The sequence below is a fragment of the Oryzomonas japonica genome (genome assembly GCF_008802365.1).
Classification (GTDB): Bacteria; Desulfobacterota; Desulfuromonadia; order Geobacterales; family Pseudopelobacteraceae; genus Oryzomonas; species Oryzomonas japonica.
Genome location: NZ_VZQZ01000006.1, coordinates 1 through 54,922 on the forward strand (window position 1 = coordinate 1; position 54,922 = coordinate 54,922).

General features: G+C 60.9%; 60 protein-coding genes (1 of these 60 cut by a window edge). 34 read left to right on the forward strand and 26 right to left on the reverse strand.

The window, feature by feature from the left end; genetic code table 11:
- Positions 1–138: 138 nt before the first annotated feature.
- Positions 139–1,512 carry an SIR2 family protein gene (locus tag F6V25_RS10250; RefSeq protein WP_191966159.1) on the reverse strand — a complete coding sequence of 458 codons (1,374 nt, stop codon included), beginning with the start codon at positions 1,510–1,512 and terminating at the stop codon, positions 139–141.
- A gap of 564 nt (positions 1,513–2,076) precedes the next feature.
- Here F6V25_RS10250 and F6V25_RS10255 point away from each other — a divergent pair.
- The 5 genes from F6V25_RS10255 to F6V25_RS10275 all read left to right on the forward strand — a co-directional run bounded on the left by F6V25_RS10255 (position 2,077) and on the right by F6V25_RS10275 (position 6,016).
- Entirely contained in the window at positions 2,077–2,307 is a 231-nt protein-coding gene (locus tag F6V25_RS10255) for an antitoxin (RefSeq protein WP_151128493.1), read from the forward strand.
- Positions 2,307–2,705, forward strand: coding sequence for a type II toxin-antitoxin system tRNA(fMet)-specific endonuclease VapC (gene vapC / locus F6V25_RS10260; RefSeq protein WP_151128654.1), 399 nt, complete (start codon positions 2,307–2,309; stop codon positions 2,703–2,705). The genes F6V25_RS10255 and vapC overlap by 1 nt, the downstream gene beginning before the upstream one ends.
- Before the next feature lie 148 nt (positions 2,706–2,853).
- The gene (pcnB, locus tag F6V25_RS10265; RefSeq protein ID WP_151128494.1) at positions 2,854–4,224 is read left to right on the forward strand and encodes a polynucleotide adenylyltransferase PcnB; all 1,371 of its coding nucleotides are present in this window, start codon (positions 2,854–2,856) and stop codon (positions 4,222–4,224) included.
- Positions 4,225–4,379: 155 nt separating this feature from the next.
- On the forward strand, positions 4,380–5,399 hold the full coding sequence (locus tag F6V25_RS10270; RefSeq protein WP_151128495.1) for an alpha/beta fold hydrolase: 1,020 nt from the start codon (positions 4,380–4,382) through the stop codon (positions 5,397–5,399).
- 278 nt (positions 5,400–5,677) lie between these two features.
- Positions 5,678–6,016: a PilZ domain-containing protein gene (locus F6V25_RS10275; protein WP_151128496.1), complete on the forward strand. Its 339-nt coding sequence runs from the start codon at positions 5,678–5,680 to the stop codon at positions 6,014–6,016.
- 25 nt (positions 6,017–6,041) lie between these two features.
- On the opposite strand, the gene F6V25_RS10280 is transcribed toward F6V25_RS10275, so the two are convergent.
- Complete coding sequence (locus F6V25_RS10280; RefSeq protein WP_151128497.1) at positions 6,042–6,476, reverse strand: universal stress protein; 435 nt, start codon at positions 6,474–6,476, stop codon at positions 6,042–6,044.
- Between the two features lie 302 nt (positions 6,477–6,778).
- Between F6V25_RS10280 and F6V25_RS10285 the strand changes: the two genes are divergently transcribed.
- A complete protein-coding gene (locus F6V25_RS10285) occupies positions 6,779–7,504 on the forward strand; it encodes a hypothetical protein (RefSeq protein WP_151128498.1) in 726 nt (241 codons plus the stop codon).
- A 45-nt stretch (positions 7,505–7,549) separates the two neighbouring features.
- Here the strand turns inward: F6V25_RS10285 and F6V25_RS10290 are convergent, their stop codons facing one another.
- Genes F6V25_RS10290 through msrA form a run of 5 tightly spaced genes read right to left on the reverse strand, consistent with a single transcriptional unit; the run spans position 7,550 to position 11,430 of the window.
- Positions 7,550–8,251: a TVP38/TMEM64 family protein gene (locus tag F6V25_RS10290; protein WP_151128499.1), complete on the reverse strand. Its 702-nt coding sequence runs from the start codon at positions 8,249–8,251 to the stop codon at positions 7,550–7,552.
- 27 nt (positions 8,252–8,278) lie between these two features.
- Positions 8,279–8,704 (reverse strand): thioesterase family protein, encoded by a 426-nt coding sequence (locus F6V25_RS10295; protein ID WP_151128500.1) that lies wholly within the window; start codon positions 8,702–8,704, stop codon positions 8,279–8,281.
- On the reverse strand, positions 8,701–10,260 hold the full coding sequence (locus tag F6V25_RS10300; protein WP_246167021.1) for a mercuric reductase: 1,560 nt from the start codon (positions 10,258–10,260) through the stop codon (positions 8,701–8,703). The genes F6V25_RS10295 and F6V25_RS10300 overlap by 4 nt, the downstream gene beginning before the upstream one ends.
- Entirely contained in the window at positions 10,257–10,817 is a 561-nt protein-coding gene (gene msrB / locus F6V25_RS10305) for a peptide-methionine (R)-S-oxide reductase MsrB (RefSeq protein ID WP_218043546.1), read from the reverse strand. Before msrB ends, F6V25_RS10300 begins: the two co-directional genes overlap by 4 nt.
- Before the next feature lie 37 nt (positions 10,818–10,854).
- Positions 10,855–11,430, reverse strand: coding sequence for a peptide-methionine (S)-S-oxide reductase MsrA (gene msrA / locus F6V25_RS10310; protein WP_246167030.1), 576 nt, complete (start codon positions 11,428–11,430; stop codon positions 10,855–10,857).
- A 221-nt stretch (positions 11,431–11,651) separates the two neighbouring features.
- Between msrA and F6V25_RS10315 the strand changes: the two genes are divergently transcribed.
- Both F6V25_RS10315 and F6V25_RS10320 read left to right on the forward strand, forming a co-directional pair.
- A complete protein-coding gene (locus F6V25_RS10315; protein WP_151128503.1) occupies positions 11,652–12,227 on the forward strand; it encodes a TetR/AcrR family transcriptional regulator in 576 nt (191 codons plus the stop codon).
- A gap of 75 nt (positions 12,228–12,302) precedes the next feature.
- The gene (locus F6V25_RS10320; RefSeq protein WP_151128504.1) at positions 12,303–13,100 is read left to right on the forward strand and encodes a flagellar motor protein MotB; all 798 of its coding nucleotides are present in this window, start codon (positions 12,303–12,305) and stop codon (positions 13,098–13,100) included.
- A 55-nt stretch (positions 13,101–13,155) separates the two neighbouring features.
- Here F6V25_RS10320 and F6V25_RS10325 read toward each other — a convergent pair whose 3' ends face one another.
- The 4 genes from F6V25_RS10325 to glmU form a co-directional block, all read right to left on the reverse strand.
- Positions 13,156–14,088, reverse strand: coding sequence for an ROK family protein (locus tag F6V25_RS10325; protein WP_246167022.1), 933 nt, complete (start codon positions 14,086–14,088; stop codon positions 13,156–13,158).
- Positions 14,089–14,279: 191 nt separating this feature from the next.
- Positions 14,280–17,141 carry an excinuclease ABC subunit UvrA gene (uvrA, locus tag F6V25_RS10330; protein WP_151128505.1) on the reverse strand — a complete coding sequence of 954 codons (2,862 nt, stop codon included), beginning with the start codon at positions 17,139–17,141 and terminating at the stop codon, positions 14,280–14,282.
- 3 nt (positions 17,142–17,144) lie between these two features.
- The gene (locus F6V25_RS10335; protein ID WP_151128506.1) at positions 17,145–19,262 is read right to left on the reverse strand and encodes an EAL domain-containing response regulator; all 2,118 of its coding nucleotides are present in this window, start codon (positions 19,260–19,262) and stop codon (positions 17,145–17,147) included.
- Between the two features lie 37 nt (positions 19,263–19,299).
- The gene (gene glmU / locus F6V25_RS10340) at positions 19,300–20,673 is read right to left on the reverse strand and encodes a bifunctional UDP-N-acetylglucosamine diphosphorylase/glucosamine-1-phosphate N-acetyltransferase GlmU (protein ID WP_151128657.1); all 1,374 of its coding nucleotides are present in this window, start codon (positions 20,671–20,673) and stop codon (positions 19,300–19,302) included.
- A 209-nt stretch (positions 20,674–20,882) separates the two neighbouring features.
- Between glmU and prmA the strand changes: the two genes are divergently transcribed.
- The 8 genes from prmA (at position 20,883) to F6V25_RS10380 (ending at position 28,791) form a co-directional block, all read left to right on the forward strand.
- A complete protein-coding gene (gene prmA / locus F6V25_RS10345) occupies positions 20,883–21,815 on the forward strand; it encodes a 50S ribosomal protein L11 methyltransferase (RefSeq protein ID WP_151128507.1) in 933 nt (310 codons plus the stop codon).
- A complete protein-coding gene (locus F6V25_RS10350) occupies positions 21,812–22,558 on the forward strand; it encodes a 16S rRNA (uracil(1498)-N(3))-methyltransferase (RefSeq protein WP_191966160.1) in 747 nt (248 codons plus the stop codon). Before prmA ends, F6V25_RS10350 begins: the two co-directional genes overlap by 4 nt.
- Positions 22,559–22,587: 29 nt before the next feature.
- Positions 22,588–23,172, forward strand: a complete 585-nt coding sequence (locus F6V25_RS10355) for a hypothetical protein (protein ID WP_151128509.1) — start codon at positions 22,588–22,590, stop codon at positions 23,170–23,172.
- A 112-nt stretch (positions 23,173–23,284) separates the two neighbouring features.
- Entirely contained in the window at positions 23,285–25,126 is a 1,842-nt protein-coding gene (gene mutL / locus F6V25_RS10360; RefSeq protein WP_151128510.1) for a DNA mismatch repair endonuclease MutL, read from the forward strand.
- 24 nt (positions 25,127–25,150) lie between these two features.
- On the forward strand, positions 25,151–26,080 hold the full coding sequence (gene miaA, locus F6V25_RS10365; protein WP_151128511.1) for a tRNA (adenosine(37)-N6)-dimethylallyltransferase MiaA: 930 nt from the start codon (positions 25,151–25,153) through the stop codon (positions 26,078–26,080).
- Positions 26,081–26,097: 17 nt separating this feature from the next.
- On the forward strand, positions 26,098–26,322 hold the full coding sequence (hfq, locus tag F6V25_RS10370) for an RNA chaperone Hfq (protein ID WP_149209068.1): 225 nt from the start codon (positions 26,098–26,100) through the stop codon (positions 26,320–26,322).
- Positions 26,323–26,368: 46 nt separating this feature from the next.
- Entirely contained in the window at positions 26,369–27,457 is a 1,089-nt protein-coding gene (locus F6V25_RS10375; protein ID WP_246167023.1) for an AI-2E family transporter, read from the forward strand.
- A complete protein-coding gene (locus tag F6V25_RS10380) occupies positions 27,457–28,791 on the forward strand; it encodes a DUF512 domain-containing protein (RefSeq protein ID WP_151128512.1) in 1,335 nt (444 codons plus the stop codon). The genes F6V25_RS10375 and F6V25_RS10380 overlap by 1 nt, the downstream gene beginning before the upstream one ends.
- A gap of 87 nt (positions 28,792–28,878) precedes the next feature.
- Here F6V25_RS10380 and F6V25_RS10385 read toward each other — a convergent pair whose 3' ends face one another.
- Positions 28,879–29,076 carry a hypothetical protein gene (locus F6V25_RS10385; RefSeq protein ID WP_151128513.1) on the reverse strand — a complete coding sequence of 66 codons (198 nt, stop codon included), beginning with the start codon at positions 29,074–29,076 and terminating at the stop codon, positions 28,879–28,881.
- A gap of 178 nt (positions 29,077–29,254) precedes the next feature.
- Here F6V25_RS10385 and F6V25_RS10390 point away from each other — a divergent pair, with 178 nt between their 5' ends.
- The 5 genes from F6V25_RS10390 to F6V25_RS10410 all read left to right on the forward strand — a co-directional run bounded on the left by F6V25_RS10390 (position 29,255) and on the right by F6V25_RS10410 (position 32,997).
- Positions 29,255–29,440, forward strand: coding sequence for a hypothetical protein (locus tag F6V25_RS10390; RefSeq protein ID WP_151128514.1), 186 nt, complete (start codon positions 29,255–29,257; stop codon positions 29,438–29,440).
- Positions 29,441–29,525: 85 nt separating this feature from the next.
- Complete coding sequence (locus tag F6V25_RS10395) at positions 29,526–30,497, forward strand: diacylglycerol/lipid kinase family protein (RefSeq protein ID WP_246167024.1); 972 nt, start codon at positions 29,526–29,528, stop codon at positions 30,495–30,497.
- Positions 30,498–30,702: 205 nt separating this feature from the next.
- Positions 30,703–31,077 carry a Fur family transcriptional regulator gene (locus F6V25_RS10400; RefSeq protein WP_191965539.1) on the forward strand — a complete coding sequence of 125 codons (375 nt, stop codon included), beginning with the start codon at positions 30,703–30,705 and terminating at the stop codon, positions 31,075–31,077.
- A gap of 134 nt (positions 31,078–31,211) precedes the next feature.
- Positions 31,212–31,784 carry a rubrerythrin gene (gene rbr, locus F6V25_RS10405; RefSeq protein WP_151128516.1) on the forward strand — a complete coding sequence of 191 codons (573 nt, stop codon included), beginning with the start codon at positions 31,212–31,214 and terminating at the stop codon, positions 31,782–31,784.
- A 169-nt stretch (positions 31,785–31,953) separates the two neighbouring features.
- On the forward strand, positions 31,954–32,997 hold the full coding sequence (locus F6V25_RS10410) for a cytochrome-c peroxidase (RefSeq protein WP_151128517.1): 1,044 nt from the start codon (positions 31,954–31,956) through the stop codon (positions 32,995–32,997).
- Between the two features lie 174 nt (positions 32,998–33,171).
- Here F6V25_RS10410 and F6V25_RS10415 read toward each other — a convergent pair whose 3' ends face one another.
- From F6V25_RS10415 to F6V25_RS10440, 6 genes are read right to left on the reverse strand one after another with little or no spacing between them, the layout of a single operon-like run.
- Positions 33,172–33,300, reverse strand: coding sequence for a FeoB-associated Cys-rich membrane protein (locus F6V25_RS10415; protein ID WP_151128518.1), 129 nt, complete (start codon positions 33,298–33,300; stop codon positions 33,172–33,174).
- A 1-nt stretch (position 33,301) separates the two neighbouring features.
- Entirely contained in the window at positions 33,302–35,515 is a 2,214-nt protein-coding gene (gene feoB, locus F6V25_RS10420) for a ferrous iron transport protein B (RefSeq protein ID WP_151128519.1), read from the reverse strand.
- Positions 35,512–35,742 carry a FeoA family protein gene (locus tag F6V25_RS10425; protein ID WP_151128520.1) on the reverse strand — a complete coding sequence of 77 codons (231 nt, stop codon included), beginning with the start codon at positions 35,740–35,742 and terminating at the stop codon, positions 35,512–35,514. Before F6V25_RS10425 ends, feoB begins: the two co-directional genes overlap by 4 nt.
- Before the next feature lie 3 nt (positions 35,743–35,745).
- Entirely contained in the window at positions 35,746–36,003 is a 258-nt protein-coding gene (locus F6V25_RS10430) for a FeoA family protein (protein WP_151128521.1), read from the reverse strand.
- Positions 36,004–36,061: 58 nt separating this feature from the next.
- Positions 36,062–36,916, reverse strand: coding sequence for a transporter (locus F6V25_RS10435; protein ID WP_246167025.1), 855 nt, complete (start codon positions 36,914–36,916; stop codon positions 36,062–36,064).
- Positions 36,909–37,220 (reverse strand): DUF2325 domain-containing protein, encoded by a 312-nt coding sequence (locus F6V25_RS10440; RefSeq protein ID WP_151128522.1) that lies wholly within the window; start codon positions 37,218–37,220, stop codon positions 36,909–36,911. Before F6V25_RS10440 ends, F6V25_RS10435 begins: the two co-directional genes overlap by 8 nt.
- Before the next feature lie 67 nt (positions 37,221–37,287).
- On the opposite strand from F6V25_RS10440, the gene F6V25_RS10445 reads away from it, so the two are divergent.
- The 4 genes from F6V25_RS10445 to F6V25_RS10460 all read left to right on the forward strand — a co-directional run bounded on the left by F6V25_RS10445 (position 37,288) and on the right by F6V25_RS10460 (position 42,957).
- The gene (locus F6V25_RS10445) at positions 37,288–37,722 is read left to right on the forward strand and encodes a hypothetical protein (protein WP_151128523.1); all 435 of its coding nucleotides are present in this window, start codon (positions 37,288–37,290) and stop codon (positions 37,720–37,722) included.
- Complete coding sequence (locus tag F6V25_RS10450) at positions 37,719–40,115, forward strand: glycosyltransferase (RefSeq protein WP_151128524.1); 2,397 nt, start codon at positions 37,719–37,721, stop codon at positions 40,113–40,115. The genes F6V25_RS10445 and F6V25_RS10450 overlap by 4 nt, the downstream gene beginning before the upstream one ends.
- A 178-nt stretch (positions 40,116–40,293) precedes the next feature.
- On the forward strand, positions 40,294–41,373 hold the full coding sequence (locus F6V25_RS10455) for an alpha/beta hydrolase (protein ID WP_151128525.1): 1,080 nt from the start codon (positions 40,294–40,296) through the stop codon (positions 41,371–41,373).
- A 3-nt stretch (positions 41,374–41,376) separates the two neighbouring features.
- Positions 41,377–42,957, forward strand: coding sequence for a GH3 family acyl-acid amido synthetase (locus tag F6V25_RS10460; RefSeq protein WP_151128526.1), 1,581 nt, complete (start codon positions 41,377–41,379; stop codon positions 42,955–42,957).
- 139 nt (positions 42,958–43,096) lie between these two features.
- Here the strand turns inward: F6V25_RS10460 and mutM are convergent, their stop codons facing one another.
- From mutM to F6V25_RS10485, 5 genes are all read right to left on the reverse strand, one after another.
- Positions 43,097–43,900 carry a bifunctional DNA-formamidopyrimidine glycosylase/DNA-(apurinic or apyrimidinic site) lyase gene (gene mutM, locus F6V25_RS10465; RefSeq protein ID WP_151128527.1) on the reverse strand — a complete coding sequence of 268 codons (804 nt, stop codon included), beginning with the start codon at positions 43,898–43,900 and terminating at the stop codon, positions 43,097–43,099.
- A gap of 66 nt (positions 43,901–43,966) precedes the next feature.
- On the reverse strand, positions 43,967–44,287 hold the full coding sequence (locus F6V25_RS10470) for a carboxymuconolactone decarboxylase family protein (RefSeq protein WP_151128528.1): 321 nt from the start codon (positions 44,285–44,287) through the stop codon (positions 43,967–43,969).
- Positions 44,288–44,333: 46 nt separating this feature from the next.
- Positions 44,334–44,624, reverse strand: a complete 291-nt coding sequence (hgcB, locus tag F6V25_RS10475) for a mercury methylation ferredoxin HgcB (RefSeq protein WP_151128529.1) — start codon at positions 44,622–44,624, stop codon at positions 44,334–44,336.
- Positions 44,625–44,642: 18 nt separating this feature from the next.
- Positions 44,643–45,797 (reverse strand): mercury methylation corrinoid protein HgcA, encoded by a 1,155-nt coding sequence (hgcA, locus tag F6V25_RS10480; RefSeq protein WP_275095586.1) that lies wholly within the window; start codon positions 45,795–45,797, stop codon positions 44,643–44,645.
- Between the two features lie 20 nt (positions 45,798–45,817).
- Positions 45,818–46,288, reverse strand: coding sequence for a MarR family winged helix-turn-helix transcriptional regulator (locus F6V25_RS10485; protein WP_151128531.1), 471 nt, complete (start codon positions 46,286–46,288; stop codon positions 45,818–45,820).
- A 116-nt stretch (positions 46,289–46,404) separates the two neighbouring features.
- Here F6V25_RS10485 and arsB point away from each other — a divergent pair, with 116 nt between their 5' ends.
- From arsB to F6V25_RS10525, 8 genes are all read left to right on the forward strand, one after another.
- Positions 46,405–47,457, forward strand: coding sequence for an ACR3 family arsenite efflux transporter (gene arsB, locus F6V25_RS10490; RefSeq protein ID WP_151128532.1), 1,053 nt, complete (start codon positions 46,405–46,407; stop codon positions 47,455–47,457).
- Positions 47,458–47,525: 68 nt separating this feature from the next.
- Positions 47,526–47,840, forward strand: coding sequence for an ArsR/SmtB family transcription factor (locus F6V25_RS10495; RefSeq protein ID WP_151128533.1), 315 nt, complete (start codon positions 47,526–47,528; stop codon positions 47,838–47,840).
- Between the two features lie 50 nt (positions 47,841–47,890).
- Positions 47,891–48,844 carry a permease gene (locus F6V25_RS10500; RefSeq protein WP_151128534.1) on the forward strand — a complete coding sequence of 318 codons (954 nt, stop codon included), beginning with the start codon at positions 47,891–47,893 and terminating at the stop codon, positions 48,842–48,844.
- Between the two features lie 14 nt (positions 48,845–48,858).
- Positions 48,859–49,086 (forward strand): thioredoxin family protein, encoded by a 228-nt coding sequence (locus F6V25_RS10505; RefSeq protein WP_151128535.1) that lies wholly within the window; start codon positions 48,859–48,861, stop codon positions 49,084–49,086.
- Between the two features lie 47 nt (positions 49,087–49,133).
- On the forward strand, positions 49,134–49,517 hold the full coding sequence (locus F6V25_RS10510; RefSeq protein ID WP_151128536.1) for a thioredoxin family protein: 384 nt from the start codon (positions 49,134–49,136) through the stop codon (positions 49,515–49,517).
- Positions 49,514–50,200 (forward strand): cytochrome c biogenesis CcdA family protein, encoded by a 687-nt coding sequence (locus F6V25_RS10515; protein ID WP_151128537.1) that lies wholly within the window; start codon positions 49,514–49,516, stop codon positions 50,198–50,200. The genes F6V25_RS10510 and F6V25_RS10515 overlap by 4 nt, the downstream gene beginning before the upstream one ends.
- A 127-nt stretch (positions 50,201–50,327) precedes the next feature.
- The gene (locus tag F6V25_RS10520) at positions 50,328–50,723 is read left to right on the forward strand and encodes a NifB/NifX family molybdenum-iron cluster-binding protein (protein ID WP_151128538.1); all 396 of its coding nucleotides are present in this window, start codon (positions 50,328–50,330) and stop codon (positions 50,721–50,723) included.
- 36 nt (positions 50,724–50,759) lie between these two features.
- Positions 50,760–51,044, forward strand: coding sequence for a DUF134 domain-containing protein (locus F6V25_RS10525; protein ID WP_151128539.1), 285 nt, complete (start codon positions 50,760–50,762; stop codon positions 51,042–51,044).
- Positions 51,045–51,158: 114 nt separating this feature from the next.
- Here the strand turns inward: F6V25_RS10525 and galE are convergent, their stop codons facing one another.
- From galE to F6V25_RS10540, 3 genes are read right to left on the reverse strand one after another with little or no spacing between them, the layout of a single operon-like run.
- Complete coding sequence (galE, locus tag F6V25_RS10530; RefSeq protein WP_151128540.1) at positions 51,159–52,148, reverse strand: UDP-glucose 4-epimerase GalE; 990 nt, start codon at positions 52,146–52,148, stop codon at positions 51,159–51,161.
- Between the two features lie 11 nt (positions 52,149–52,159).
- Positions 52,160–52,927, reverse strand: a complete 768-nt coding sequence (locus F6V25_RS10535) for a sugar phosphate isomerase/epimerase family protein (protein ID WP_151128541.1) — start codon at positions 52,925–52,927, stop codon at positions 52,160–52,162.
- Positions 52,917–53,972, reverse strand: coding sequence for a potassium channel family protein (locus F6V25_RS10540; RefSeq protein ID WP_151128542.1), 1,056 nt, complete (start codon positions 53,970–53,972; stop codon positions 52,917–52,919). Before F6V25_RS10540 ends, F6V25_RS10535 begins: the two co-directional genes overlap by 11 nt.
- A 266-nt stretch (positions 53,973–54,238) precedes the next feature.
- Here F6V25_RS10540 and F6V25_RS10545 point away from each other — a divergent pair, with 266 nt between their 5' ends.
- Positions 54,239–54,922: the 5' portion of a GntR family transcriptional regulator gene (locus F6V25_RS10545; RefSeq protein WP_151128543.1), read on the forward strand. It continues 9 nt past the right edge of the window; the window shows 684 of its 693 coding nt (coding positions 1–684); its start codon is at positions 54,239–54,241; the stop codon falls past the right edge of the window.

Below are 54,922 nucleotides of genomic sequence, written 5' to 3' on the forward strand. Positions count from 1 at the left end.
TCATACCGGCTTGTGCCTGTTTCAGGATGCCAATGATCTGCTCTTCGGTGAAACGTCTCGGCTTCATGTCTAGTCTCCTTTTGGAGTTTCTAGACCGAAATCACTAAGTTTGCAATGGAACAGTTTCAGGGGATAAGGTCAGAGTGATGCAATCGTGTCGTGATGGCATGGGTGCCTTTCACGATTTTTCTTGATTGTATTGGAAAGCAGGTCGTCATAATTGGTTTTATCGTTTATCGCATCCTGTACTTTTTCCGGCAGTTCTCCCGCATACCTGGAAAGGTATTTGTAAATTGGCAACCTGTTGCTGTTGTGAGCCAACATGGTTGGTAACGCCAAATGAATGATACCATCAACATCAAAATCACGATTATCGAGAACTATATCAGAATATAGTTCCTCTGCAGCTAGACCTGCATACCCCTTCTGACCGAAATCGGCGATTACGCCAACACCAATAACCACCTCGACATCTTCCAGTTTTTCATCTTCCAGATTAACCGTCCTGATCTTGCCGGTCGGTTTGTTCGTCAACACCAGCTCGTAAATATCCTGCTTTAGGCGTCGTAGCATCGGCGCGTTGTATTTTGCCTGGTTTTCCAGTAATGCTTGATACAAAACCTCATAATTCTTGATGCGGATACGCGTCATGTCAATGGATTTGCCACCTTCAAAAGATTTGCTGTAGGTTGAGACTTCCTCCGGCATCCCTCCTTTTGCCCGTTCAACAAACATGAGGCGTTCTTTGATCTTGTCGAGATTTTCGACTGAGAGACATTTGACAATTGATTTCAGGATGTTTTCAATGTTGGGGTCGTTGATGGAATAACCGATGAATACGATGGGGTGCTCGAGGAAAATAGTCAGAATTTTTGCGGCCAGATAGGCGTTCTTTTCAGTGAAATTGGCATAGTCCGCTTCATTGATAACGATGGATTCCGGCTTCGTACAGCAACCATGAATTTTATAGATTTCGGAAATGCCTTGCAGGGTGGAAAAGAGCAGTTCCTCCTGGCCGATGTATTTCGTGTAACTGGTAAAAAGGTCCTCAATGAAACTGTCATAATTGGTCGTCAACACCCCGCCGATGCTTCGCATTTCAAGCTGTTTGAATAGCTCGATTTCGGAAGTATACTCTGCATTATGCTCCCTGCTTTTTTGGCGCATATGCCGAGCGATCTCGATTTTGAATGGTGAAACGGAGCGGTTTATCTCATCCTTAGACTGCTCCCGGATATCCATAAACTGATCGTCCTTGAACCAACGCAGGTTAAAGTCACGTTCGATCAGTTCCGCGACTTTCGGCAACAGACCTTCCCGACATTCCAGCCCTTTTGCCTGCTGCTCGTACATTTCGTAGGCGTAGTCATTGTCCATCGCCAGTCGGGCAAACTTACGCAGCAAACCTTTCCAGTTTTCGAGGCCGAGATAGCGGATTGACATGCCGGAACCGACAAACAGCATTGGCAAATGATCCGTTTTTTTTAAGCGTCTCAGAATTGCATTTTTCATGGTAACTCCAGTAAAGGCCGCTTTTTGATGGCTCTTCATCGCTTTGAATGGGCAATCGTATAATTTGCCCTCATTCCATTACCCGGAGGTTTACTGATTGATGCAAACTGAATCTCTGTTTGGTATGGCCTTTGGCATTGTCCCACCATGGGAGGTTACCGAGATCACTTTTTCCAAGGAGTCCAATCGTATTGACATTTTAAGGTGCATCTAGCCTGCGGGTAAATCTCCGAATCAAATTTGATCAACTATATGGAAATCTGACTTTATCGGCAAGTGATACTTCAGAAGATATGCCGGTATACGAGCTTGAAATGCCCCAAGACAGCACGCACAGAAAATCTTTAGGAAAATCTTTAGGGTCAACTTTGACTCTTGAACATTTGGCCGGTGTTGACGATAAAACCGACTTGAAGGTTTAAATGTCAAAGTTGACACTCTTCGCGCCTTTCCCTGCCAGGACACCATGCCGCGTAGCGGCTTCAACACGAGACGAAAAAGTGAAAAAATAGTTTGAACAAACAACGTATGTGATATATCATTGGTATATATCAAGGGGGCTTTATGAATAGAGTCGCTAAAATATTCCAAAACGGCCGGAGCCAGGCAGTACGCCTCCCCGCAGAATTCCGTTTTTCCACTTCTGAGGTATTTATCGAGCGCCAGGGGGACGCCATCGTACTCAGGCCCAAGCCCGAGAGTTGGGACGACTTCTTTGCTCGGCCGTCCAAGGTGCCGGCTGACTTTCTTGCCGACCGGAAAGATGTGCCGCCTGAAGCAAGGGAGCTGTTTTGATGCGGTATATGCTCGATACCAACATATGCAGCTACATCCTCAAAAAACGTCCTGCGGCGGTCAGGCAGAAGTTTGAAGAGGTCGGCCCCGAAAACATCTGCATATCCTCAATCGTCCTCGCTGAGCTGTACTACGGCGCGGCCCGGCACCCAAAGGGCGTTGTTATCCGCCACGAGATCGACGATTTTGCGGCCAGGTTGATTGTGGTGCCGTGGGATGAAGCGGCTGCCGATCACTATGGAGCGATCCGGGTGTCCCTCGAGAAGGCTGGTACCCTCGTAGGAGCGATGGATATGCTCATCGCGGCCCACGCCACAAGCTGCGGCGCCACACTTGTGTCCAACAACCTGCGGGAATTCGACCGGATCAAAAGCCTGAAAACGGCTAATTGGGTATAACGGGATGTAACCTGCCTGAAATCAAGTTCTCTCGTGAAATGGGTCGCGCATGTTTGCGGCCCATTTTATTGACCTTCTCCCCACAAGAACGGACCGGTTCCCGGGGAGAACGTCATGACCACATTTGCAGAAGGATGGCGGTAACAGGATGAAAAAGGAAAAAAGCTGCTCGGTGATCATCGCCCGGCAGGAACATGGGGTCTCCCGCAAACTCATGAGCCCGAACGCCCTGCGCACCCTCTACCGCTTGAGAGATAACGGTTTTTTCGGCTATCTCGTCGGCGGCTGTGTGCGCGACCTCCTGCTCGGACGGGAACCGAAGGACTTCGATGTGGTAACCAACGCCACCCCTGCCGAGGTGAAGCGGATATTCCGCAACTGTCGTCTTGTCGGGCGGCGTTTTCGGCTTGCGCACATCCACTTCCAGGATGAGATTATCGAGGTGGCGACCTTTCGGTCCCAGGCTTCGAACGAGCCGGAGCCCGAGCCGAAAGAAACAAACGAGCCGGACCATCGGCAACGGCATCCGCGGATGCTGAAGGACGACGATGGCATGATCCTGCGGGACAACGTCTACGGCACCCCCGAAGAGGATGCCCTCCGCCGTGACTTCACCATTAACGCGCTTTCCTACAATATCGCCGATTTCTCGATCATTGACTACACGGGAGGCCTCGCCGACCTCAACGCCGGCATCATCCGCACCATCGGCGATCCCGCCGTCCGCTTCCAGGAAGACCCGGTACGGATGCTGCGGGCGGTGCGGTTTGCCGCCCAGCTCGCCTTCACCATCGAGGAAAAGACCCGGAAAGCGCTGGTCGTCGCCACCGATACCATTGTCAGGGCGGCGCCGCCGCGTCTCTACGAGGAGATACTCAAGCTTTTCCTCTCGGGTGAGGGGGCAAGGTGCTACGAACTCCTCCGCCAGACCGGGCTCTTTGCAGCGCTTTTCCCGAATTTTTCGAACTGGCTCGACGCCGAAAGCGAAGGCTTTCCCCACGCCCGGTTCGGGGAAATGCTCAGCTACGTCGATTCCCGTATCCAGCAGGGGGGCAAGGTCTCCCCGCCGCTCCTCCTGGCACTTCTTTTCGGTGAGTACATTGATGGGAAGGCGGCGCATTTCCGCCAACAGGGTGCGCCCTGGCAGCAGAGCGTTAACGCCGCAGTTGCGGAGTTCATGGGTGAAACCTGCCCGATCATTATGATCTCGAACCGCGTCGAGCTCGCGCTCCGCGACATCATCAGCCAGCAGATGCGCCTGAAAAAAATCCCCGGCCGCCGACCGGAGTCGTTCATCGCCCGTCCCGATTTCAATGACATCGTCGAATATTGCCGGGCGACCTGCGGCGACAACCAGGATGTCGTCAAACAACTCGACTGGTGGGCGGCTCAGGCACGGCAGCAGGCGCCGGTGCCGCTTCCTTCCGGACTCACCGAAGAGGCCGGGGCGCCGCAACGGAAGAGAAAGAGACGCCGCCGGCGGAATCCAAAGGCGAAAAGCAGGACGGAAGGGGTATAATTACAGCGGAGTCGAAGCAGGATCTCCATGAGAAGTTCGATGCCGGTTCAGGAGCAATGTTGCCGTCGAAAATTTCTCAATAACAGGTCAATTGTTTGGGCCCTTTTCCCGCAGGTTGACTATCACCACGTACCGGATGTTACAAAGGAATTATCATGCGACATTTAATGTGCCTATCCCTGGCGGCTCTGTTGCTCGCCGCTGCCGGCACCGCCTGTGCAGCAGGCACTGCGGTTGGTTATGGCGTTGAGCTTGAAGGATTTCCCTATCCCTATGCGGTAGAGCATTTCCGGTTTACCTCACAGGGGCGCGACCTCCAGATGGGGTACATGGATGTAAAGCCCACGGGCAGGCCCAACGGGCACACGGTTGTGTTGATGCACGGGAAGAATTTTTGCGGTGCCACATGGGAGGCCACGATCTCTGTCCTGGCCGACGCGGGATACCGGGTCGTCGCTCCCGACCAGATCGGCTTCTGCACCTCGACCAAGCCGGCGTATTACCAGTACAGCTTCCAGCAGCTTGCCGCCAACACCAAGGCATTGCTCAAGCAGTTGGGAGTGTCCCGTTCCACATTGGTCGGGCACTCGACCGGGGGGATGCTGGCGACCCGCTTTGCCTTGATGTACCCGGAGGCTGTCGAGAAGCTGGTCATGGTCAACCCCATCGGGTTGGAAGACTGGAAGGCATTGGGCGTGCCGAGCCGGACCGTGGACCAATGGTATGAGCGGGAGCTGAAACTTTCGGCCGAGGGGGTGCGCCAGTACGAGAAGTCGGTCTATTACGGCGGGCGCTGGAAGGCGGACTACAACCGCTGGGTGGATATGCTGGCAGGGCTCAACCTGGGGCCGGGGCACAAAGTGGTCGCCTGGAATTCGGCGCTCATCTACGACATGATTTTTACCCAGCCGGTGGTGTATGAGTTTCCCCTGTTGAAGGTGCCTACCACCCTGATGCTCGGCGATGCCGACACCACCGCCATCGGCAGTGATATCGCCCCACCGGAGGTTAAGGCAAAGGTCGGCCGCTACAAGCTGCTGGGCAAGGAAGTCATCAAGACGATTCCCCACGGCCGTTTAATCGAGTTCCCCGGTTTCGGGCATGCGCCGCAGATCGAAGCCCCGGCAATGTTTCATAAGGCCTTGCTCGATGAGCTCGGGAGAGCAAACAACTGATTATCGGTGGTAGCCGGCAGTTCGCAGCTTCGGCTCTGATCTGATTTGATTTGATTTGAGGTTGATGCCCTGACCGATCGGATCGGGAAAATAAGGCTATTTCATGGGTATAATGGGCGGGAAGCACATTTTAGTATTGCCGAATGAGCCCGGCTGTGCGATAACCACTTGAAATATCGTGCGAGCCGACATCCCATTGTTGCCCCATGCTTGCATTGTCACCTGCCGATGGGAACCGGCAGCTACTTTTGCCGTAAGGGAAATGCCGCGGATACACTATGGAAACCCGACTTGTCCCCCGCCACCGCTCCGACCAGTTACCTGACTCCCTGTCCACGGTCCTGCTCGTATTGCCCGACAGGTTCGAGATTACATCACAGTTGATGGACATCAGCTGTCAGGGTATGAAGCTCGCCATCCCCCCGACCCCCGTCCCCCTGACAATCCCCCGAAAGACCGAAACCGTCGAGGTTGTCTTTCACGCCTCGCGCCTGCGGGTTAGCTGCCGGTGTATCTATTCCTCCTATAATCCTGACGGCAGCATATCCATGGGTATGTATGTCTTCGACCCCCATCAGCAGGACCAGTTGCGCACCCTTCTGGCGGAAAACGAGTAGCCCCGCCGCCAAAACGTACGGCACACTAGTCGCCGACCGCCACCAGGATACTGCACGGAGCCCGTTCCAGAAGCGATACGCCTACCGACCCTTTCCACCAACGGGAGGCAAAGGATGTCTGCTTCCGGTGCCCCAGCACGATCAGGTCCACCTCCAGTTCGGCCGCCAGGCGGCAGATTTCTTCAACCGGCTCCCCGTAAGCCAAATGGCCGTAAGCGCTACCCCCACCCTCGCGTAACAGAGCGACCCCATCGTCGATGGTGCTCTGGATGTGCCGCTGTTCCTGCTCCATAACCGTCTCCGGCACAAAACCCTCGGCGAGAAAGACGCCCGACGGCATGCGCATGACCGCCAGCAGGTGGGTCTCCGCACGGAGCAGGTGGGCAATGTCTGCGCATTCGAGGAGCGCCACCCGGCCTTCCTCGGTGCCGTCATAAGCGAGCAGGATCTTTTTGTGCATGATGGTCTCCTTTTCTTGCGTGAACCATGCAGGCTGAAGCGCCCGCCCGCCGCCATGAACGAGCCATGAAAGCCGGCTGTGCAGGTCTGCCGGTGCAGAGAATTGCAACACAACGCAGCATGCTTCTCGTGATAATTATTGTCAAGTGCAACCGCGGCTGTCGTTCGTCGTTATCCGGCTTGTTCGGGGAACCGGTGGTCGTTTGGCCGCATACGGTATTTTTTAAAATTTTTTGTTTTTAGAATTGCCGCTGTTTGAGCTATTCTGGCTTTGTTTTGCAGCAAAGCAGAAAGAGGTGGCGTATGAGTATGTTTTCAAGGTGGCGGATTGCCGTCCCCCTCGTGGTGGCATCCATGCTGGTTCAGCCGGTTCTCGATCTGTCGGCGGCATCTTCCGCTGCCGGGGGCAACGTCTACGAGATCCCCCTGAGCGAGCTTAAGAAGGTGGAGAAGAAGAAACCGAAGAAAGCGGAAACCAGGAAACGCGCGGAAAAGAAGCGAACCCATACGGCGCCCCGTAAGGTGTCGGAACCGGCAGGCACTCCCGCCCCGCCCATCCCTGCGTTGCCAGTGGCCCAGAACGAGGCAACGGCCCCGGAAACAGTAGACAGCGTCAACATCAGCCATGAACCGTACAGCTACGTGGTGCCGGGCAAACGGACCACCGTTAAGTCCGTGGTCAGCCTGGACGGGGTGCAGTCAGTTCGGTGCCGCTTCCGCGCCGGGGAAAAGGGGGGCGACGCCTCGGTGCCGATGGCAAAGGTGCCGGGAAGCCAGTTCACCTATAGCGCAACCCTGCCTGCCCTCGAGCCGGGTGCCACAGCGCTTCGGTACCGTGTTGTCGTTGTCGACGCCGCGGGGAATGAAATCCATAGCAAGGAGTTTGTTACCCCCGTGAGGGCAACCCCGGTCGTGCCCGGCTGGCAGCAGGACTCGTCCAAGGAGCCGGTGAGTGCCGTTCTTGGGAATCCCCGGCAGCCTCTTGAGGGGTTCTCCGGTGTAGTCATCGAGAATGCCGACCGGAAGTGATGACGTGCCGGCGCCGAAAATAAAAATGCAATAAAAATAAGATGGTTAGCTTTTAGGGGGAGGACTCGGAGGGGGGCTACCCGCCTTCAGTCGGTTGTACAGCACCGGCAGGAGCGCGAACAGGCCCAGGAGGGCGAACGAGCCCAGCACCCGCGGTGAGGCGATGCCGGAGAGCGAGGTGATGCCGGCCAGGCTGGCCCCGGCATTGACATAGACGAAGCCGCCGGGGATGATGCCGATCATGGTGCCGAGCACAAAGGTGCGCAGCGGCAGACGGGTCAGGCCGGCCGCCAGGTTGATCAGGAAAAAGGGAAACAGCGGCACCAGCCGCAGAAAGAGCAGGTAGTTGAAGCCGCGGGTCTCCAACTCCCGGTTCATGGTTTCCAGCCTTGTGCCGAACCGGTTCTGGATCGCATCGCGCAGCAGATAGCGGGTCACCAGGAAGGCCAGGGTGGCGCCGATGGTGGCGGCACTATTTGCGTAGACCGTTCCCATGAGCGAGCCGAAGATGGCGCCGGCAGCCAGGGAAAGGACGGCTGCGCCGGGGAGGGAGAGGGCGGTCTGGATAATGTAGACGGCCATGAAGCCTGCTACCATGAGGGCCCTATGGGAGGCATGGTATGCTATCAGGCTCTGGCGGTTGGCCTTGAGGGCCTCCAGGGTCAGGAAGCGTCCCAGGTCGAACCAGAGGAACGCCCCCACCGCCAGACAGCCGGACAGGGCGATCAGGGCTTTTTTCCACGACATACCAGGCACTCCCTCGACAGCCACTTTTCAGCCCTTTGCCGCCTTGCCTTTTGCCGCCACCCGGGCGCTGAATTTGTCCAGATTGACGGTTACGCGCTCATGGGTCCCCGTGCCGATGACATCCGCCTCGTCACGGGCCTCGATCTCCCACACCGTGCGTTTCCCGTCCACCTCGATACAGCGGACCCGCGCCGTCACCTCCATGCCGGGAGGAGTGGCCGCCTGGTGGGTGATGTTGATCATGGTGCCCAGGGTCCGCTCCCCTTCGTCCAGATAGGGACGCAGGGCCTCCATGCAGGCCCATTCCATGAAGCCGACCATGAAGCCGGTGGCAAAGACCTCGGGCATTTCACGGAACAGGTCCGACTCGGGGTACAGGAAAGGGACGGTCTTCTCCCGCGGCACGCGATAGCTGAAGGTGTGTTCCAGTCCCGCCGTAAGTGTTGTTTTCATGGTTTCTCACCTCTTTTGATAGCGTAGCAACTCCCGCTCCGCTGCCAGCGCAGCCAGGCGCCGAGCACCCTCTTGAGGAACGGCGTCAGGCGGGTGCGGTTATGGGTGTCGGCCAGCTTTTTGATCGCCTCGGCCTGGGTCGGGTAGGGGTGGATGGTCCGGGCGATGGCCCCCAGGCCGAGGCCGCTGGTGATGGCCAGGGAGAATTCGTTGATCATCTCCCCGGCGTGACGGGCCACGATGGTGGCGCCGATGATCCTGTCCGAGCCGGTGCGCAGGTGGACCCGGGCGAAACCCTCCGTATCGCCGTCCAGCACGGCCCGGTCCACCTCTGTCAGGGGCACGGTCAGGGTAGAGACCGGGATGCCCCGCTCCCGCGCGTCCCGTTCATACAACCCCACGTGGGCGATCTCCGGGTCGGTGTAGGTGCACCACGGGACGACCAGACTGGATGCTTTCTGTCGCCCCATGAAGAGGGCGTTGGCGATCAGGATGCGGGCCAGGGCATCGGCGGTGTGGGTGAACTTGAAGGGAAAACAGCAGTCGCCGGCGGCATAGATGCGGGGATTGGAGGTTTGCAAGGTGTCGCTGATCACTACACCCCCCGGCCCGTAGACGACGCCGGCCGCCTCCAGCCCCAGCCCCTCCACGTTAGGGGCGCGACCGGCCCCCACCAGGATCGCATCCGCCACCACCTCTATTTCTGTGCCGTCCCGTTCCAGACGCAGGACCTTATCGCTGCCCCGCCGTTCCACGGCCAGGACCGTTGTTCCCGTCAGCAGGTCAAGCCCCCCGCGCATCAGAACGTTCTGTAGGACTTCGGCCGCGTCCCGGTCCTCGCGTCCCATGATCCGGGGGGCCGTTTCGATCAAGGTCACCCGGCTACCGAAGCGGGAGAAGGTCTGGGCCAGTTCACAGCCGATGGGACCGGCGCCGATCACCGCCAGGCGAGGGGGCAGTTCGGTCAGGGAGAACACGGTTTCGTTGGTCAGATACCCGACCTCGGCCAGCCCCGGGATCGGCGGCGCGGCCGCCCGCCCGCCGGTGCAGATGGCGGCCTTCTTGAACAAGAGTTCCTGCCCTCCTACCGTCACTCGGTCCCGGGCGACGAAGCGGGCCTCGCCTATGAAGACGTCAACCCCCAACTCATCGCGGAACCGTCGGGCCGAATCGTGTCGGCTCAAGGAGCTGCGCAGTCGCCGCATCCGCTCCATGGCTGCTCCGAAGTCAAAGCCGATCTCCGCGCCCCCCCTGATGCCGAACCGAGCTCCGTTGCGCGCGTCGAACAGAGCCCGCGCAGCGCGGATAAGCCCCTTGGACGGGACGCAACCGTAGTTGAGGCAATCGCCTCCCATCAGGTGCCGCTCCACCAAGGCCACCCTGGCGCCCAGACCGGCCGCCCCGGCAGCGCAGACCAAGCCTGCGGTCCCGGCGCCGATCACCACCAGGTTGTAGCATCCCCCCGGCTGGGGATTGACCCAGTCACTGGGGTGGACATTCTCCCGCAGCTCCCGGTTCTCCGGGGTGTCGGGCGCTATGACCGCCCCTTCGCTCACGGCGTTTTGACAAACTGCATGGCTGCCGAATTCATGCAGTAGCGCAGGCCGGTCGGTTTTGGGCCGTCGTCGAAGACATGCCCCAGGTGCGCCCCACAGCGGCTGCATACCACCTCGGTGCGTTTCGTGAAGAGGCCGTTGTCCGGCCGCAGGGTCACGTTTTCCGGAGCGACCGGTTCCCAGAAGCTGGGCCAGCCGGTGCCGGATTCATACTTGGTGTCCGAGCTGTAGAGGTCGTTGCCGCAGCAGATGCAGCGGTAAATCCCCTTCTCGTGGTTGTTCCAGGTGATGCCGGTGTAGGCCCGCTCGGTCCCCTGTTCCCGGGTGACGTGGTACTGCTCCGGGGTGAGGAGCCTGCGCCACTCGGCCTCGCTCTTGATGACCTTGTCGCTCATGATATAGCCTTTCTGGGCCACGGAGTAGAGGCGGACCCGGGAGGTCCCGGCCGCGGTCGTTGTGGCGGTTGTCGTGGCCGCCGGCGCGCCGCCGCCGTTGCTGCATGCGCCGACCATCGAGAAGATGGCGATGGCGGCCAGAAGAATGTAATGCCGTTTCATGGGTTACCTCCCGTGCTGTGGGGGCGAGGTGGCATGCTCAATGTCCCGCCGAGCCGCCCCACAACTCTTTGAGCCGTTTGTCGCGGCCGCAACTGGTGCGATAGAATTTGTATCGGATCGGATTCTTTTTGTAGTAGTGCTGGTGGTACCCCTCCGCCGGATAGAAGGGACCGGCCGGGGTGATCTCGGTCACGATCGCCTCCCGGAAGGGCTTGCTCCTTGCCAGTGCATCCTTCGACTGCTGGGCCAGGCGGCGCTGCTGCTCGTTGTGGTAGAAGATGGCGCTGCGGTACTGGTGTCCGCTGTCGCAGAACTGGCGGTCCTTCACGGTGGGGTCGATATTGTGCCAGTAGACCGTGAGCAGCCTGTCGTAGCCGATCCTGGCCGGGTCGTAGACGATCTGTACCGATTCGGCGTGGCCAGTGCCGCCGGCGGAGACCTCCTCGTAGGTCGGGTTCCTGGTCTGGCCGCCGGTGTAGCCGGAGGTGACCGAGATCACCCCGGGCAGTTCGTCGAAGGGGTGTTCCATGCACCAGAAACAGCCGCCGGCAAAGGTGGCCTTCTCTTGGGCCGGGGCTGCGCCCGCCGCCCCACCAGAGGCCGGGATGAGCATGAAGGCCAGCACGAGCCCGATCAGTGCCAATTGTAATGGTCGTTTCATCTGTCCAGGTCCTTTCTCCGGATTCGGTTGCTGATTTCTTAAGTGTAATTATACCTCTTTTATCCTGTTCCGTGGACACGGTATATGTTTATTGGCAGATAAAAACGCCTTGACAGTGTCGGTTAATTGTAATTAACTGAAAACGGAACATTCATTCCGTAAAAAGGCACCCCATGGCAAAATCGGAAAAGCGTGACGAGATAGTGCGTGCGACGATGGAACTCATCGCCGAGTTTGGTTTCCATGACGCCCCCATAGCCGCGATCGCAGCCAGGGCCAATGTGGGGGCCGGGACCATCTACCGCTATTTTGCGAACAAGGATGTCCTGATCAACGAGATTTACCTGGAGATCGAAGAACGGCTCATGGCTCATATCCTGGAGGGGTACCGGTCCGAACGTCCCGTCAGGGAGCGCTTCCTCCATCTCGGAGTCGGAGTGCTCTCCTACTTCATACGCAATCCGGCGGAATTCCATTATTTCGAACAGTTCCACATCTCGCCCTACGGTGGCGCATTCCGCAGGGAACGGCTTTTGGAGCGCACAGAGTATCGCGATGTCTTTATGGTCCTCTTTCAGGACGGAACGGCACAGCAGGTTGTAAAGAATCTTCCCCTGATGATGCTCTTTTCCCTGTTGTTCGGGCCGTTATTCACCGTTGCACGGGAGCATCTCCTGGGCTTTGTCCCTTTGGACGACCAACTTATCGAAACGGTGGTCACCACCTGTTGGGATGCGATCCGGCAGTAGTAATAGAGTACTTATTTTTTTACCACAATTAGGAGTGAACGTTCACTCCTAATCACGCTGCGAGGAATTTTTGTCATGGCATTAAAGCGGGAACCGGAAAAGCACCCGAATCATGAACGCTGGCTGGTCTCATACGGCGATCTGCTGACGCTGCTCTTAGCGGTCTTCGTGGTCCTGTACGCCATGTCCCTGGCCGATAAGAAGAAGGTTGAAGAGGTGGCGGAGTCGCTGCGGGAGTCCTTCGGGTATTCCAAGGCGTCCCTCGGGGCAAAGCCGGTGGTGATCGAGTCTGGGAATATCAGCATCGTTCCGAGCATCAAACCCCAAAGCTTGCCGGTGCAGCAGCGCCAAGCCCAGGGGAAGCAGCGCGCCTATGCGATGGAGAAGGATTTTGGAACGATCAAGGCATCCCTGGATGCCTACCTGACGAAGAGCGGCAATAGGGGGAAGGTGAGCATCGATATCACCCGCCGGGGGCTGGTGGTAAGTCTCAAGGAGGCGGGGTTCTTCGATTCGGGCAGCGCCCGGATCAAGGCGGGATCTGAGGAGCTTTTCAGCGTGATCGCCCAATCCCTGTCCCATTATGCCAACCCCTATCGGATCGAGGGACATACGGATAACGTACCGATCCACACCGGCCAGTTCCGTTCCAATTGGGAGCTTTCAACGATGCGCGCCACCAATGTTCTCCAGAAGTTGGTCGATTCCTACGGCTTCGATCCGGCCGCGATGTCGGCGGCGGGGTACGGCGAATACCGTTCCGTGGCCGACAATGGGGCTGCGGAAGGCCGGGCCAAAAACCGGCGAGTCGATATCGTGATGCTGTCGTCCGGGGGCGAGGCGGGTGAACCGGGAAACGGTTCGAGTCGGTAGCCGCCGTAACCTGAGGCGGATAAAGGCCGTTTCAGAGGTTTTATCCGGTGTAAGCTCAGATTCCGATCCAGGCGGCGCCGAAGACTCCGGCCGAGTCGCCCAGGCGGTTCTTCAGGATCGGGGTGGCCAGGTCGTCGTGGAAGGCGGAGCGTCGTACCCGTTCGATGCCGGTGGTGTAGAGCTCGACGATGTTGGACAAGCCGCCCCCCAGAACCACGGCGTCCGGGTCGAGGATCGAGATCAGTCCCCCCAGGCAACGGCCGAAGTCGTCCAGAAAACGCTCAAAGGCTGCACAACAACGCGGCTCCCCCTCCCGGGCGCCTGCCACGATCCGCTCCATGGTCAAGCGTTCGCCGTACTCCCGTGCAAAGGCCGCTTCGACCCCAGAGCCGCTGATCTTCGTTTCCACGCACCCCCGGTTGCCGCAGTAGCACGCCGCCCCGGCCGGGTCCACCGACAGGTGCCCCCATTCCCCGGCGATGCGGTGCGGCCCCTGGCGTACCCGTCCGTCGATGCAAATCCCGCCCCCGCAGCCGGTCCCCATGATCACCCCGAATACCAGCCCGTATCCTTGCCCCGCCCCCTGACGGCACTCGGCCAGGGTGAAACAGTCGGCATCGTTGCACAGGGCCACGGCCCGGCCCAGTTGCCGTTCCAGGTCTCCCTGCAAGGGCTTGCCGATGAGACAGGTGGAGTTGGCGTTGCGCACCAGCCCGGTCCGCTCGTCGCTGGAGCCGGGGATGCCGATCCCCACGGTGCAGGGCGCCCCGGCCGGAACAAGGGCCATGGCTTCCCGGATGGCCGTGGTCACGGTTGCCACTACGGCGGGATAGCCCCGGTCAAGGGGCGTGGCCCGGCGCTCCCGGAACAGGACCGTACCGTCGGGGGCAAGGAGCAGCGCCTCGGTCTTGGTGCCTCCCAGGTCGATGCCGATACGAAAGGGTGTCTGTTCAGAGGCAGAGGTCATCATGGTGTGGTTATTTGTCATGGATGTTGACGCCAACTATGTACAAGATAAACGGTGAACGACGCCGCAACGGTTAGCATTGAAAAATTCAGGTTGTTCAAAAATAGTCAGATCGTCGCACCCGCAAAAAGCCCCGCGGAGGCGTAGCAGCGCTACGCCGCACAAAGGAGCTTTCGAGGACAGCGGCGAGATGGCTGTTTTTCAACAACCTGCTACAGCATCTTGCGCAGGTACTGGCCGGTGTAGGACTTGGTGACCTTGGCCACCTGTTCCGGGGTGCCGCTGGCGATGATCTCGCCCCCCCGGTCGCCCCCCTCGGGGCCCAGGTCGATAATGTGGTCGGCGGTCTTGATCACGTCCAGGTTGTGCTCGATGATGACGATGGTGTTGCCGGTATCCACCAGGCGCTGGATCACCTCCAGGAGCTTGCGGATATCCTCGAAGTGCAGACCGGTGGTCGGCTCGTCCAGGATGTAGATGGTGCGGCCAGTGGCGCGGCGGGAAAGCTCCTTGGCCAGCTTGACCCGCTGGGCCTCGCCCCCCGAGAGGGTGGTGGCCGACTGCCCCAGCTTGATGTAGCCCAGGCCTACTTCTTCCAAGGTCTTGAGCTTGTTCTTGATGCGCGGGATGGCCCCCATGAACTCCAAGGTCTGGGAAACGGTCATGTCCAGCACCTCGGCGATGGATTTGCCCTTGTAGAGCACCTCCAGGGTCTCCCGGTTGTAGCGCGCCCCTTTGCAGACCTCGCACTCCACGTACACGTCCGGCAGGAAGTGCATCTCGATCTTGATGATGCCGTCCCCGGAGCAGGCCTCACAGCGCCCCCCCTTGACGTTGAAGGAGTAGCGCCCCGGCTTGTAGCCGCGCAGCTTGGATTCGGGCAGGTTGGAGAACAGGTCGCGGATATCGCCGAACACGCCGGTGTAGGTGGCCGGGTTGCTGCGCGGGGTGCGGCCGATGGGGGACTGGTCGATGTTGATGACCTTGTCCAGGTGTTCCAGGCCGCGGATGTCCTTCACGGCGCCGGCCTTCTCCCGGCTGCGGTAGAGCCGCTGGCTCAGCACCTTGTACAGGGTGTCGATCACCAGGGTCGATTTTCCCGAGCCCGAGACGCCGGTCACGCAGGTCATGATGCCCAGGGGAATCTCCACGTCCACGTTCTTCAGGTTGTTCTCGGAGGCGCCGATGATCTTGAGATGCTTGGTCCCCTTGCGGCGTTTCTTCGGCACCGGGATGGACAACTCACCGGACAGGTATCTGCCGGTCAGGGACTTCGGGTCCTTCATGACCTCGGCCGGTGTGCCTTGGGCCACCACCTCGCCGCCGTGGACCCCGGCCCCCGGCCCCATGTCGATCAGATGGTCGGCCTCTAGGATAGTCTCTTCGTCGTGCTCCACCACCAGGACGGTGTTGCCCAGGTCGCGCAGATGCTTGAGGGTGTCCAGCAGTCGTGCGTTGTCCCGCTGGTGCAGGCCGATGGAGGGCTCGTCCAGGATGTAGAGCACCCCCACCAGGGACGAGCCGATCTGGGTGGCCAGGCGGATGCGCTGCCCTTCGCCGCCGGAGAGGGTGCCGGAGGTGCGGTCCAGGGAGAGATAGTCCAGCCCCACGTTCACCAGGAACGAAAGGCGCTCGCGGATCTCCTTGAGGATGCGCCGGGCGATCTCCTTCTCCTTGTCGGTGAGTTCCAAACTATCGAAGAAGGCCAGGCAGTCCCGAATGGAGAAGGCGGTGACGTCGCGGATGGTGCGCCCCCCCACCAGCACGTGCAGCGCCTCGGGGCGCAGGCGCGCCCCCTGGCAGGTGGGGCACGGCATGACGTTCATGTACTTTTCCATCTCTTCCCGGGATGCGTCCGATTCGGTCTCGCGCCAGCGCCGTTCCAGATTGTTCAGCACCCCCTCGAACTCCTTCTGGTAGGTATGGCGCCGTCCGCCGTCCTCTTCCCACCAGAACTCGATCTTCTTGCCCCCGGAACCGCTCAGGATCACGTCCCGAACCTGCTCGGGCAGATCCTTGAAGGGGGTGCGGATGTCGAATTTGTAGGCCTTGGCCAACGCCTCCAGGATCAGGTGGAACCAGCCCGAGAGCCGTTTTTCCCAAGGGGCGATGGCCCCTTCCCGTAGGGACAATTCCGGGTTGGGAATCACCAGCTCGGCGTCGAAGTACATGCGGGTGCCCAGGCCGGTGCAGTCCGGGCAGGCGCCGTGGGGGTTGTTGAAGGAAAAAAGCCGCGGCGTGACCTCTTGGTAGGATATGCCGCAATCCACACAGGCCAGCTTTTCGGAGAAGATGTGGGTGACCGGCTTGGGAGGCCTTTTGCCGCCGTCCTCGTCCGGTACATCCGTAGCCGGCAGGACGGTCTCCACCTTCACCACACCTTCGGCATGGTGCAGGGCGGTCTCCAGAGAGTCGGCGAGACGGCGCTGGATCCCCTCCTTGACCACGATGCGGTCGATGACGATGTCGATGTCGTGCTTTTTCTTCTTGTCCAGTTCGATCTCGTCGGCCAACTCCCGCAAGGTTCCGTCGATGACGACCCGGGTGAAGCCCTCCTTGCGCAACTGGTTGAGCTCCTTCTTGTACTCACCCTTGCGGCCCCGGATCATGGGAGCCAGCAGGGTCAACTTGGCACCGGCGGGGAGCGCCATGATCTGGTCCACCATCTGGGAGACGGTCTGGGAGGTGATCTCCTTGCCGCAGGAGGTGCAATGGGGATGGCCGACCCGGGCGAACAGCAGGCGCAGGTAGTCGTAGATCTCCGTGACCGTTCCCACGGTGGAACGGGGGTTCTTGCTCGTGGTCTTCTGTTCGATGGAGATGGCCGGGGAGAGCCCCTCGATGGACTCCACGTCCGGTTTTTCCATCTGTTCCAGGAACTGGCGGGCGTAGGCCGAGAGGGATTCCACGTAGCGGCGTTGCCCCTCGGCGTAGATGGTGTCGAAGGCCAGGGTGGATTTGCCCGAGCCGGAGATGCCGGTGATGACGACTAACTGGTCCCGCGGGATTTCAACATCGATACATTTGAGGTTGTGCTCGCAGGCGCCTTTGACGATTATGCTGGAGTGTGCCATGGGTCAGTATTTCAGTCCGTTTCCGAGGATAGTGGTGATCTCTTCGGCCGTGACCGGCCGGGAGAACAGGTAGCCCTGCATCTCGACGCAGTTGCGGGAAGCAAGGAACTCCATCAGGGGGCGCGTTTCCACCCCCTCCGCAGTGACGCTGAGTTTGAGAGTGTGGGCCATGGAGATGATGATCTCCACGATGGCGGCGTCGTCCGGGTTGTTGGCGATGTCCCGCACGAACATGCGGTCGATCTTGAGCCGGTTGATGGGGAAGTGCTTCAGGTAGGAGAGGGACGAGTAGCCGGTGCCGAAATCGTCGATGGCCAAGCTGATGCCCATGTCCTTGAGCTTCTGCAGCATGCGGGTGTTGCTGTCCGGGTTCTTCATGATGGTACTTTCGGTGATCTCCAGTTCCAGCCGGTCGGCGTCGAGTCCGCTTTCCAGCAGGATGGCGGCGATTGTCTCGTCCAGATTCTTCTGGCCGAACTGCTTGGCCGACAGGTTGACCGCCATGCGCATCGGCGCAAACCCCTGCTGCTGCCAGGCCTTGGCCTGGAAGCAGGCGGTCCGCAGGACCCATTCCCCGATGGGTATGATAAGGCCGGTCTCCTCGGCCAGATAGATGAACTTGTCCGGGACGATCACCCCCATGTCGGGGTGCCGCCAGCGCAGGAGCGCCTCCAGCCCCTTGATCTCCCCGGTGCGGGTATCCACCTGGGGCTGGTACAGCAGGAAAAAGTCCTCGCGCTCCAGGGCTTTGCGCATGGAGTTTTCCAGCATCATCCGCTCCAGCACCTTGATGTTCATCTCGCTGGAGAAAAACTGGAAGTTGTTGCCGTCCCGCTCCTTGGCCTGGTACATGGCCTGGTCGGCATGCTTGAGCAGGGTGGGGCCGTCCTCCCCGTCCATGGGGTAGACGGCGATGCCGATGCTGCCGGTGGTGTAGATCTCATGGCCGTTGATGTAGATCGGCTCGGAGATCAGCCCCAGGATCTTCTTGGTAATGGCGGTGATGACCTCTTCGTTGGATACGCCCATGAGGACGACGGCGAATTCGTCGCCGCCGATGCGGGCCAGGGTATCGGTTTCCCGGACGCAGGCCTTGAGACGTTTGGCGATGGTCTTGAGCAGCTTGTCGCCGGCCCGGTGGCCGAGGGTCTCGTTGATCCCCTTGAAGCGGTCCAGGTCCAGGAACAGCACGCCGACCATCTGGCGGTCCCGCAACGCCTGGGCAATGGCGTGCCTGAGGCGGTCGTTGAGCAGGGTGCGGTTGGGAAGGCTGGTCAGGGGGTCGTAGTTGATCAGTTGCTGGATTTCGTTCTCGGCCCTGATACGGGCCGTGATGTCGAGGGTCGTACCGGAGACGAGCTGGGCCTTGCCTTCGCTGTCGCATTCCACCTCTGCCTGGCTGTTGACGACCAGTTCGTCGCCGTTGCACGATTTGATGCGGTAGATCAGGCTGAACGACTGACACTGCCGGGCGGCGTTGGTGATGGCCTTCTTGAAGGCCGGCCGGTCCGCCTCGTTGATGAGGTTGATGAACCACTCCATCTCCACCTGGTGGGGCTCGCCGGGGGTGAACCCGAAGATGCGGTACAACTCGTCGGACCAGTAGGTGTCCCCGGTCAGGGGATTCCATTCCCAACTTCCCATGCGGGCGATCTTCTGGGCTCGCGCCAAGCGGGTCTCGCTCTGGCGCAGGGACTCTTCGGCGCGGCGCAGCCGTTCGCGGGTTTCGGCGTCATGGAGGGTTCGCAGGACCGCCGCCGGCAGGCGGTCCAGAAAACTGGTGTCTTTCAACAGGTAGTCGCAGGCGCCGGTCTTCATCATCTGAACCGCCAGCAAGGCGTCGTCCCGGCCGGTCACCATGATGAACGGGACGGAAAGCCCGCGGTCGGCGATTTGCTCCAGGATGGCGATACCGGTCATGTCGGGGAGGGAATAGTCGAGGATGATCAGGGAAGGGATCGTGGCGGAGAGCAGTTCCATGGCCTCCTGGCCGCTGGTCGCCCCAATGGCCTTGAAACCGTGCTCCTGGAGGGTGCCCGATGTCAGTTCGGCAAAAGCGATGTCGTCCTCAATGATGAGGACGGTGCTTCCGGCCTTTATAGTGTAAGGCGATCCCGTCATGCGCTCTCTCTTCGTCACCCGTGGAACCCTGTGGGGACTATTTTTTCTTCAGCCGCCAGCCTTCCTTGTTCACCTGCGGTACGCGGGAGATCGCCAGCGAGTCGGGCGGCACGTCGATGGTGACGGTCGTCCCGGCCGCCACCAGGGAGTTGCGCCCGACGGTGACCGGGGCCACGAGCTGGACATCGCTGCCGATGAACACCTGGTCCCCGATGACCGTGCGGTGCTTGTTGACCCCGTCGTAGTTGCAGGTGATGGTGCCGCAGCCGATATTGACGTCGCGGCCGATCTCGGCATCACCCAGGTAGGTCAGGTGGGACGCCTTGGAGCCCTCCCCCATGATGATCTTCTTGGTCTCCACGAAATTGCCGATCTTGACGTGGGCGTGGAGCAGCGTTCCGGGACGCAGGTGCGCCATGGGGCCCACGGCCACCGCCTCGTGCAGTTCCGAATCCTCCAGGACCGATCCCGCCTTGATATGGCAGTTGCCGGCGATACGGCAGTTGGAGATGGTGACGCCGTTTTCGATCACGCAGCCGGAGCCTATGACCGTTCTCCCGTTGATCTGGCAGTTGGGGTGGACGATGGTGTCGGCGCCGATGGCGACACCATCGTCGATGTAGGTCTGGTCGGGATCGATGATGGTGACGCCGGAGAGCATCAGCTCCCGGTTGGTGCGCCGGCGCAGAATGCGCCCCGCTTCGGCCAACTGGCTGCGATCATTGACCCCCATGATTTCCTCGGCATCGTCGCAGCACAGGGCCAGGCAGGTCAGTCCCTTGCGGACGGCCATGGCCACCAGATCGGTCAGGTAGAACTCCTGCTGGGCGTTGTCGCTGCCAATACGGCCGATGTTCTCGAACAGGAAGGCCGCATCCATGCAGTAGATACCGCTGTTGATCTCGCGGAGGGCCTGCTCTTCCGGGGCGGCATCCTTCTGCTCGACGATGCGCAGCACCGCTCCGCTGTCGTCGCGCACGATCCGGCCGTAACCATAGGGATCATTCACCGTGGCGGTCAGGACCGTCACCGCCGCTCTTTGGGCGCGGTGGAACTCGATCAGTTTTTCCAGGGTCTCCGTCCGCAACAGGGGGGTGTCCCCGCACAGGATCAGTATCGTGCCGTCGAAACCGGACAGCGCCTCACGGGTGCAAGCCACGGCGTGGCCGGTGCCGAGCTGTTCCTTCTGGATCACGCAGCGGATATCCTCTGCGGCGCGGAAATGCTCCTGCACCGCCTCGGCCTGGTGTCCGACCACCAGCACCACCGGGGTCGCGCCCGCAGTCCGGGCCGCCGTTACCGGGTAGTCGATCATCGGCCTCCCGGCCGCCGGGTGCAGGACCTTTACCAGGCCGGACTTCATACGGGTTCCCTTACCTGCGGCAAGGATGATTGCGGCAACGTTATCCATCTGCATTAATGCTCCCGATTTCTGAAAGGGGTATGCAACGCCTGACCGTACAGTTTATGTGATGCGGGATACGCCGTCAAGTATTCTATGTGTACTCCGGCTGGAGGTCTAATTGTCCGGAACCGCGGCCTAATTTTTATTGCCAATGACGGGCTGTTCTGCTAACTTTCCGAAATAACGTGAAAATAATCGAGGAGTCCCTGACGTATATGAACGATACCTGGTTGGAGGTGGCCTGCGAGCTGCCCAGCGAACTTGCCGATATCCTGGCCGAATACCTTGCCGGCGTCTCGGGCGCCGGCGTCTGCGTCGAAAACCTGAATGTTGATGCCTTCTCCCCTTCAGAAATAGCACACAGCCCGCTCATGACCGTCAAGGCCTACTTTAGCTCCGCCGACGATATGGCTGCCCGCCTGGCCGAGATCTCGGCCTTTCTGGATGACCTGGCCGCCGCCAATCCCGGCGCAGCCATCGGGAAGCCTGCCGTTACGACGGTGAAAAGCGAGGATTGGAGCACGAGTTGGAAGGTCAACTTCAAACCGCTCCGTGTCGGCCGACGGCTTTTGATCGTGCCGTCTTGGGAGGAGGCGGAGGCCGGGCCGGATGATATCGTCCTCAGTCTGGACCCGGGCATGGCCTTCGGCACCGGCGGGCACGAGACGACCAGGCTCTGTCTGGAGCAGTTGGAAACGGTCCTGCTTGGTCGCCCGGCCGCCCCTCCCCCCTCGGTGCTGGACCTGGGGACCGGTTCCGGCATTCTGGCCATGGCCGCAGCACGCCTGGGCGCGGGCCGCATCTGCGCCGTGGACATCGACCCGGATGCGGTGGAGGTGGCGCGGGAAAATATGGCGATCAACGGCCTGGCGGAGCGGATCGAGTGCAGCGCAACGCCCCTGGAATCCCTGGCTGGCCCCTTCGACGTCATCCTGGCCAATATCCTGGCCGAGGAACTCGTCCGGCTGGCCCCCCAACTCTCGGAGCGGCTGGCCCAAGGGGGCGTGCTGATCCTGTCCGGTATCCTGGCCGAGAAGGAGGCCTTTGTGCGTAGCGGGTTCGCGGCCCAGCCCCTGGTCTACCGGGAAACGGCGCACCAGGGGGAATGGGTGGCGATGCTCTACAGCAAGGATGCCGCACCGGCATGAGTCAGCGGCGTTTCATGATATCGTCCCGGAATATCCGGGACGGGTATGCTTCCTTTAATGGCGATCTCTTCAACCACATGGTGCGGGTGCTGCGGCTCGGCACCGGTGAGGGCGTGACCCTGGTGGACGAGGCGGGCAACGAGCACCAGGGGGTTATCGACCAGGTGTCCCGGGAGTGGGTCGCCGTCAGGGTCGAGGCTCCCCGTCAGGCGGCCCCGGCCGGAGAGGGGGGGGCGCGGATCACCATCTGCCAGGCCCTGCCCAAGGGGGAAAAGATAGATCTGATTCTCCAGAAGGGGACGGAGTTGGGGGCTCACGATTTCAGCCTGTTCGGCGGTCGGCGTTCCGTGGCCCGGGTGCGCGAGGAACAGCTCGCCGCCAAGCTGGAACGCTGGCAGCGGATAACGGCCGAGGCGGCCCGCCAGTGCAATCGGCGCTCCATTCCGGGCGTTTCCTGGTCGCCGTCGGCGGCCGAGGCGGCCGGCTCCACCTCCCAGGAACTCCGCCTGCTGCTGTGGGAAGGGGAGCGGAAGCTGGGCCTGAAGGCGGCCCTTGCCGACCGGGCCTGTCCCGCCTCAGTCATCGTGGCCGTGGGGCCGGAGGGTGGCTTCGACCCCCTTGAGGTACAGCAGTTTCTCCAGCAGGGGTACCTGCCGGTTTCCCTGGGAGACCGGATTCTGAGGACCGAAACCGCCGCTATTGCCATTACCGCAATTTTACAGTATATTTGGGATACTCAGTAACGAGAATTACAGCTCGCAAGGAGCCGCCGATGAAATGCCCCAAGTGCGGATACAACAGCTTTGAGTACAATGATAATTGCCCCAAGTGCCTCAATGATCTCACCGGCTATAAGGCGACCTACGGGCTCAAGGCCATGGTGCTGCCCCTCGCGGCCCGGACGGAGATGGCCCGGGCCATGGCGAGCGAGGCCCACGCAGACAATCATTCGGCGGAGGATACGGACATGACCGCCGATATCTTCTCCTTCGACCTGGGCGATGATGGGCCGGAAGCGTCGTCCCAGGGGGGCGGTGCCGTCCATGACCCCTTCAGCTTCGACGATGAGCCGGGAGATTCCTTGGGGACCGGGTTCGGCGACCTCTCCTTCGGCGAGGAACAGAAGTCGGCCCAGGCCAAGGCCGAAGAAGACGCCTTCTCCAGTCTGTTGGAGACGACCCCGCACAAGAGCACTGCCGCGCCGGCAGGCAAGCCCGCTGCCGCTGCCGCGAACGACGAGTTCGATCTGGAAAATTTTTCCTGGGACGACACGCCTGGTTCCGCCAGCGACGACAAGGGCGGCAGCAAGCCCCGTGAAGATGACTTCGGCAGCCTGTTCGGCGGTACCAAGAAGTAGCCCGTTACGCCGCGGCAGTCCCAGGGCCCGTTCCCCCTCATATCAGGGCGGACGGGCTTTGACGTATCCGTAATGCAATCCCGAGTGAAAAACGCTTCCCCGGAGTCTTCACGTGTCCCAACGCATCGCCATCCTTCCCGAAACCATCACCAACAAGATCGCCGCCGGCGAGGTAGTCGAACGGCCCGCCTCGGTCATCAAGGAGTTGCTTGAAAATTCCCTGGATGCCGGCGCAAGCGATATCTCCGTGGAGATCGCCGCGGGTGGGAGGCGGCTGATCCGTATCACGGACAACGGCCACGGCATGTCCCGGGAGGACGCCCTGCTTTCCCTGGAACGCCACGCCACCAGCAAGATCAGGACCGACAGCGACCTGGACGGCATCCTGACCCTGGGGTTCCGCGGCGAGGCGCTCCCCTCCATCGCCTCGGTCTCCCGTTTCCGGCTGGCGACCCGTGAAACCGGCAGCCTGGAGGGGACCGAGATCATCGTGGAAGGGGGGAGGGTCAAGGACGTGAAGGCCTGCGGCATGGCCCCCGGCACGGTCATCAGCGTGGAGCAGCTGTTCTTCAACACCCCGGCACGCCTCAAGTTCCTGCGCAGCGCCGAGACCGAAACGGGACACGTGGGGGACACGGTAGCCCGCATGGCCGTTTCCCGTCCCGATGTGGCCTTCCGGTTGACCAGCGACGACCGGGAGATGCTGCGGGTGCAGCGCAGCGACCTGCGCCGGCGCATCGCCCAGGCCGTGGGCAAGGATGCCGCTGCGGCTCTCCACGAGGTCGCCGGCACCGAGGGGGGCATCACGGTCACGGGGTTCATCTCCGGCCCCCAGTCTGTTCGCTCCACCACCTCGGCCATGTTCACCTACATCAATGGTCGTTTCGTGCGGGACAAGGTCGTACAGCACGCCATCATGCAGGCCTACCGGGGCGTGATCGACCGTGGTCGCTATCCGATCCTGGCCCTGTTCATCGAACTGCCACCGGGCGAGGTGGACGTCAACGTCCATCCCACCAAACACGAGGTGCGCTTCCGCCGCCAATCCGTTGTACACGACGCCCTCCAGGCTGCTCTGGAGGAGGTGCTGCGCCGCTCCCCCTGGCTGGCGCACCATCAGGAACCGGCACCCCCGGCACAGGCCGCTCCCCCCACCGGTCAGGCCTATCGCGAGCGGATCGCCGCCGCGGCCCAGGCATCCCTGCGGTTTGTGGAGCAACCGCCGCGTTCGTCCTTTCCCCTTGCCTCCGTTTTCGAAACCGGCCCGCGGCCTGTACCGACCCCTACCGTTGTACCACCCGGCGGGCCCGTTTCGATCCGTGAACCGGCGGAGCCGTTTCACCCGGAGCCCGCACCAGCGGAATCCATGGGCTATTTTTCCGCACTGGCGATCATCGGCCAGTTCCACGGGGAGTACCTCCTGTGCCAGTCGGGCGCCGAACTGGTGATCATCGACCAGCACGCCGCCAGCGAACGGGTCGCCTACCAGCGCCTGCGGCAGCAGTTTCGGGCCGGCGGGGTGGAGTCGCAGCGTTTGCTCTTTCCCGAGACCCTGGAGCTTTCTTTTGGGGAGGCGGCCGTGGTGGGGCGTTTCCGCGAGGACCTCATCCGGGTCGGCTTCGACCTTGAGCCATTCGGCGGCGCCACCGTTATCGTTGCCGCCCTGCCGCGCCTGGCCGCAGAGCGGGACGGCATGCAGCTGGTGCGGGACATCCTGGCCGAACTTGCCGCACTGGGGACCAGCGTCGCCTTCGACGGCGCCATCGACGACCTGCTGGCCCGCATCGCCTGCCATTCGGTGGTGCGCGGCTTCCACCCCCTGGAGAACCGCCAGATCACTGAGCTGCTGCGGGCCATGGACGAAACCGACTTTGCCGCCAGTTGTCCCCACGGCCGGCCCGTATCCCACACCATCACCCTGGTGGAGTTGGAAAAGATCTTCAAGCGGACCTGACCCCCTGCCAACGGGTATGTAATCATGAATCCTCACAACAGGCCCAAGATACTGGTCGTCGTCGGCCCCACCGCCTCGGGCAAGAGCGAACTGGCCCTGCGCCTGGCCCGCGAACTGGACGGCGAGATCGTCAACGCCGACTCCATGCAGGTCTATCGCGGCCTGGACATCGGCACCGCCAAGCCGCCGCCGGAGCAGCGCGCCGGCGTGCCCCACCACCTGATCGACGTGGCGGAGCCGGACCGGCTCTTCTCCGCCGCCGATTTCGCCGACGCGGCCGATGCGGCCATCCGCGCCATTACCGGCCGCGGCAAGCGGGTCATTGTGGTCGGCGGCACCGGGCTCTACATCCGCGCCCTGCTCAAGGGGCTGGTGGATTCCCCCAGCGGTGCGGGCGCTGTCAGGAAGGCGTTGCAGGAAGAGGCCGCGCAGCTGGGCAACGAGGCCATGCTGGACAAGTTACGGCAGGTGGACCCGGAGTCGGCGGCGCGCATGCACCCCAACAACCTGGTGCGCATCATCCGCGCCTTGGAGGTGCACCGCCTGACCGGCGTTCCCCTCTCCCGCCACCAGCAGGAACATGCCTTTGGCGCCCTGCGTTACGATAGCCTCCAGATCGGCATCCGTATCGACCGCCAGGAGCTCTATCGACGTATCGAGGCCCGGGTTGATCAGATGCTGGCGGCGGGGTTAGTGGCAGAGGTGCAGGGGCTCCTGGCTCAGGGGTATGGCCGCCAATTGAAAGCCATGCGGGCCATCGGCTATAAGGAGTCGGCCGCGTATCTGGCCGGAGAATGTGGCCTGGATGAGGCCGTGCGGATCATGAAGCGGGACACGCGCCGCTATGCCAAACGCCAATTGACATGGTTCAATGCCGACCCGGATATATTATGGTTTGAATATCCGGGAAAGTTTGCTAGTATTTTACAGCATGCTATTGAATTTTTTGAATAACAGGAGGAACCCCCCTCATGGCAAAAGCACCTTTCAACATTCAGGACCAGTACCTCAATCAGGCCCGTAAGGAGCGTGTCCGCGTGGTTGTTACCATGATGTCGGGCGATAAGCTGGAAGGCCACATCAAGTCGTTCGACAACTTCTCCGTGCTGCTGGATTACAACGGCGACATCCTTATCTATAAACATGCCATATCCACTATAACCTCGGCTGACGGCGCTTTCCGGCTGCACCAATAATCCGTTCAACCGTCTCCGGGGGCGCCGCGTCCCCGGAGACGGTAGTATGAATCAGGTTCCCATGAACAAGAGTACAAAGCTCCTTCTCGCAACGGCCCTGTCCCTCGCGGCCCTGGCTGCGGTCATCCTCTACTTTTCGTCCTCCGTATTCCTGCAACTGTTCATCGCCTTTGCCCTGGCCTACATGCTCAACCCGGCGGTGATATTCCTGGAGCGGAAGGGGGTAGGGCGCATCCCCAGCATCCTGGTCGTCTTCACCACCGCGCTGGTTATCTGCGCCGGCATCGCCGTGTTCTTCGTAGTCTCCCTCGGCAGCGAGTTCTCCAACATGCAACTCAATCTGCCCGCCTATGCCCAGCACCTCTACGAGATCACCCCGGCGGCGGTCAAATCCTACCTGGGGGTCGAAACCCCGGCCAAGCTCTCACTGCGCCTGAATGATGCCCTGGCCCAGGCCCGAAGCGTTGCACCGGACATCGCCAAGCCGCTCTTGAATCTCCTGCGGGAGGCGTTTTCTTCCACGGTCGCGCTCATCCTGGCATTGTTGGGCTATTTCATTATCCCGGTCTATCTCTTCTACCTGCTGGCCGACCTGCCCCGGTTGAAGGCGTTCGTCCAGTCGTTTGTCCCCGAGCGCCACCACCGGGCCTACAACGCAAAGCTTGGGGAAATCGACACGGTGCTGGGCGGGTTCATCCGGGGCCAGCTTTCGGTCTGCGCCATCCTGGCGGTGCTCTACAGCGTCGGCCTGTATTTCATCGGCATCGACCTGGCCATCGCCATCGGCACCCTGGCCGGTATCACCTTCATTATCCCCTATGTGGGCACCATCATCGGCATCTGTCTGTCGGTCGTCATGGCGCTGCTCAAATTCCACGATATCCTCCATCCCCTGCTCTGCCTGGGGTGGTTCGGCCTGGTCCAGACCCTGGAGGGGGCGATCATCACCCCCAAGGTGGTGGGGAACACGGTTGGTCTGCACCCCCTGGTGGCCATCATTGCGCTCTTGATCGGCGGGGAGATGTTCGGCCTCATGGGGATGCTGCTGGCCGTGCCGGCCACCGCCGTGCTGCAGGTATTCCTGCGCTCCCTGGCCGCTTGGTATCGCGAATCCGACTTCTACCGGGGGCAATGATGAACGGGCTTATTGTTGAAACGGTCACACTCGGCTCTATCTGCGAGGAGATGGGGGTGGAGCCGGGGGACCGGCTACTGGCGGTCAATAATCATCCCCTGCGGGATATCATCGATTACAGCTACCACACCGCCGCCGACGACGAGTTGCTGCTGGAGGTCGCCAAGCCGGACGGCGAGGTCTGGGAGCTGGAGATCGAGCGGGAGCCGGGGGAGCCGTTGGGGCTCACCTTCCCGGCCCCGGAACCGGCCCGGTGCCGCAACAACTGCGTTTTCTGCTTTGTCCATCAGCTCCCCCGCGGGCTGCGCAAGCCGCTCTACGTCAAGGACGAGGACTACCGCCTCTCCTTCCTCAACGGCAATTACGTCACCCTGGCCAACCTGAAGGCTCCGGAACTGGCCCGCATCATCGACCAGCGCCTATCGCCCCTGTACATCTCCGTCCATGCCACCAACCCGGTGTTGCGCGAACAGTTGCTGGGCCGGCCGGGCATCCCCCCCATCCTCGACCAGTTGCGGGAGTTGGCCGCCGCGCGCATCAGCATGCACACCCAGGTGGTGCTCTGCCCCGGCCTCAACGATGGTCGTGAGTTGGAGCGGACCGTCGACGATCTGGCGGGACTCTACCCTGCGGTGCAATCCCTGGCCGTCGTGCCGTTGGGGTTGACCCGTCACCGGGGGCGCCTGCCGCAACTCACACCGGTGGACACCGACTATGCCCGGGCCTTCGTAACTACCTGGGGACCGCGGGCCAAGGCCCTGAAAAAACGCCTGGGCGAGCCGTTTCTCTTCCTGGCCGACGAATTTTACCTCAAGGGAGGCGTTCCGTTCCCCCCGCTGCGGGAGTACGGCGACCTCCCCCAGATAGAGAACGGGGTCGGCATGGTGCCTCTGTTCCAGCGGGACGCCGCACAGGTGCTGCGAACGGCCCGGCCGGTGGGCAACCTGCGGGTCACGGTGGTGACCGGCGTCTCGGCCGTGGGCTTCGTGGGGGCCTTCCTGGCCGGGTTGGAGGAGCGGACCGGCGCCCGGATCGTACCGCTGGCGGTGAAAAACCGCCTGTTCGGAGAAAGCGTGACGGTCAGCGGCCTGGTGGCGGGTAACGACATCATGGCGGCGCTTGAGGGGGGGGATATCGGTGTGGGGCTTCTGGTGCCGGACGTGATGCTCAAGGAGGGGGAGGGGCTGTTTCTGGACGATGTGCCCCTGGAGGAGTTGCAGGGGCGCCTCGGCCGCCCGGTGCTCACCTTCGACGGCACGCCCCGTGGCTGCTACCGGGCGCTCCGGCAGATGGCCCGCTTGGGTGCAGGCAACTCTGCGCCAGCATCTCCCTGACCTTTGCCAGCAACACGTCCGCGGGGAGTGCGCCCGCGAAAAAGGCCTGCCGTGCGGCAGGCCTTTGGGATGATCGTTACCAGGTGTTCAGTGGGTGACCTCGGCGCATTCCTTGCGCTCCCACGAATCCAGTTCACCGTTTTCAAGTCGTACCTGAACGGTTTCACCTTCGTAGGTGCAACCGAACGAGTATCCGAGCTGCCCGTTTTTCAGGTTGCGGAGGGGAACGTGTTCTTCGCGCTGCTCGGTCCAGTAGCAGACCTGATCGTATTGGTTCGTTTTCATGGCCTTCCCCCTTTCTCTTTCCATGATATATTTTATCCCCCTTGGGTGGCTCTTCGCAAGTTCTGCTTTTGCCCGGCCTGACAAGCCGTGAAAATTGCCCACCTGTTATCTTTTCTCCACCTGCTCGTAACAATCCGCATGTATGTAGGTTGTTATAAACATGCAAAGGAGACTCGCCATGAAAATTCGACCCGATGAAGACTATTACTACTGGTGCTGCGATTGGTGCGACACGGAAAACCTTGTCCTCTGGGCGCGGCTGCACGCCGGCGCCTACTGCGGCGCCTGCCACCGCCCCATGAGTCTGGCCGACAGCCCGCAGGGCGTGGTTATCGACAACTCCATCGCTGCGGGTCTCTGCTGAAACAGCAGATTACCGGGCGTACCCCGCAAATCTATTTAAAGTCTGGATATAACCTGCGACTTTGGTATCATGCAGGAACAACCCCATGGGCGACATCCGGTCGGGGTGCCGTCTCCGGGGGGATTCTCACTCTGCCAAAGGTATGCTGTCCGCCGCACCGGCCGGCAGCGAAACGTCCAGACCCATGCATACCACCCCTTTCCTGATCATTAACCCCGATTCCGGCAGCTTCAGCCGCAGACTCATTGCGCGGGTGGTTGACAGCCTCAAACGAGCCGGTCTGCCCCCCGTCATCCATCCGGTCAGGAACCCCTCCGAGGCGCTCCCCTGTTGCCAGGCCATCCGCCGGGTACGCGAACATCCCTTCATCATCGTGGCCGCCGGAGACGGCACCTTCAACGCCGTCTTGAACGGGCTCGGCCCCGGACCGGCGACCCTGGCGGTGCTCCCCCTGGGCACGTCCAATGTCCTGGCCGCCGAACTGGGGATCACCTCCCTTGAGGACGGCATCGCGCGGATCTGCGCGGGCAAGACCGGGCCGCTCTCGGTGGGGCTCCTGGAGTTCGAAGCGGGTCGCCGCTATTTCGCACTCATGGCGGGCAGCGGACTGGACGGCGCCGTGGTGGGCGGGGTCAGGGCGGGGGAAAAACGGGTGCTGAAGCAGGGGGCCTACGCCCTGTCGGCGTTCAGGGCGGCGCTTGGGTGGGATCGGGGCATGCAGGAGATCGTCGCGGACGGGAAGCTTTGTCTCTGCCACACGGCGGTAGTGTGCAACGCCGCGCGCTATGGGGGGAACTTCAGGCTCTCGCCCGACAGCGACCTGTTCCGCCCCGGTTTTGAGATCGCCTGCGTCACGAGCAACCATCGGAGGGGATACCTGGCGATTATCCGCAACCTCTTCCTGGGACAGCCGCTGCAGGATGCGGCTCTTACCTGGCTCACCGCCACGGAGATCGAACTGCGTGGAGCAAAGCCGATCCAGCTCGATGGGGATTTCGTCGGGCACGGTCCGGCGCGGATCACGGCGGTGGCCGATTTTGCCCGGCTTATTCTGTAGCCGTTGTATCCTCGGTTGGGGCGTCTTTCACCGGCCCTGTCGGCACCACTCCCGTTGCGCCTAACGGGCCCCGTTCATTTTGATTCTTGACAGACGTCCCGCAAGGACGTATTGTTTTTTGTCAGGAATGATTCCTGATTAGGAGCGCGCCATCAAACGGGAACAGATCAAAAAAAACATCATCCAGGGACTCAGGGAAAAGGGGTTGAAACTGACCTCCCAGCGCCTTGAGGTCATAAGCGTGCTTACCCGCGACAAGAGTCATCCGTCCGCCCTGACCATCTTTAAAACGGCGCGGGAGAAATATCCCAACATAAGCCTGTCCACCGTGTACTATACCCTGGCTCTGCTCAAGAAACACCGGCTGATCAAGGAACTGGAGTTCGAGACCATGGACAACCGTTACGATATGGATACGGCCAACCACCTCAACCTGATCTGCACCAACTGCGGAAGGATCGAGGACTTTACCGACGCCGTTCCCGTGCCGCCCGAGGTGGTGGAACAGCACACCGGCTTTGCCCCCCACGATATGCGTTTTGAGTACTACGGGCTGTGCAAGCAGTGCCGTAAGCCCTAGCAAGTTTTTTTTATCGAACAGGCAGGAATCGTTCCTGTTTGCCACCAAGCTCTTTGTACCGTCCCATCACGTTGAAATTGCCTGCGGCATTTCCTCGAAGGGACTCACCCCAACCACAGAAAGGAACCGAACAGATGTCATTAAAAGGAACCCGCACCGAGAAAAACATCCTCACCGCATTCGCCGGCGAGAGCCAGGCCCGCAACCGTTACACCTATTTTGCCGCACAGGCGAAGAAGGACGGCTACGTGCAGATTGCCGAGATCTTCGAAGAAACGGCCAACCAGGAGAGGGAACATGCCAAGCGGCTGTTCAAATTTCTGGAGGGGGGCGATGTGGAGATCACTGCCGCATTTCCGGCCGGCGTGGTCGGGACTACCGCGGAAAACCTGCTGGCCTCGGCCCAAGGAGAGCACCACGAACAGACGGAGATGTACCCGGAATTCGCCGCCATCGCCAAGGAAGAAGGCTTCCCGGTGCTGGCCGCCGTGTTCACGGCCATCGCCGTCGCCGAAAAACAGCATGAAAAACGTTTCAGGGCCCTCCAGGCCAATATCGAGAACGACCGGGTCTTCCGGCGGGACGAGCCGGTGGTCTGGAGATGCCGTAACTGCGGTTACCTCCACGAAGGACCTGCCGCCCTGGAACTGTGCCCCGCCTGTGCCCACCCCAAGGCCCATTTCGAGCTGCTGGCCGAGAACTACTGACCGACCAGAAGAACCCCTCACCGAGGCGCAAGGGACGCGAAGAAGCTGCCGGACGTGTTGTTATCAAGCCGGTGGGCGGCTGCTTTTGACGTGGACTGTGCGCCTCTGTGAGGGGGCTGTCACGGTAGTCGGATTGGACGTCTTATCCCAAACTCAAGGAGGAATGCCCATGAAACGAATTTGTCTGTCGCTTGCTTTCGTGCTGTCGCTGGCCGCCGTCGCCGGCCAGTCCGCTGCCGCAGATGATCTTCAGGCCCGCGCCAAAGCCCTCTTCAAGCCGATCCCGGCCAAACCGCCGGTTCTGAAGGGCAATCCGGCCACGCCTGCCAAAGTTGAACTGGGGGCCAAGCTTTACTTTGATCCACGCCTGTCCCGGTCCCAGCTCATCAGTTGCAACACCTGCCATAATGCGGGATTGGGCGGCGCCGACCTCCAGGTGACCTCCACCGGCCACGGCTGGCAGAAGGGGCCGCGTAACGCCCCGACCGTCCTCAACTCCGCCTACAATATTGCCCAGTTCTGGGACGGCCGTGCCAAGGACCTGGCCGAGCAGGCCAAGGGGCCGGTGCAAGCCTCGGTGGAGATGAACAACACACCTGCACTGGTGTTGCAGACCCTGAGCAGCATCCCCGAGTACGTCAAACTCTTCAAAAAAGCCTTCCCCGGTGAAAAGGAGCCGCTGACCTTCGACAACATGGCCCGGGCAATCGAGGTCTTCGAGGCGAGCCTGGTCACGCCGGATGCCCCCTTTGACCGCTACCTCAAGGGAAACCGCAAAGCCCTGGGCGCCAGGGAAACCGCCGGGCTCAAGCTCTTCATCGACAAGGGATGTGTTGCCTGCCACGGTGGCCTCAATCTGGGCGGTTCCGGTTATTTTCCCTTCGGCGTGGTGGCCAAGCCGGCCGAGAATATCATGCCGCGGAAGGATAAGGGGCGGTTTGCCGTCACCAATACCTCGGCGGATGAGTACGTCTTCCGGGCACCTTCGTTGCGCAACGTGGCCATCACGGCCCCCTATTTTCACTCCGGCGTGGTCTGGAGCCTGAAAGAGGCGGTTGACGTCATGGGTTCGGCCCAATTCGGCATCCAACTCAGCGATGAGGAAAGCAGCGCCATTGTCGCGTTTCTTGGCAGCCTGACCGGCAAGCAGCCCAAGATCGTCTATCCGCTGTTACCGGCCAGTACCGATGTAACACCTCACCCCACGCTGTAGCGCCTTCCCTGTTTCCCCTGTTTCTGCCCGTTACCGGTGCAGAAACAGGGGCATTTAGCTTACCCGAAGATAGTGTCGTTCCTGCGGTAGATGGCTGCCAGGGCGTGGTTGTGGGCTCGCAGTTCCCGGAAGAATTCGTCCGCAACCCACCGCCGGGCAGCCTTCCATCCGCTCTCACTTGTCGCCGCAACCGCCGCCGTCGCAACCGGGGCAATGCCCCTTTTTCTTCCAGAGGGAGCGGTAGAGCAGCCAGGCAGCGCCGGCCAGTATGACGATCATCAGCACGATATCGAATGCTCCCATGTCACACCCCCCATCCCAGGAGTTGCCCACCCTGGTAGACGATCATCGCCATGCCCCAGGCCAACGCGCTCTGGTAGGCAAAGGCCACCCCGAACCATTTCCACGAGCCGAACTCCTGGCGCATGGCGATGGCGACCACCACGCACGGCATGTAGAGCAGGACGAACACCATGAAGGCATAGGCGGAAAGCGGCGTGAAGGTCTGCTGAATCGTGGCCTTCAGCGGACCCCGGTCCTCCTTCTCGTCCGCCGCCAGGCTGGAGACGCCGAAGGTGGAGACCACATTGGAGGCGGATTCCTTGACCGCCTTGCCAAAAGAGACGGCAATCTCCTGTAGGTCTTCTCCGAAACTTGCCTCGGGTTTTTTCTGCTCCCCCTTCTTGGGGGCATAGATCTCGCCCATGGTGCCGACCACGATCTCCTTGGCGATGACGCCGGTGATCAGGGATGAGGCCGCCTGCCAGGTGCCGAATCCCAGGGGGCTCAGGACCGGGGCCATCACCTGCCCGGCCTGTCCCAGGTAGGAATCCTTCTTGTGCTCCACCCCCCAGGGGAGGTTCAGGAGGAACCAGACAAAGATGGAGACCGCCAGGATGTAGGTACCGGCCTTGATGAGGAAATGTTTCCCCTTCTCCCAGGTGTGCAGGCAGAGGCTGGTGAAGGAGGGCATCCGGTAGGGGGGCAACTCCATGATGAACATGGGGGCCTCGCCCCGGAAGAGGGTGCGCTTGAAGAACACGCCCATGACGATGGCCAGGGCGATGCCCAGTACGTACAGGGACCAGATCACCGTGCCCGGATTGTTGGGGAAGAAGGCCCCCACAAAGAGTACGTAGACCGGCAGCCTTGCCCCGCAGGACATGAGCGGGATCAGGAGGGCGGTCAACACCTTGTCCCGTGGGTTTTCCAGGGTCCGGGTGGCGTAGATGCCGGGTACGTTGCAGCCGAAGCCGAGCAGAAGCGGTATGAACGATTTGCCGTGGAGTCCCATGGCGTGCATGGCCCGGTCCATGACAAAGGCGGCGCGCGCCATGTAACCGCTCCCCTCCAGGAAGGTGATGAAGAACATCATCATGAAGATGACCGGGACGAACACCAGCACGAAGCCGACCCCGGAGATGACCCCTTCGGTGGCCAGGGAAACCGTCCAGTCCGGGGCGCCCACCAGCCCCAAAAGGACCGTCGTCCAGTGTTTGAAAGGGCCGCCGGCCATGTCGTTGATCCAGTCGCCAAAGGGCTTGGAGAGGTCGAAGGTCAGCTTGAACACCAGCCACATGGCTGCCAGGAAGATCGGGATGCCGAGAAAGCGGTTGAGCACCACCCGGTCGATCCGCTCGGTCATCTCGACCCGGCGCTCCTCCTTCTTGAAGAGCACCTCCCGGGCCAGTCCGGCGGCCTGGGAATAGCGGGCGTCGGCCATGAGCGCCTCCAGGTCTTCGCCATGCCCCCGGCGCAGGTGGTGGAAGATCTCCTCCGGCAGGGCGTCCTGGGCCAAGTTGATCTCCTGGCGCAGCCGTTCGTCTCCTTCCATGAGTCTGAGCAGCAGCCAGCGTTCAGGGTACAACGCGAACAGGGCGGGATGCTCCCGGCGCAGCGTATCACCCAGCAGCGCCACGGCGGTCTCGACGTCGTCGCCGTAGTTGAGGATGCGCGGGGCGTGGTCGGCCGGTTGCGCGGCCGTCTCCAGCACCTTGTCCAACAGTTCCGTCAGGCCGCTCCTCCGGGTGGCCGAGGTGGGGACCACGCCAACCCCCAGCATCGTCTCGATGCCGTGGAGGTTGAAACGGTACCCCTTGGCCTCGGCCTCGTCGTAGATGTTCAGGGCCATGACCACCGGGATGCCCAACTCCATGAGCTGCACCGTCAGGTACAGGTTGCGCTCCAGGTTGGTGGCGTCCACCACGTTGACGATCAGGTCGGGCCGCAGTTTCACCAGGTAATCCCGGGCAATGATCTCCTCCTGGGTGTAGGGGGAGAGGGAGTAGGTGCCGGGCAGGTCCACCAGCCGAATCTTCCGGCCGTTGTGTTCGAACAGGGCCTCCTTCTTTTCCACGGTCACGCCGGGCCAATTGCCCACCTGGAGCCGCGTGCCGGCAATGGCGTTGATCAGCGTGGACTTGCCCACGTTGGGGTTGCCCGCCACGGCCACCACCAGGGGGCGTGGCGCTGCGGACGAAACTGCGTCGTTGGCGGTGTGCGGTGTCTGCTCCGTCATGGCGTCACCTCCACTTCGATCCCTTCCGCCTCCTTCTTGCGCAACGAGAGGTTATACCCCTTGATGGTCACCTCGATCGGGTCCCCCAGAGGGGCCACCTTTTCCACCCTGACCGGCTCGCCGGCCAGTACTCCCATGTCCATCAGCCGCCGCTTTATGGGGCCGACGGCCGTCCCGATGTGAACAATCTTCCCCTGCTGCCCCGGTTTCATCATCGCCAGATGCATCCCCTACCTCCGTATCTTTATTTTCATAGCCACGCCGCGATCAATGGCAATCCGTGATTCGTCCACCTTCAACAGCACCAGGTTACTGCTGTTGTTCAGCATCTCCACCTGCTTGCCGACCCTGAGCCCCATGTCTTCCACCCGCACGTCTCCCGGCTTGCGTTCCTCTTTGCAGCGGCATCCGCCGCACTCCGGCGTGCCTTGCCCCACCTCGACGATCTCGCCCCGTTCCCCGGGGCCCATCAGTCCCAATGGCATCATCTGCATAACTCCCTTTCCTCGCCCGTTCCCGCCGGGGGAGCGGACGACTACCCGCTTTTTAAAACTTGAGCACCACCCCGTAGAGCAGGGCCAGATCATCCTCCGGTTTGGTGAGCCCGACCTTGACGCCGGCGTTCACATCCAGAAACTGGGAGACCTCGTACCGGGCCCCGACCAGGCCGTAGCTGCACAGTTCGCTGGTTGACCTCTCCCGGGTCGTGGCTACACCGAAGTCGGTCATCAGCGTCAGCCCCTTCATGACCTGCACCTCGGCGGCCAGGGAGCCGGACCAGAGGTCGGAGCGGTTCTCGTCTCTCTGGATGTCGGTGCGGAAACTGTGGTGCTCATAGCCCAGGTTGGCATGGAGCAGATACTTTCCCTCGGCGAACTCTTTGGTGGCGATGAGTGCGCCGCCAAAGCCCCAACGGCCGTCCGAGAGTCCGGCGCGGTATTTGCCGGTCGGCAGCAGGATGGTCGGCTTGCCGGCAAGGCTCAAACCATCGCGCTCGAAGAAACGGTACTTCAACTCCAGGGCCATGTCGCCGAAACCGTCGCTGATCCCGGCCAGTTGGCCATCTTCCCTGACCCGTTCGCTGAAGAGATAGGGCACTGCCAGGGACACGCCCAGATCCTTGGTGATGCCGGTGGTGATCTTCATTTCGCCGTCGAAGACCTCGCTGCGTGTGGTGCTCCCATTATCCGACTCCTTGTCGTAGGCGTAGCCGCCGTTCAACTCCATTTCGGCACTGCCCGGCAGGACGGTTCCGGTGTCGTCCGTGACAAGCGGCGGCCCGGCAAAGGACGGGGTCGCTCCCAGAGTTACCATGCCCGCCAGCAGTGCCGCCGTGATCCCCCGCCGCATGGTTCTCCCCGTGGTGCGTTCCTTTTCCCCTGTGGTGATGGTCTCAGACATCGTTCCTTCCCCCTGTGTGATTGATGATATGCATACATTTCAAACACTCGCGGAGCGTGCAGACCCCGCAAGCGTGGTGCATGAAAACCGGGATATCGTTGGCGCGCGCCGCTGTCATAGCCTCGTTTTTCGCCCGATGGGAGACCTTGTTGGTGAAGATCACCACGGCATCGGCATGTTTCAGTTTCGCGGCGATGCCGTTTTGGGCGGTGGTGAACACGTTCAGCTCCACGCCGGCCCTCTCGGCCTCCCGCAGATACTGTGGCTCCAGGCGGTCCATCCCGCCGATCAGCACGACACTCATGGTTATCTCCTTCTTAAAACAAGGTATTGATATTCATTATCAATAGTTTGGCAAAAAAGGGACAGCTATGCCCTTCATGGTGCACATGGTACGCTTAACGGTTCTGATTTTTGTCGGTGAGATGGGGGCTGCGGAAGTCGTTGGCTGCGATGGCGGAGAACATCCCGCCGCCGGTGGCCGTTCGCTGTCGAGGCATTCCTGTGGCCGGCACGCCCGGTTGACAACAACGGTCCTCATACGTTCGTACAGTCGTGTATGCCGGCCTGTCGATGCGATGGGTCATGTCTGCCGTTTCCTCTGGTGTGGGTCGTTGGCGCTGCTGGCGATCTTGTTTATGATATTGAAAACTGAAATCAATATATCGATCGGCATTCTGGCTGTCAAGGATAAAAAAACAGGCACTGAAAAAATGCCCCTGCCGTACCACGCCCTGAACAGCAACATACTTATTGCAGAGCCTTCACATGTTTGTAATCATTGCCTGCTAGGATCGCAGCCATGAGAACCTACAAAGCAGACCTGCACGTCCATTCGAGTCACTCCAACAAGCCCACCTATTGGGCCATGCGCAAGTTCAACTGCCCCGAAAGCTATACCTCGCCCGAGTATCTCTACCAGACCGCCCGGAGCCGGGGGATGGATTTCGTCACCATCAGCGATCACAACAGCATCAACGGCGCCCTGGAGATCGCCCACCTGCCCGGTGCGTTCGTCAGCTCGGAGATCACCGCCTACTTCCCGGAGAGCGGCTGCAAGATCCACGTGGTGGTGCTGCACATCACCGAGGCCCAGTTCCGCCAGATCATGGAACTGCGCAGGAACATCTACGAGATGGTCGCCTACCTCCACCAGGAAGGGGTGGCCCACTTCCTGGCCCATCCGCTCTACGCCCAGAACGACAAACTGATCACCGCCATCATCGAGAAGTCCCTGGTGCTCTTCACCACCTTCGAGGTAAGAAACGGCTGCCGGGCACGGCGGTTCAACGCCTTTACCGAACAGATCGTCACCAGCCTCGACCCGGAAATCCTGGAGCGGCTCGCCAACCGGCACGATATCCGTCCCTACGGCCCTACCCCCTGGATCAAAGGGATGGTGGGGGGCTCGGACGACCACGGCGGCCTGTTCATCAGTCGCGCTCACACGGCCGCGGAGGGCGCCGACAGCGTGGACAGCTTCATCGAGGCTGTAAAAGCGAGGCAGAGCCGACCTGAGGGGGATAATGGCGGCCCCCTGACCATGGCCCACAGCATGTACGGCATCGCCCACAGCTTCTACCGGGAGCGTTTCGGCGACCGCCGCCGCAGTTCGACCCCCTTCATCAGCGCCCTGCTGAACCGCTTCTTCAATGTGGGGTCGGCCCGGGAATCGTTCGTGGAAAAGCTCCGGCTGTTCATCCTGAAGAACATTCCCGAGTCCCGGAGCCACCGGAGCCGCAGCTTCGAGGAAATTCTGGACCGGGAGGCCCGGGTGCTGCTCAACGACAGCGTTTTCCTGGCATCCCTCAAGGGAGCCGACCAGAACCGCACCATCTTCGCCGTGACCAGCTATCTGGCCAACCGGATGATCTACATCTATACCAACCGTCTGATGTCGCTGCCGCTCTCCGCCGGGTTCTTCGATTACGTCACCACCCTCAGCACCATCGGCCTGGTGCACCTGCTGGTGACCCCCTACTACCTGGCCTTCCATCACCAGCACAAGGGCAAGGATATCATGCGCGGCCTCAAGGAGACCTTTCCCGATGCCGGCGACGGTGACGGAGAGAAGATCGCCCTGTTCACCGATACCCTGGACGAGATCAACGGGGTGGCCATCACCATCCACCGCCTGATCCAGACCGCCAGAAACCGTGGGGTGGAGTTGACGGTGATCACCGCCGGGAATGCCGATGCGCCGCTCCCGGAGGGGGTCAAGCGCTTCGAATCGGTGGGTGATTTCGTGCTGCCTGAATACCCTGAACTGAAATTTTCCTTCCCGCCGATCCTGGACGTCATGGATTACATCGAGCAGGGGGGCTTCACCCGCATCCATATCAGCACCCCTGGAACCGTTGGCCTTTTGGGCCTTTTGATCGCCCGCATCATGGACATCCCGGTGGCCGGCACCTATCACACCGACATTCCCCAGTATGTGCGCAGCCTGACCAACGACGAATTCCTGGAGCAGGCCGCCTGGAGCTACATGATCTGGTTCTACAGCCAGATGGAGGAGGTCATGGTACCGTCCAACGGGACCCGGCAGCAACTCCTCTCCCGCGGCCTGGCGGAGGAAAAAATGAAACCGCTGCCGCGCTGGGTGGATACGGAGCAGTTCACCCCGGTCAGACGGAGTGCGGATTTTTGGACCAGACGGGGCATCCCGGAGGGTATCAGGCTCCTGTACGTGGGACGGGTATCGCGGGAGAAGTCCTTGGAGCTTTTGGCGGAGACGTTCGGCGAACTGATCGACTCCGGTTTCGACGCATCCCTGGTGGTCGTCGGCGATGGGCCGTATCGCCAGGAGATGGAGGAGCGTCTGAAAGGGTATCCGGCCTTCTTCACCGGCTACCTGGCGGGAGAGGAATTACAGAATGGGTACGCCTCGGCCGACCTGTTCGTCTTCCCCAGCGCTACCGATACCTTCGGCAATGTGGTCCTGGAAGCCCAATCCTCCGGTTTGCCGGTGATCGTGTCCGATGCCGGGGGCCCGAAAGAGTTGATGGCCGACGGCGAAACCGGCATGATCTTCAGTGCCGGCAGCGGGGCGGAGCTGGCTGCCGCTATCAGGTATTTCCTCAACAACCGGGCGGTACTGGCCGAGATGAGTCACAATGCCCGTAGTTTTACCCTGCTCAGGGCCCCCGACAGTGGCGACGCTTACAGTACCATCCTCCAGAGCGGCCGGGCGGCCTAACCGTAGATAGAGTGCTGCACCAGTAGTTCCCCCCATGTTATGCCGGGACCGAAGTCATGGTCCCGGCGCTTTTTTCACGACTGCAACAGATCCTCCACCAACTGTTTCCCATTCGCCGCCCGCGCGTAACGTCGCCATGCTTTACTGGCACAAGCTTGCACGAAGACCAGGAGGCGACATGAAACCCGTTTCGTTGAAAATCGGCCCGACAAAAGAGACCAATCCCGTACTTGTTTCGGCAGCAACCATGGCCCATGGTTTCATGCGCTCCATGGCCATCAAACCCTACGCCCCGCGGGATCGCCACCGCGAGTTCCGTCTGATGAGGAACGTCCGCAGCATGCACAGCGTCCGGTGCCAACTGTTCCGGGAAAGGGGGGCCGGGTCCATGCCGACCATCGTGGTCGCCGGTTTCGTGCCGGACTCCACGGAGACGATAGAGTTCCAACGCCCGCTGTTGCGCAGATACGGCAGCATCTACTATTTCAACTATCCCCGTAACGGCTTCTCGGCAGAGATGTTTTCCGCCCAACTGTCCGACCTGATCGACGATATCCATGCCGGGGGCAACAAGCCGTTGATCATGAGTGTCAGCTTCGGGTCGGGGCTGCTGGTGGATTTTCTCCGGCAGGCCGACGAGCAGATTCATGAGAAAATCCGCGGCCTGCTCCTGATCAGCCCGGTGATCTGCACCGACGACCTGATTCGCCCCAAGGGGGAGAAGCGGGACGGTATCCGTTTCCTGGAGAGCAGCCTGCAGAAGATCATCACCGCCGACCCGGCCAAACGGGACGAGTTGGAAAAACAGGTGGAACGCTCCCGCCGCTGTTTCCAGGCCCTGTTCGCCGCCGGGGCCGAAAACCGTGTGTTGAGCAGTAAGCACCTGGCGATTCGCCGCAAGATCATGGACGTGCTGGCCCATACCTCGGCCCTGGGAGGGTACGAGCGGGTCAAGGCGCTGCGGGAGCTTCAATTCCCCGAGTTTGACGGCTCGGTCTTCGCCGGTCCGGTTCTGGCGCTCATGGCGGAAAACGAAGGCGATATCCTGGTGCCATTGTCGCCGACCCTCGCCCTTTTTGCCGATTCAAGACGCTACACCAAGCTGTTTCCCAACTGCCGGGTGAAAAAGGTCATATCAAAGAATGAAGGGGACAATGTGCCCCACGCCTCCATGATCTTTCACCACGACGCTTACAACCCCCTCTTGGAAAGCTGGTACAGCAAGCTTTCGGCGCCGCTGCTCCAGATGGCGATCTGACCCATGGCCCTTCTCAAACAGGCATTGCGGACACGGCCCGTTCAGGGGGCGATCAGGCGGTCGGCCGCCTTCCGAGCCCAGCGTTTTCAACAGCGCGACCCGCTGGCGGCCCAGCGGGCCATCTTCCAACAACTCGTCTCCACGGCAGCCGGGACCCGTTTCGGCCGTGACCACGACTTCCCGGTTCTGGCGCGTCTCCCCTATGACCAGGCCTATGCGCGGTTCCGGCAGTTGGTGCCGATCCGCACCTATCAGGAGTTCTGGGACGACTACTTCCAGGCTGGCTGCCGCACCGGCATTGACGGCAAAAAACGGATCTGCCTGGATGATGTCACCTGGCCCGGCAGGGTGCGCATGTTCTGCGAGACCTCCGGCACCACCGCTCCGACCAAGTACATCCCCTTTTCCGACCAGATGTTCCAGGAAAACCGCCGAGCGGCCACGGATATGATCGCCTGTTATCTGGCCGTTCAGAGCACATCGCGCCTCGGCTCCGGCAAGATCCTGTATATGTCCGGTTCAACCGAACTGAACGATATGGGCGACCATATCTGCTCCGGCGACATGAGCGCCCTCACGCTCCGCTTCCGCCCCCGCTGGCTCGACCCCTTTGTGGAGCCCCAGGCCCAGGTGTCGGCCCTCCCGTGGGAGGAGAAGCTCCAGGCCATGGCCGAACTGCTGCTGAACGACCCGGACATCCGGGTCATCTCCGGTGTGCCCCCCTGGATTCTGCTGCTCCTGAAACGCTGCGCCGAATTGGGTGGCAGGCCGCTGGTTGAACTGCTGCCCCACCTGGAACTGATCATCCACGGCGGCACCAGCATCAAGCCGTATCGCAGCGAGTTTGAGGCGCTGTTCCACGACCGGCTTCCCAACTTGTTGGAACTGCTCCCCTCCTCCGAGGCCTTCATGGCCTTTCAGCAGCAGGGTGACGCGCAGATGCGTCTGACCCCCTTCTACGGTGCATTCTTCGAGTTCGTGCGCTTCGAGGACCTGGACGGGCAGGGGAGGCCGGTGCGGGACGCCGCTGCGGTCCCCTTGGAACAGGTGCAGACGGGCCAGCGCTACGCCGTGATCCTGAGCACCTGCTCCGGGCTATGGCGCTACCACATCGGCGATACCATCCGCTTTACCTCTCTTGCCCCGCACTTCATCGAGTTCACCGGGCGGGATCGTTTTTTGGACAAGCTGGAGGAGAAGGTGACCCAGGGGGAGGTGGAGCGGGCCATTGCGGAGTTGAATGGTTTTGGAAGCTGGAACGTGCGGGAGTTCATGGTGGGGGCAGACGTGCAGGCCCGGCGGCACGTATGGGTTTTGGCCACGGCGGAAGAGGGGGGAAACAGGGAACAGGCCGCCCTCCTGCTGGATGCCGCCTTGTGCCACATGAACGCCGATTATGCCACGTTCCGCAGCCAGGGGCGCATCAACCCGCCCCTGGTACTGACGGCGGGGGAGGGGGCGATCTACGCGTGGTCCAAGACGGCGCGGGGCAAATTGGGTGGACAGACCAAGATACCGCACATCGATCCGACCCCCGATTCGTCCATGATCGCCAGCCTGCAGGAGTTTGTCGCGCAAGGGTGAGGCAGATTGTCACGCCTGAAACTGCAAGGGCTGCCTGATCGGCAGCCCTTTTGGCGTTGGTGCATCGCGTTTCGGTTGATTTTATGGGGTTTTGGGGGAGAGGCGGGCGTGTGGGCGTTGTACGGCTTTAAGCCGAGGTTTACTGTTGGCAGCGGGGGCAAAAGACCGTACTCCGGTTCCCTAATCGGATCTCTTCCAGCGCCCCGTTGCAGTGGGTGCAGCTCCCTTTGCCCCGTCCGTACACGGTGAACTCCAGGGGATGGTAGGCGACCGAGTCCTCCGCCACCCGGTAGGTGCTCCCCTGGTCGATGGATTCCTGCAACACCTCCCGGATGGCGAGGGCCAGTCGCTCGCACTCCGGAAGGGAGAGGGAGGAGGCGTGGCGGTCGGGCCGGATAGCGGCACGGAACAGCGCCTCATTGGCGTAGATGTTGCCCACCCCGGCAACCGTTGCCCCGTTCATGATGAACTGTTTCACCGCAACCCTGCGGGACCGGCTCACCTGGAAGAGGTAGTCGCCGTCGAAGGCAAAAGTGAGCGGTTCCGGGCCGATCCCCGCCAGGAGCGGATGCCGTACCGGGGCGTCGGTGGTCCAGGCCACGGTGCCGAATTTACGCGGGTCGTGGAAGCGGAGCGCCGAGCCACCGTAAAAATGGATATCGAGATGATCGTGCTTTCCCGGTGGCGTGGCTTCGGGGAGAAACCGGAGAAAGCCGGTCATGCCCAGGTGGATGATGAGCCAGCCGGCCTCGCAGTCCAGCAGCAGGTACTTGCCCCGCCGTGCCACGGAGCGGATGGTCCGCCCCGGCAGGATCGTTGCCAGTTCTTCGGGAATAGGGAGGCGAAGCTTCGGCACCCGCACCTCCACCCGCTCGATCCTCTTGCCCGTCAGATCAGGCTCCAGCCTGCGTCGGGTCAGTTCCACCTCGGGGAGTTCCGGCACCCTTGCCTCCTGCGGCGTTCCCGCCGTAAAATGTCATATCCCGCTACGCTACAACAAACCGCATCGCTACTCAACCTTTGCGTGGTGTTCCTGGCACTGGCCTGAAGCTTGCCGCTCCTTCCGCATGCGCCGTTGCACCTCCCCGAGCTGGGCGTTGACCTTGCCGGCGGCAACCGCCATCACCACTCCCTGCACGGCGCCGATCTCCTCGGCCGTGATCCCGGCCTTTTCCACCTGTCCCAGGTAATACTCCATGCAGGGGGAGCAGCCGAGCGCCATGGCGGCCCCCAGATGGAGCAGGAGCGTGGTCTTGGGATCGAGGATACGGTTTTCTCTGACCGTATCGTAAAAATCTCCGAACGCCTTCTGCTGTTGTTCCGGCAACATGATGTCCTCCGTGTGTGATGTTGGTTGACGACAGCCCCGCACTGCTTCAGGAACAGCAACCGCCGCTTGGCGCACGCAGTTTATGCTCCTGAAGCCACTCGTTGATCATCCCCGAGGCGCAGCCGACCCCGGCGTCCACCGTGATGGCCTTGACCGGGCAGTTGAGGGCGCAGGCGCCGCACTCCATGCAGGCGTCCCGGTCCGCCATGGAGGCCTTCTTCTCCGCCAGGGAGAACACCTGGTGGGGGCATACCTCCAGGCACCTGCCGCAGCCGATGCAGGCTGCCTGGTCAAGTTCCAGGGTGACCACGTCCTTCAAATATCTGAAGCCTTTCATTGATCGCTCCTTTGGTGCTTACAGAAATCTTCCCGCCAGCAACAATGCCATACTCACCAGCAGCGCGCCACCCATGGCCGGCAGGGCGATGCGCATCTCCTTCTTCACCCCGGAACGGGAGGTGTAGGTGCTGCACCCGGTAAAGTTAAGAGTGTGGAAAGCGCTCACCGCAGGTAGCGCCAGAAAGAGCGCGATGGTTGTCGGTATGCCCCATGCGCCCCCCCCGGCAAGAGGATAGAATACCCCGCTCCAGATCAGCCCGGCGACGACACCCTTGACGGAAAAGCTTTTGCCGGGGAGCCAGGGGAGGAGCAGCGGCCCGACGGCGGTCCCGGTCACGACCGCGCCCACATAGGCGATAAGGACCGTAACGCCCGCCGTGAGGCCGGCCAGTGCGGCTACGAGCAGAAACACGACACCTGCGATGATGGCGACGGATTTGAGGGCCATGACCAACTCCACCGGCACCAGCACCAGCCGCTCGTAGAGGGTGAAGGTCAACTGCTGCATGGCCGGGGTGGTTACCATGCCGTTGTCCAGGTACTCGGGCAGGTCGGCGGCCCGGATGGCGGCATAGCTGACCGAAAAGCCGCAGCGTCGGGCTACTTGGTGTACCGCCACGCCGGGCGCCCCCAGGATCGGCAGGATCAGGCGGCGGTGGTTGACGACCCGGGCCAGGCCGGTGGCCGTGACCCGGCGCACCACTTCGCCGGTGCCGAAAGTGCCTTTGCCGGCCGCGCACCAGACGTTGATGCCGTAAGTCTCCAACACCAGGATCCAGAGGTTGCGCCCCGAGAGTGTATGACGGATGATGTCGTAACTCATCTTGTAGTTGGCAGTCACCAGCACCGGGTCTTCCGGCGTCGGTCGGCCGATGGCGTAGAGGCCGGGCGGTACCATGTAGTTCATGCGGCCGATGCCCCAGCGGGCCTTGCAGGCGCCCAGCCGGTCCCTGAATCCGAGTTCGGACGCGATCCTGGGTACCCGCCCGACCGGGGTCTCCAGCCATTCAATGAAACCGGGTACCTTGTCCGTAATTGCTCCGCCCCCGGCGGAGGTTGGGGGCCCTCAGCAAGGGGGCTTGCCCAGCCCGTCACCGGAGGCGTCGCCGCAAGTGGAGGCAGCCGGGGTACGGTCCGCCTCCGTGACCCTGCGGATACTCTTGATCTTCATGGGGCCGCCTGTCCTGCTATTTAGTTGCAACATGCAATCTTGCCCTCCTGCGGTGAAGCGTCGTCGCCGGCCTTGGCCACCGCCTCGTTCAAAAGCTCCAGCGACCTGACCACCGTGTCCCGCTCGAAGCCGCTCATGTGGGAGAAGACCCGGTCAAGTGTTGCCGCCATGTAACGGTCGATCTTTTTCAGGACCTCGCTCCCTCCGGCGGTCACCCCCAAGAGGCTTACCCGCCGGTCATCGGGCGAAACCTGCCGCGTGATGAGGCCCTTCCCCTCCAGACTTTTGGCCTGGCGGCTGAAGGTGGTGACGTCCATGCCCAATTCCTCGGCCACCTGCTGCATGGATGGTCGCCCCATCCTCCTGATCTCGAAGAGGATGTGGCTCTGCACCATGGACACCTGCTCGCCGCAGCATTCGTCGCAGCAGGATGCATTCAACAGGCCGAAACGGCGCACGAATATTTGTAGTTCTTCCCTGATTGTTCCCATTCATTGTTCTCCTGGGAAATAACGCTACATAATTTATTTGCATTTTGCAACTAAATTATGTACATCATGGTGACAGGCTCGGTTATGGATCAATCTCGATTTTAGGAGCGCACACCATGGGCGAACACGTATCCCGGAAACTTTCATTTCTCGACCGCTGGCTGACACTGTGGATCTTCGCCGCCATGGCGCTGGGGGTGGGGCTCGGCTGGTTCGTGCCGGGAGTGGAGGGCTTCATCAACAGCTTTCAGGTCGGCACCACCAATATCCCTATTGCCGCGGGACTGATCCTGATGATGTATCCCCCTTTTGCCAAGGTGAAGTACGAGGAGATGCCCCAGGTCTTCCGAAACGGGAAGGTGCTGGGGCTGTCGCTGGTACAGAACTGGTTTATCGGGCCGGTGCTGATGTTCGTATTGGCGGCGGTCTTTTTGCCGGACAAGCCGGAGTACATGGTGGGATTGATCATGATCGGCCTGGCGCGTTGCATCGCCATGGTGATCGTCTGGAACGAGCTGGCAAAGGGCAACACCGAGTACGCCGCCGGCCTGGTGGCCTTCAACAGCATCTTTCAGGTGCTGTTCTACAGCGTCTACGCCTGGTTTTTCATCACCGTACTGCCGCCGCTGATCGGCCTCCAAGGGGTGGTGGTGGATGTGAGTATCGGCCAGATTGCGAAGAGCGTCTTCATCTACCTGGGTATTCCCTGCATCGCCGGAGCCCTGACCCGTCTGGTCGGCCTGAAACTGGTGGGCAAGGAACGCTACCACGCGAACTTCGTCCCCCGGATCGGTCCCATCACCCTGGTGGCGCTGCTCTTCACCATCGTGGTCATGTTCAGTCTCAAGGGGCAGCTGATCGTGCAACTGCCCCTGGACGTGCTGCGCATCGCCATCCCGCTCCTGATCTATTTTGTGGTCATGTTCCTGGTATCGTTCTGGATGGGCAAGCGGCTGGGGGCCGACTACGGCAAGACCACCACCCTGGCTTTCACCGCTGCCAGCAACAACTTCGAGCTGGCCATCGCCGTGGCGGTGGCGGTATTTGGGATCAATTCCGGAGCCGCTTTTGCCGCCGTGATCGGGCCTTTGGTGGAGGTGCCGGTGATGATCGGCCTGGTCAACGTGGCCTTCTGGTTTCAAAAGCGGCTGTTTGCCGGCGAGGTGTGAGTCATAAAGTTGTTGACGAAAATAGGCTATTGTATGATCATGCGCGCATATCATGACGGAGCGTACCCATGGATTCAGTCACTCATTACCTAGCCGATGTCCTCAAAAGCATCGCCCAACCGACCCGCTTGAAGATCATCGAGTTCCTGCGGGATGGCGAGAAGTGCGTCTGCGAGATCTTCCCCGCCATTGGGGAAGAGCAGTCAAACACCTCTCGTCACCTGAACTACATGCATAACCACGGCATCCTCTCCCGCCGCAAGGACGGCGTGAAGATCCTTTACGTCGTCAAGCACCCCGAGGTTTTCCAGATAGCCGACCTGGCGGCGACCATCTGCGCCAATGAGACCAAGCAACGTACCAGGGCGTTGAAGGGGAAATAATTTTTTGCGCAGATATATGAGCACATACTCAATTAATCATGGAGTTGCCCATGCTGAAACAGTTTGCCGACTATCTGGTTTTCACGCTCATCGGGCTTGCCCCCGGTTCTCGTCCGGGAGAGGCGCTGGATTTCTTTATCTACGACACCGTCAAGATCTTTCTGCTCCTGACCACCATCATCTTTGTGGTGGCGATCGTTCGCACGTCGTTCCCGCCTGAGAAGACCAAGCGCCTGCTCTCCCGCAACCGGGAATACGTGGGTAATATCCTGGCCGCTCTGCTGGGTATTGTGACCCCGTTCTGCTCCTGTTCGGCGGTACCGCTCTTCATCGGTTTTGTCGAGTCCGGCGTGCCGTTGGGCGTAACGTTTTCGTTCCTGATCTCCTCGCCCATGGTCAACGAAGTGGCGCTGATCATGCTCTGGGGTTTGTTCGGTTGGAAAATTGCTCTCATCTATATCGGAACGGGCTTGACCGTTGCGATTGTTGCCGGGATCGTCATCGGCAAGCTGAAGATGGAGAACTACGTCCAGGACTATGTGTGGGAGATCAAGGTCGGTAACGCCGAGATCGTCGAGCAGACCTTTCGGGAGAAAATTGCCTATGCCCGCGAGTACACCTTGGGACTGCTGAAAAAGATTTGGCCCTATGTGATCATCGGGGTCGGCATCGGCGCTTTTATCCACGGCTATGCACCCCAGGACTTCCTGGTCAGATACGCCGGGCGGGACAACCCCTTCGCCGTGCCGCTGGCCGTCCTGATCGGGGTACCGCTCTACAGTAATGCCGCCGGGGTGATTCCCATCGTCCACGCCCTGATGGAGAAGGGTCTCCCCATCGGCACCACCCTGGCCTTCATGATGGCGGTCACCGCCCTGTCGCTGCCCGAGGCGATCATCCTGAAAAATGTGCTCAAAAACCGGCTGCTGGTCACCTTCTTCGGCATCGTGGCGGTCGCTATTGTTATCGTCGGGTATCTGTTCAATCAGATACTTGCAACCTGAAAGGAGAAACGTGGATGAAGATCGAAATATTGGGCACCGGCTGCGCCAAGTGCAAAACCCTCTATGAGAATACGAAGAGGGCCTTGGAAGAAGGCGGTAAGAGCGCCGAGGTGGTGAAGGTGGAGGATATCCCCTCGATTATGAAGTATGGCGTCATGAGCACCCCGGCGCTGGTAATAGACGGCGAGGTGAAGTTTTTCGGCAAAGTGGCATCCGTGGCCGAAATCATGGGAGTATTGTAGTCCGTACCTCGTGAATTTCCACTGCAAACACCTCGAAAGGAATATCAATGAAACTGCGCATAACGACCCTTGTCGCCGTCCTCATGCTTGCGGCAACCGTACACGCCGAACTCCCGTCTACCACCGATGCCGTTGTTAAGCGGGCCCTCACTTCCGGCAAACCAACCGTTATCGACCTTGGCGCCAGAACGTGCATTCCCTGCAAGATGATGGCGCCGATCCTGGAATCATTATCCACCGAGTATCGTAACAAGGCCAATGTGCTCTTCATCGATGTGCGCAAGGATCAGCCGGCAGCCCGGAAGTTTCGCGTCCAGATGATTCCCACCCAGGTCTTTTTCAATGTTCAGGGTAAAGAGGTCAAGCGCCACATCGGCGCCATGGAAAAAACTGAAATTGTGAAGGAGCTTAAAGCTGCGGGGCTCAGGTGACCTTCCTCGATAACATCGAACAGATCATCACCCTTTATCCGTTACTAGCCTTTGGCGCGGTCTTCCTGGCGGGGGTATTCTCCTCTGCCTCGCCCTGCGTCTTGGCCACCATCCCCCTTGTTGTCGGTTTTGTCGGCGGGTACAGCGACGGCAACCGAGCCAAGGCGTTCCGGTACTCCCTGGCCTTCGTCATGGGCTTGTCCCTGACCTTCACCGTTTTCGGCGCGGCGGCCGGGCTGTTGGGCACCATGTTTGGCACCATGGGCGGTCCGTGGTATCTGATTGCCGGTGTCATAGCACTGGTAATGGGTGGGCAGATGATGGGGCTGTACGAAATCCGCCTGCCGATCAGGCGCGATTTCAAGCCCAAACGGGGCGGCCTTGTGGGGGCGTTCCTGCTGGGGCTGTTCTTCGGTGTCGTTTCATCACCCTGTGCCACGCCGGTATTGGTGGTGCTGTTGACGTTGGTGGCCGGCAAGGGGCAGGTGCTCTACGGCATCGCGCTGCTGTTCTGTTACGCCATCGGCCACTGCCTGTTGATGCTCTTCGCCGGGACGTTCACCGGTTTCGTGGAGGGGTTTGTCAAGGCTCGCGGGGTGATCGACTTCTCCCTGTGGGCCAAGCGGGTCAGCGGAGGTGCTGTCGCGCTGGTGGGTGGGTGGTTCATTTGGCATGGGTTCTGACCGGGCCGTCCTGTGATGCGGCGATGATTTTGGGGCTGTCCGAATCGGTTGGGTGAATATTTATATTGACATATTGATATATGAATACTATTTTGTGCATATACACAAAATAAAAGGAGGGTTAATTATGAAAATCTGTTTCCCCGTAGCGAGCGACGCGGGCCTGGAAAGCCCTGTCTATAACCATTTCGGCTCTGCACCGCTGTTTGTGGTGGTGGATACCGAGACCCGCACGGCAGAGGCGCTACAGAACAACGACCAGCAACATCAGCATGGGGCCTGCAGCCCCCTGAAGGCGCTGGGCACAGACCGGTTCGACGGCATCGTGGTAACCGGCATCGGCGGTGGGGCGCTGAACGGCCTGCATCGCATGGGGCTCAAGGTTTTTCAGGCTTACGAAGGGACTATCGGCGAAAATGTGGATCGGTTTGTACAGGGGGCGCTGTCGGAGTTTCTTCCTCAGCATACCTGCGGTGGGCACGGACAGAAGGGACACGGGCATGGGGGCAGCTGCTGCCATTAGGCAGAAGTCAGAACAAGCACAGGGAGCACACGGATAATGTCACCACGTACGAAAAAACCGCGTATTTGTACGTGCCCATTACGGGCGGAGTACGAACAGGTCTTCAAGCCTGCCGGCACCCCGTTGGGACAGTTGGAACAGGTCGTGTTGCACAACGATGAACTGGAGGCGCTCTACCTGTGCGACGGCGAGCGCCTTCAGCAGGAAGAGGCGGGCATGCGGATGGGAGTTTCCCGGGGAACCGTCCAGCGCTTGCTGGCTTCGGCCCGCGCCAAGGTTGTGCAGGCGCTGGTGGGCAACAAGGCGCTCTGTATCAAGTAACACCAAGCCGCACAGGACGAAGTCCCACACACAGAAAGTGCTGTCACAGGGGCCACGGGGCTGGTTAATGCGGCCTTGTGGCCCCTGTTGCTCTTTTCGGGTAATGCCGTCCCGTTACCCCCTGCCCGCCAGCTTGCTCTCCCACCTCCAGGCGTCGGCGATAATCGTCCGCAGATCATCATGCCGGGGCTGCCAACCGGTCAGCCGCCTGATCTTGTCGGCCTGGGCCACCAGTGAGGCCGGGTCGCCGGGACGGCGCTCCGCCTCTACCACCTTGAAATCCACCCCGCTGACCTCCTTTACTATCGCAAGCACTTCCCGCACGCTGCCCCCCCGGCCGTAGCCGACGTTCATGGCGGTGGGCTCGCCACCCTTTTCCAGGTACTGCAAGGCGCAGAGGTGGGCAGCCGCCAGATCTTCGATGTGGATGTAGTCGCGGATGCCGCTGCCGTCCGGGGTCGGGTAGTCGGTGCCGTAGATGGAGACGCTCTCCCGCAAACCCAGGGCGGCCTGACAGGCCACCTTGATCAGGTGGGTCGCCTCGGGGGTGCGTTGTCCCATGCGGGCCTGGGGGTCGGCGCCGGCCACGTTGAAGTAGCGCAGGGCCACGTACTGCATGCCGTGGGCGGCAGAGGTGTCCCGCAGCATCCATTCGCTCATCAGCTTCGAGGTGCCGTAGGGGTTGATGGGGGCCAGGGTGCTTTCCTCGGAGGCCGCCCCGCCGTCGGGGATGCCGTAGACCGCGGCGGTGCTGGAAAAGATGAAGCGCTGCACCTTGAACTTCGTGCACGTCTCCAAAAGTCCCAAGGTGTTGCGGGTGTTGTTGCCGTAGTACTTGAGCGGCTGGGAGACCGACTCCGGGGCCACGATGGAAGCGGCAAAGTGCAGGACCGTGGTGAAGCGGTGGCGCTCAAAGGCCGCCTCCAGGGTCTGGCGGTCGGCCAGGTCGCCCACGATCAGTTCTTCGCCGTGGAGCAGGGCGTCGCGGGACCCGGTGGAGAGGTTGTCGTAGACAACGACCTTGCGTCCCGCTTCGCTGAGTTGACGGACGACGTGGCTGCCGATATAGCCGCAGCCTCCGCTTACGAGAATGGTTTCCGACATTAGATGGCTCCTTACAGGTAGTTTTGGATACTCTTCAGCGCCCGTTGCTGGTGTTCGATGCTGTGGGCCTCGATGGTCCAGACGGCGCCGGGCGCGTAATGCTTCAGCAGGCCGAAGAACAGGTCGAAGTCGATCTCCCCCTCGCCCAGGGGGAGGTGCTCATCGGTCTGGCCGTGGTTGTCGTGGATGTGGCTTTCGCCGATGTACGGGCCGAGTTCGGCAAACCATTCCTCCATCCGCACGGTGGTGAACATGTTCCAGTGTCCCACGTCGAAGCAGTGCCGGAAGCAGGGGGCGTCGATGCTTTCAAGGAGCGCCCGCAGGGTGGAGGGCTCTCTTTCGAAGATGTTTTCTACGGCCAGGACCGTGTCCAGTTCCTTGGCGCAGGGGACGAATTCCCGCCAGAAGTCGATGCTGTTGTTCAGCCACACCAGCCGGTTCTCGCCGTAGTGCAGCTCGTCGAAACCGGGGTGCACCACGATCACCCGCGGCCGCAGCAGTTCCGCCGCCTTGAATACCTGCCTGATGCGCCGCCGGGTCGCTTCCCGGATGCTGGTGTCCAGGGCGCCGGGGTTCAAGTCCATGAAGGGGGAATGGATGGTGACGGCAAGCCCCGCCGAATGAAGGGTTTGGGCCTGGACGCCCAGCTCTTCCCAGACCATGCGGTCCAGGGCCTCGGCCGGCAGATAGATCTCGGGGTTGATGCGCCGCTCCACCAGATAGGCCAGGTTTTCGGAAAGCTGGGGGTAGGGGACGTGGGCGTGGATCTTATTTTTCATGGTCGCTGTGCTCTCTCCGGTGTTGTTTTATAACCTCATCCGTGGCAGGTCGCGCCACCAGGTCGTCGAGCTTGGTGATGGCGCCCGGCTCTCCCAGGATGATCAGGGTGTCGCCACCATCGATCTTGGCTTGGGAATGCGGATTGAAGACCATCTTGCCTTGGGCCTTTTTGATGCCGACGATGATGACGCCGATTTCCTTGCGGAATCCCGAACTGACCAGGGTCTCCCCCACAAAGGCGGAGTGGTGGGGGATGGTGATTTCCTCCATCTGCAGGTCCATATGTTCGCTGCCGGTAGCGATCTCGATGAAATCGACCACGTTGGGGCGCAACACCGACTGGGCCATCCTGCTGCCGCCGATGAGGTAGGGGGAAACCACCTTGTTGGCCCCGGCCCGTTTGAGCTTGATGTCCGACCCCTCCTCCCCGGAACGGGCCAGGATGTACAGGTCGGGATTGAGACCGCGGGCGGTCAGGGTTATGTAGACATTCTCCGTATCGGAGGTGACCACCGAGATGAGCCCCCTGGCCCGCTTTATCCCGGCCTTGAGCAGGCTCTCGTCCTGGGTGGCGTCGCCTCTCATGTGCAGGTAGCTTTCCTCCTTGATCTTCTCAAGGGTATCACCATCCTTTTCCACCACCACGAATTGAAGGCCATTGGCCTTGAACTCCTTGCAGATTAGCGAGCCGATCCGGCCGAAGCCGCAGATGATGTAATGGTCCTTGAGCGCTTCGATCTTCTTCTCCACTTTTTTCCTCCCGATGACCCGCTGAATCTGCCCTTCGAACATGATCTGGGCCAAGCTGCCGACGATGTAGCCCAAGACGCTCACCCCCACCACGATCAGGCACATGGTGAAGATCTTGCCGCCGTCGGACAGATCGTGTATCTCCCGGAACCCCACGGTACTCAGGGTGATGACCGTCATATAAAGGGCGTCGAGCGGTTGCCACTTTTCGATGGTCATAAAGCCGGTGGTGCCCGCCGATACCAAGAGCAGGAGCACCAGCACGGATATTTTCAGGTGCCTGACAGGGTCCATTCCATGAATCTCCTCAAGCGGGTTGTCGAAGACGATTTTCAGCAACCTGCCAAATTTTAAGAAGATTACCCGCAGAACCCGTAAAATTCAAGGATGATTATTCTTTTTCTCCCCATGCCAAGGGGGGCTCCTACGCCAATAAGTGGGTCAAAATCATTTTTTAGTGATGCCAAACATGCAAAAAACTGCAATACCGTAAGGTTACGGTTGACAAATGGTGCATACTGTATACAATACGTGAAAACTTTTTCGGAGTCAGGTCATCCATGAAAAAACCGATGGAAAAACACCTCACCCTACGGGAAAAGATACTGGAAAACATCCGCGACGCCATCATCTCCGGAGCTCTCAAGGCCGGTAGCCGGGTCTCGGAGCCGGATCTGGCCGAACGCTACGGCATCAGCCGGACCCCCATCCGTGAGGCCTTCCGCCAATTGGAGTCGGAAGGATACCTGACGGTAATCCCCCGCAGGGGGGCGGTGGTCAGCGACTTCAGCGAGAAGGACGTTGAAGAGTTCTACGCCATTAAGAGCATCCTGGAGGGGTATGCCGCCAGTCGGGCCTGCGAAAAGCTGACCCCCAAGGAGTTGGACCGGCTGCAATCTATCAATGACCGTCTGGCGGAACTGGCTGCGCATAACGATATCAAGGCCTTTTTCAAGATCCACAACGATTTTCACGACGTCTTCATCAAGGCCGCGGACAACGAAAAACTTCGCGAACTCATCAACAGCCTGGTGACCCGCTTTCAGCGGCTGCGTCTCATGTCGCTCTCCCTGCCCGGCCGCATGGAAAGCTCGGTGCAGGAACACGAAAAGATCATCGAAGCCTTCCGCAGCAAAGATGCTGAGGCCGCCGAGACGCTGGTGCGCAAGAATGCCGTGTACGGCGGCAAGGCGCTTATGGATTGCGGCATTGCGGTTCTTTCCCCGTCCGACACCATGCCGATG

Bases quoted from the DNA above. Each gene is read 5' to 3' on its own strand.
- F6V25_RS10285 (WP_151128498.1), top strand. From the start codon at position 6,779: ATGAGTATGTTTTCAAGGTGGCGGATTGCCGTCCCCCTCGTGGTGGCA.
- F6V25_RS10410 (WP_151128517.1), top strand. From the start codon at position 31,954: ATGAAACGAATTTGTCTGTCGCTTGCTTTCGTGCTGTCGCTGGCCGCC.
- F6V25_RS10280 (WP_151128497.1), bottom strand. From the start codon at position 6,476: ATGCACAAAAAGATCCTGCTCGCTTATGACGGCACCGAGGAAGGCCGG.
- hfq (WP_149209068.1), top strand. From the start codon at position 26,098: ATGGCAAAAGCACCTTTCAACATTCAGGACCAGTACCTCAATCAGGCC.
- F6V25_RS10500 (WP_151128534.1), top strand. From the start codon at position 47,891: ATGCTGAAACAGTTTGCCGACTATCTGGTTTTCACGCTCATCGGGCTT.
- F6V25_RS10510 (WP_151128536.1), top strand. From the start codon at position 49,134: ATGAAACTGCGCATAACGACCCTTGTCGCCGTCCTCATGCTTGCGGCA.
- hgcB (WP_151128529.1), bottom strand. From the start codon at position 44,624: ATGAAAGGCTTCAGATATTTGAAGGACGTGGTCACCCTGGAACTTGAC.
- F6V25_RS10470 (WP_151128528.1), bottom strand. From the start codon at position 44,287: ATGTTGCCGGAACAACAGCAGAAGGCGTTCGGAGATTTTTACGATACG.
- galE (WP_151128540.1), bottom strand. From the start codon at position 52,148: ATGTCGGAAACCATTCTCGTAAGCGGAGGCTGCGGCTATATCGGCAGC.
- F6V25_RS10335 (WP_151128506.1), bottom strand. From the start codon at position 19,262: ATGACGGGATCGCCTTACACTATAAAGGCCGGAAGCACCGTCCTCATC.
- F6V25_RS10505 (WP_151128535.1), top strand. From the start codon at position 48,859: ATGAAGATCGAAATATTGGGCACCGGCTGCGCCAAGTGCAAAACCCTC.
- F6V25_RS10275 (WP_151128496.1), top strand. From the start codon at position 5,678: ATGGAAACCCGACTTGTCCCCCGCCACCGCTCCGACCAGTTACCTGAC.
- msrA (WP_246167030.1), bottom strand. From the start codon at position 11,430: ATGCTCATCCCGGCCTCTGGTGGGGCGGCGGGCGCAGCCCCGGCCCAA.
- F6V25_RS10445 (WP_151128523.1), top strand. From the start codon at position 37,288: ATGCCCTTCATGGTGCACATGGTACGCTTAACGGTTCTGATTTTTGTC.
- vapC (WP_151128654.1), top strand. From the start codon at position 2,307: ATGCGGTATATGCTCGATACCAACATATGCAGCTACATCCTCAAAAAA.
- pcnB (WP_151128494.1), top strand. From the start codon at position 2,854: ATGAAAAAGGAAAAAAGCTGCTCGGTGATCATCGCCCGGCAGGAACAT.
- F6V25_RS10455 (WP_151128525.1), top strand. From the start codon at position 40,294: ATGAAACCCGTTTCGTTGAAAATCGGCCCGACAAAAGAGACCAATCCC.
- F6V25_RS10535 (WP_151128541.1), bottom strand. From the start codon at position 52,927: ATGAAAAATAAGATCCACGCCCACGTCCCCTACCCCCAGCTTTCCGAA.
- F6V25_RS10430 (WP_151128521.1), bottom strand. From the start codon at position 36,003: ATGATGCCATTGGGACTGATGGGCCCCGGGGAACGGGGCGAGATCGTC.
- F6V25_RS10485 (WP_151128531.1), bottom strand. From the start codon at position 46,288: ATGGGAACAATCAGGGAAGAACTACAAATATTCGTGCGCCGTTTCGGC.
- miaA (WP_151128511.1), top strand. From the start codon at position 25,151: ATGAATCCTCACAACAGGCCCAAGATACTGGTCGTCGTCGGCCCCACC.
- feoB (WP_151128519.1), bottom strand. From the start codon at position 35,515: ATGACGGAGCAGACACCGCACACCGCCAACGACGCAGTTTCGTCCGCA.
- F6V25_RS10325 (WP_246167022.1), bottom strand. From the start codon at position 14,088: ATGACAAATAACCACACCATGATGACCTCTGCCTCTGAACAGACACCC.
- F6V25_RS10425 (WP_151128520.1), bottom strand. From the start codon at position 35,742: ATGCATCTGGCGATGATGAAACCGGGGCAGCAGGGGAAGATTGTTCAC.
- F6V25_RS10440 (WP_151128522.1), bottom strand. From the start codon at position 37,220: ATGAGTGTCGTGCTGATCGGCGGGATGGACCGCCTGGAGCCACAGTAT.
- F6V25_RS10315 (WP_151128503.1), top strand. From the start codon at position 11,652: ATGGCAAAATCGGAAAAGCGTGACGAGATAGTGCGTGCGACGATGGAA.
- F6V25_RS10495 (WP_151128533.1), top strand. From the start codon at position 47,526: ATGGATTCAGTCACTCATTACCTAGCCGATGTCCTCAAAAGCATCGCC.
- F6V25_RS10460 (WP_151128526.1), top strand. From the start codon at position 41,377: ATGGCCCTTCTCAAACAGGCATTGCGGACACGGCCCGTTCAGGGGGCG.
- F6V25_RS10435 (WP_246167025.1), bottom strand. From the start codon at position 36,916: ATGTCTGAGACCATCACCACAGGGGAAAAGGAACGCACCACGGGGAGA.
- prmA (WP_151128507.1), top strand. From the start codon at position 20,883: ATGAACGATACCTGGTTGGAGGTGGCCTGCGAGCTGCCCAGCGAACTT.
- F6V25_RS10385 (WP_151128513.1), bottom strand. From the start codon at position 29,076: ATGAAAACGAACCAATACGATCAGGTCTGCTACTGGACCGAGCAGCGC.
- arsB (WP_151128532.1), top strand. From the start codon at position 46,405: ATGGGCGAACACGTATCCCGGAAACTTTCATTTCTCGACCGCTGGCTG.
- F6V25_RS10250 (WP_191966159.1), bottom strand. From the start codon at position 1,512: ATGAAAAATGCAATTCTGAGACGCTTAAAAAAAACGGATCATTTGCCA.
- F6V25_RS10525 (WP_151128539.1), top strand. From the start codon at position 50,760: ATGTCACCACGTACGAAAAAACCGCGTATTTGTACGTGCCCATTACGG.
- glmU (WP_151128657.1), bottom strand. From the start codon at position 20,673: ATGGATAACGTTGCCGCAATCATCCTTGCCGCAGGTAAGGGAACCCGT.
- F6V25_RS10290 (WP_151128499.1), bottom strand. From the start codon at position 8,251: ATGTCGTGGAAAAAAGCCCTGATCGCCCTGTCCGGCTGTCTGGCGGTG.
- F6V25_RS10520 (WP_151128538.1), top strand. From the start codon at position 50,328: ATGAAAATCTGTTTCCCCGTAGCGAGCGACGCGGGCCTGGAAAGCCCT.
- F6V25_RS10255 (WP_151128493.1), top strand. From the start codon at position 2,077: ATGAATAGAGTCGCTAAAATATTCCAAAACGGCCGGAGCCAGGCAGTA.
- F6V25_RS10540 (WP_151128542.1), bottom strand. From the start codon at position 53,972: ATGGACCCTGTCAGGCACCTGAAAATATCCGTGCTGGTGCTCCTGCTC.
- F6V25_RS10395 (WP_246167024.1), top strand. From the start codon at position 29,526: ATGGGCGACATCCGGTCGGGGTGCCGTCTCCGGGGGGATTCTCACTCT.
- uvrA (WP_151128505.1), bottom strand. From the start codon at position 17,141: ATGGCACACTCCAGCATAATCGTCAAAGGCGCCTGCGAGCACAACCTC.
- F6V25_RS10375 (WP_246167023.1), top strand. From the start codon at position 26,369: ATGAATCAGGTTCCCATGAACAAGAGTACAAAGCTCCTTCTCGCAACG.
- rbr (WP_151128516.1), top strand. From the start codon at position 31,212: ATGTCATTAAAAGGAACCCGCACCGAGAAAAACATCCTCACCGCATTC.
- F6V25_RS10295 (WP_151128500.1), bottom strand. From the start codon at position 8,704: ATGAAAACAACACTTACGGCGGGACTGGAACACACCTTCAGCTATCGC.
- msrB (WP_218043546.1), bottom strand. From the start codon at position 10,817: ATGAAACGGCATTACATTCTTCTGGCCGCCATCGCCATCTTCTCGATG.
- F6V25_RS10320 (WP_151128504.1), top strand. From the start codon at position 12,303: ATGGCATTAAAGCGGGAACCGGAAAAGCACCCGAATCATGAACGCTGG.
- F6V25_RS10270 (WP_151128495.1), top strand. From the start codon at position 4,380: ATGCGACATTTAATGTGCCTATCCCTGGCGGCTCTGTTGCTCGCCGCT.
- F6V25_RS10380 (WP_151128512.1), top strand. From the start codon at position 27,457: ATGAACGGGCTTATTGTTGAAACGGTCACACTCGGCTCTATCTGCGAG.
- F6V25_RS10450 (WP_151128524.1), top strand. From the start codon at position 37,719: ATGAGAACCTACAAAGCAGACCTGCACGTCCATTCGAGTCACTCCAAC.
- F6V25_RS10355 (WP_151128509.1), top strand. From the start codon at position 22,588: ATGAAATGCCCCAAGTGCGGATACAACAGCTTTGAGTACAATGATAAT.
- F6V25_RS10350 (WP_191966160.1), top strand. From the start codon at position 21,812: ATGAGTCAGCGGCGTTTCATGATATCGTCCCGGAATATCCGGGACGGG.
- F6V25_RS10390 (WP_151128514.1), top strand. From the start codon at position 29,255: ATGAAAATTCGACCCGATGAAGACTATTACTACTGGTGCTGCGATTGG.
- F6V25_RS10415 (WP_151128518.1), bottom strand. From the start codon at position 33,300: ATGGGAGCATTCGATATCGTGCTGATGATCGTCATACTGGCCGGCGCT.